Here is a 57,671-nt window from a genome sequence, read left to right on the forward strand (position 1 = left end):
GAGCGAGATGCCACAGGCCTGTACTACTACGGCTATCGCTATTACCAGCCTTGGGCGGGGCGCTGGTTGAGCGCGGATCCGGCCGGTACGGTGGACGGGTTGAATCTGTTCTGGATGGTAGGGAATAACCCAACTTCGGCCATCGATAGAGATGGCCGAATGTTAGAAAAGGTCATGCGTTTCTTGAACGAAAGGGGCCCATCACCGCTTGTCCAAGAATTTCAAAACTATGAGCAAGCGGTCAATGATAATCGGCACAAGGGGATTGACGAGGCCACACGCCAACGAGATGAGGAGGTGTTGAAGTGGTTGGCTTCTAAAATTAATGACTTGCCTGCGCTGATGATTTATGCAGAGGGAGGGAATGATGCATACCGGTTGCTCAATGGGCATTTGCGTGGAACATTGTCAGAAGGAGATGAGGAACAGTTTCGTCAAACGTATCCGAATCTTGTTCAGGACCTTAAAAATGATAGTTCAGTACTTGAGGACTATGAGGGTGTCGCCTACAGAATGCTGAAAGTCCCGACGGGTGTATATGGGGGTACGATAAAAGAAAATGACGTTGTGGTCGACCCGGGGTATATGTCGGCATCCAAATTGCTTCGCAATACGATTGGGTGGCAGGATTGGTCCGCGAGGCTGGGGGGCGAGGGGGGTGATCAGGTAGCACTGCTGCTGGATGAAACCGTGCCTAAAAAGTTGGCACCCACCTCTATCTTGGCCGATCACATCTTAGTTACCCCTTATACACAACTGAAAGTAAAGGAGATCAGCAAGGCCAGCAGCGGCATGATTGTGGTGAGGTTAAAGGGTGCAAGTCATCCCGATCGCCATGACTTGAAAGATATCTATTCTGGTGACGTCAGGTTCGAGCGAGAGCCAACGTGGCTGGCTGATAAGTTGAGGGTGTGCCTTTGAAACGTGAGGGTTCTTAAACCGAGCGAAAAGCTGCAATAAGCCGGGAAAGACAAGCCTCTAGAAAAGCTCGACGGTCGTGCGCTCACAGCCAATGATCTTCTTAACAATAATGCCGACTCTTGGGTCGCGGTGACTTTTGCGCTCAGTCGATTTGAAGGGTTCGTGTCGGCAGGTATGGTCAGGAAGGCGTGAGCCTCAACCCTGAACAAGTGCGTTCACCACCCGTCCGACACTGGCCTTCAAACCACCAATGGCATCTTCCGGCTCGCTGTCGATCACCACTAGCCGGGCGCCACCGGCCGCGACCGCCGCGGCCACCGTCGGCTCCGGCTGGCGATGATGCAGCACCAGCGCGACGTCCTGGGCCTTGAGGTTGTCGGTCAGCGCTTGCAGTGTGGCTGCGTCCCATTGGTCCCCGGCGGGCAGCGGCTGTTCCACCACGTCCAGATTGAGCCCACTGGCGAGGTACCCCAGCCGTTCGGAGAGGCAGACCACGCTGAGGTTGTCGACCTCGGCCAGGCGTGCCTGCGATTCGGCGGCCAGGGCCAGCAGTTGGCGCTTGAGGCCGGCGAGGTTGGCCTGGATCTTGTCCTTGTCGCCGGGCGACAGGCGCTCCAGGTCATTGGCCAGCACATCAGCCATGCGCCCCAGGTTGGTCGGGTTGAGCCAGGGGTAGCTGGCAAAGGCGTCGTCACCCTTGACCGCGATGCCCGGCAGGGCACCGTCCACCGGGCGTGCGGCATCGATCTCGACGATACGGATATTGCTACGCCGGGCCATGGGGTAGAGCGGGTCGTCGCGCCAGATCGAGCGCAGGCCGATCACCGCGTCGGCCTGCTGCGCGGCCTTGTGCAGGCTGGCCCCGCCGCGCCCGCCGAAGTACGACGGCTGACGCGTGGCCGGCAGGTTGGCCGGGGCGGCGCGCTTGAGCTGCACCGAGGTACCCTCGAGCAAGGCGCCAGCCAGGCTGTGAGTCACCGGCAAGGTGGTCAGCACTTCGCTGCCGGCGGCGTGGGCGAAGTTGGGCAGGCCAGCGAGGGCGAGGGCCAGGGTCAGGTGCTTGAGGTTCAAGGTCATGCCGGGTTTCCTTGCAGGCGGGGAACGAGGGTGCGGGCCAGGGCCGCGAGGGCGAAGCAGGCGCCCGCGACCAGGATGATCGCCGCGCCCGAAGGCACGGGCAGGTCGAAGACGATGGGTAGCAGGATGCCCAGCACGGCGCTGAGGGTGGCGATGGCCAGCGACATGAAGAAAAAGCCCTTGAGCGACTGGCTGACCAGGCGTGCCGCCGCCGCCGGGATGACCAGCAGGGCGCCCACCAGGATTGCCCCGATCACCTTCACCGAGGCCACGGTGACCAAGGTCACCAGCACCACGAACAGGTAGTCCAGGGTCTTCACCGCCACCCCGCGCACCGCCGCCAGCTGCGGGTTGAAGCTGGCCAGCATGATGCGGTTGTACAGCGGCAAGGCCAGCGCCAGGACCAGCATCGCGACGATGCCCAGCACCACCAGGTCCTGGGCGCTGACTGTCAGTACCGAGCCGAACAGCACGTTCTCCAGGATATGCACGTTGATCTTGCCGGCCAACATCAGCAGCAGGCTCGCGCCCAGGGCCAGGGACACCGAGAGGAACACGCCGATCAAGGTGTCCGGCGACAACCCGGTGCGGTTGCGCAGGAAATTGAGCAGCAGGCCGAACAGCAGGCAATAACCGAACAGGCTGCCATAGGGCCCGGTATAGGGCTCGCCGAGCAGGATGCCGATGGCCACGCCGGTCAGCGCGGCATGGCCGACCGCCTCGGAGAAGAAGGCAAAGCGCTTGACCACCACCAGGGTCCCCAGGCCGCCCAGCACGGGGCCGATCATCAGGCCTGCGAGCAGGGCGTTGATCACGAAGCCGTAGGCCAGCGCCTCTGGCAGATAGCCCGCCGTGGCCCAGCCCTGGATCAGTTGACGGAAGGTTTCATCGCTCATCAGGCCAGGCACTCGCTGCGAGGGTGGACGGAAAACAGGCCCAGCAGGCGCTGCGGGGTCAAGGCCTGGGCAGGCGGGGCGTCGAACAGTACCTGGCGGCTCAGGCCGGTGACCCGGTCGGCCAGGCGCAGCACTGCCTCCAGGTCGTGCTCGATCCACAGCACCGTGGTACCGGCCTGGCGCCAGGCCTGCAGCAGCTGCTCGAACACCTGGATACCTGCTTCGTCGAGGGCCGCCATGGGCTCGTCGAGCACCAACAGTTGTGGGTCGGGAATCAGGCCCTGGGCCAGTAGCACACGCTGGCGTTCGCCACCGGACAGCGCGCCCATGCGCCGTTTGCGTTTGTCGAGCATGCCGACCCGTGCCAGGGCCGCGTCGATGGCGGGCCGGGCGTGGCGAGCCAGGCCGAGGAAGGCCGGGCGCTGCTGGCACAGGGCAGCCATGAAGTCGTCCACGGTCATTGGCAGGCCCCGGTCGAACTCCAGGGCCTGGGGCACGTAGCCGATCACCTCGCGTGGCCCTGGCCAGTGCAAGGTGAGCCGGCCCTGGTGGGGCATCTGCCCGAGCAGGGTCTTGACCAGCGAACTCTTGCCGCCGCCGTTGGGGCCGACGATGGCGTGCACGCTGCCGGGGGCCACGCTGAAACAGACCTGTTCGAGGATGCGCGTGCGCCCCAGGGTCAGGTCGATGGCCTCGAAGTCGATGCGCGGCCCGCAGGCGGCATTGAGGTTGGCGGCGGTCACGTGCGGGTCTCCTGGATGGCGCGCACCACGGTGTCGAGGTTGCGCTTCATCTCCACTTCGTACTTGCCCTGGGTGTACTCGCCGTAGGAAATATGAGTCAGCGGGTAGATGCGCACACCCGACTCGCGCTCGATGGTCTGGACGTAGGCGGACGGGAAGTCCATCTCCGAGAAGATCACCTGCACGTCCAGGGCCTTGAGCTGGTCGATGGTCTTCTTCAACTGGGCCGGGCTCGGCTCGATGCCGTGGGCCGGCTCGACCACGGCGGTCACTTCCAGGCCGAAATCGCGCACCAGGTAGTCATAGGCGGCGTGGATGGTGGCCACGCGCAAGGACGCCTGCGGCGCCTGGGTGACCTTGGCCAGCGCCTCGGCCCGTAGCGTGCGCAGGCGCTTGGCGTAGGTCCGTGCGTTGCTGCGGTAGAACGCCGCGTTGTCCGGGTCGAGCGTGCCCAGTTCGCGGGCGATGTTGTTGACCTGGGCGATGGTGGCGCTGATCGACAGGAAGGTGTGCGGGTTGACCACTTTGCCGGCGCCTCGGGCGGCGATGCCGGTGGCTGCCAGTAACGGCACGTTGGCGTTGGCCTCGATGGTGGCGATGTCGGGCTTTTCGCTGGCGGCGATCATGCGGTCGGCGAAGTCGTCATGGCCTATGCCGTTGAGCACGACCACGTCCAGGGTGCCGATGCGCTTGATGTCCTCGGCGCGGGGCTCATAGGCGTGGGGGTTGAAGCCGGCCGGGATCAGCGGCACCACCTCGGCCTTGTCGCCCACGATGTTGCTCACGTAGCTGTAGTAGGGGTGCAGGGTGATGCCGATGCGCAGGGGCTTGCCGTTATCGGCCAGGGCCAGGACGGGCAGGGCGCAGGCCAGGAGCAGAGCGAGGGTGGAGCGGAGCATGGGGAGTCCTTGGGTTCAGTGGCGGTGTTGGCGGGTGACCCCGGCGTCGTAATGGCTGACCACCTGCTGCCAGCCTGCGGCGATCAGCGCAGCCTGGCCCAGGTCGTCCGGCAACAGGGTGCTGCGGTCGCGGCGCAGCCAGACATCGGCCGGCTGCGCGCCGCCGGGGGGCAGGATCAGCAGGAAACTGCCGGCGACCTGGGTGTCCTGGCTGCGGCCCAGGTAGGCGCCGTTTGGCAGCCATTGCCATTGATGGCGGCCTCGGCTTGCGCTGCTGGCGTCGTTGGCGAAGGGCGGCAGGCCTTCCTCGGCCAGGATGGCCACTGTCGGGGCCTGGTCATTTTCCTCGCGCAGCAGCTGGATCTCGTCGAAGGCCACCCAGAGGTCGGTATAGATGCCTTGCTCGGCGGCACTGAGGTCGCGGCGGGCATCGACCTGGTGGCGGGCGATGACCGTCTCGTCCTTGCGCTCGCCACGCAGCGCCACCACGGTGGCGGCAATGGCGACGATCAGCAGCGCGACCAGCAGCACATAAAGGGTTTCGTGCCCGGCGCCGGCCGGGCGCACCACCTGGATGCGGCTCATGGCGCGCCTATGTCGGCATGGTCGACTTCCACCACATGGCCGGGGCCTGCGTCGAACAGTACGTAGAACTCGCCGTCGGGGCGTTTGAAGGTCAGGGTCGAGTCCTCGCCGAGCTTGCCGCCGACCAGCACCTGCTCGTCATAGCCGATCACGTCCAGGGTCACTCCAGGCGCGCCGCTGCCATCGGAGAAACCGCCCTTGCAGGTGATCTGCTCGCCGGTTTCGGTACATTCGCACATCGGGTTGTGGGCCAGTGCCGGCGCGGTGGCAAGGGCCAACAGGGGCAGGGCGAGCCTGCGCATCAGGGGGGTCATTGCTTGCCTCCTTGTTTCTTGAGCCAGGCCACGGTGGCTGGCGAAGCCTTGGTCAGCGGGACCGATGCCTGGTGCATGCTGCCGTCCCAGCCTTCGAGGGTGATCCAGAGGTCGGCGTCGGGGCGGGTGCGGGGCGGGACCGGCAGCGACGTACCCATGCGGTACGGTGTGCCGAAGAAAATCGTGCCTGCCGTGCGCAGGCTGCGCGGCTTGCCGATACGCAGGTAGATGGCCTTGACCTCGCCGATGCAGGCCTTGCACAAGGCAGCGTTGAACTGCTTGAAGTGCCCAGCCGGGCCATCGGCACGCGGGGCCTCGTCGCGCATCTCGGCCAGGTCGATGCTGTAGGGGCCCACGGCGATAGCCTCGATCGCATGGGCGCCCAGGCCGCTGTCACCGCGAAACAGCCGCGTTTCGCTGAAGTACCGGGGCATGAAGCCCAGGGGGATCAACACCAACAGGATGTTCAGGTGAAAGCGCCACTTCTGCCAGAACTGCTTCAGGGGGCTGGGCGAACTCATGCCTGGGCCTCCACGACGACGTCGGAGCGGGGCTGGCGTGACTGGCGCTCGCTGCGCTTGAGGGCGGCGGCGGTGGCCTGGGCGGTACGCTTGCTCCAGATCAGCAGGCCGCTGAGCACCATCAGGGTCAGCAGCGAACCGAAGAAGGCCCAGACCAGCTTGATTGCCAGTCCGCCGAAGTCACCGGTGTGCAAGGGGCGCATGGATTCGGTGACGAACTCCAGGGGTGTGCGGTCGGCGAGCCTGAACTGGCTGTCGACGGTGCGGGTGTAGGGGTTGACCTCAGCGGTCTGGAACATCAGCGGGTAGCTACCGCGCCCGCCCATGCGCACATGGCTGTAGGCGGTGCCGGGCAGGGAGATGAAGCTGATCTCCAGCCCCGGAATCGCGGCGGTGGCGATCCGGGCCGCTTCGTCCAGGTCGATGCGCGGCGGCGGGCCGCCGTCGACACCTTGGGGCACCTGCTCGCGGGCGATGACCGGGACGATCGGCTCGGTGGAGAGGGTGACGTGGTTGTCGGCGAGGATCGCCTGGATCAGGAACCAGGTACCGGTGATGGAGATCACCGCGACGAACCCGATCGACCAGACCCCGGCCAGGCGGTGCAGGTCGCCCCAGAAGATGCGCGGGCCATGGCCACGCCGCGGCCATTTGAAAAAGCCCCGCCAGAACTTCTTGTACACCACCAGGCCCGTCACCAGCGAGGCGAGCATCGGTAGGCCGAGCAGCGATACCAGGTACCAGCCCCAGCTGTAGCCGTTGGTGAACGGCACCAGCCACCAGCCATGCAGGGCCCGGGTAAAGGCCTCGAAGTTGAAGTCCGGGCTCTTGCCCTGGATCGCCCCGGTGTAGGGGTTCACGTACAGGGTGGGGGCGGTGCCGTCCGGGTAGGTGACGCTGGCCAGCAGGGCGAAGTGCGAGCCGTCTGGCTGGGCCAGGGTGCGCACGGCCATGTCCGGCTCGGCCTTGTGCAGCGCGTCGAGCACCTGCTGGTAGCTCAGGCGTTCCGCGTCTTCGGCGGGCTTGCTGGCACGCACGTCAGGGTTGGCCAGCCACACCAGCTCCTGGCTCACCACCGCGAGGGTACCGGTGAAACAGACGATCAGCACGAAGAACCAGATCGGCAGTGCCAGCCAGCTGTGAACCAGGAACCACAGCCTGGATTTCGATTGCTTTGCCATGGGTGAGGGTAATCCATCGGACAGGAAGAAGCGCGACCGATCGCAACGAACGCGCGCTGTTTATGGTTAGGACGAATGAGAATCGAAAACCCTACGGTGAAAATGAAAGAAAATGTTTCAGTAGCCACCGTGGCGAACCCGCCTCGATGACGCGAACGCCGCGGCACAGGTGGTATGGCGGGGTCTAATTTTCCGGCTGAGCCATCCGTTTTCCCTGGATACCGGGCGCCTCTGCGCCTCGCTCGATCTAGACGGATGGATGTAAATGAACGCAGATGACGCTCGCAAACTTGCCCGCCGGTTCGTGGCACTGCCCCTGGAAAAACGCCATGTGTTTCTCGCTGCGCTGGAACGCGAAGGGGTCGACTTCTCGGTGTTGCCGATTCCGGCCGGGGTGCGTGCGGCGCAGGATTGCCCGTTGTCCTATGCCCAGCAGCGCATGTGGCTGCTCTGGCAGCTCGAGCCGCAGGGCAATGCCTACAACCTGCCCAGTGCGGTCAGCCTGAGCGGGCCGCTGGACCAGAACGCCCTGGAACAGGCCTTTGTCGGCCTGGTGGAGCGGCATGCCACCCTGCGTACGGTGTTCGCCCTCGACGCAGGCGATGCGCCTTGCCTGCGGCCACTGGAGCGACCGCTGGCGATCGTGCGGCATGATTTTGGCACGCTGCCCGAGGCGCAACGCCAGGCGGCCGTGGCCGAGCTCGTACGGCAGCAGGCGATGCAGCCGTTCGACCTGGAGCAGGGGCCGCTGCTGCGTATCCACCTGGCCAGGCTGGCCGAGCAGGCGCATGTGCTGGTCCTGGTGATGCACCACATCATCGCCGACGGCTGGTCGATGAACGTGCTGATCGACGAGTTCATCCAGCGCTACGATGCCCTGGTACGCGGCCAGGTGCTGGACCTCCCGTCGCTGGCGGTGCAGTACAGCGACTACGCGCTATGGCAACGCAGCTGGCTGGAGGCCGGCGAGCAGGCCCGCCAGCTGGCGTACTGGCGTGGCCAGCTGGGTGACGAGCATCCGCCGCTGGCGCTGCCGACCGATTTCCCGCGCGCCCTGCGCCCTGGGTCGGCGGGCGGTCGTCACGCCTTCGAGATCCCCGAGGCGCTGGCGGCGCGCCTGCGTGACAGTGCCCGTGAGCACAATGTCACGCTGTTCATGCTGCTGCTCGGTTCGTTCGCGGCCTTGCTGCAGCGCTACAGCGGCCAGGACGATATCCGCCTCGGTGTGCCCGTGGCCAATCGCAACCGTAGCGAGGTCGAGGGCCTGATCGGTTGCTTCATCAATACTCAGGTGCTGCGCGTGCAGCCGCAGGCGCAGCAGGGCCTGGCAGCGCTGTTACAGCAGGTGCGCGAAGCTGTCGTGGGGGCTCAGGCGCACCAAGAGCTGCCGTTCGAGCAACTGGTCGATGGCCTTGGCGTGGCCCGTGACAGCAGCCACCACCCGCTGTTCCAGGTGCTGTTCAACCACCAGGCCCAAGTGGCCGACCTGGAGCAGGCGCGGCAGGTCGGCGGCCTGCAGTTGCGTGCCCTGGAGCGCGACCACCACACCACACGTTTCGACCTTGCCCTGGATACCTACGAGCGCGGCGGGCGGCTGTTCGCCGCGTTCACCTACCGCTTGGAGCTGTTCAAGGCCGAAACCATCGAACGCATGGCCGGGCACTGGCTGACCCTGCTCGATGGCTGGTTACGTTCGCCCGCCACCGTGCTGGGCGAGCTGCCAGTGCTGTCGGCCGGGCAGGCTGAGCAGCAGCGGCTGTGGAACGCTACCGCGCAGCCGCGGGAGGCGACCTTGTGCATCCACCACCTGATCGAGCGCCAGGCCCTCGAGCGCTGCGGCCAGGTGGCCGCGGTGCATGGCCGGCAGCAACTCACCTGGGCCGAGCTCGACCGTTCGGCCAATCGCCTGGCCCACCACCTGCTGGCCCTCGGTGCCGGGCCGGATGTGCTGGTGGGCATCGCCGTGGAGCGTTCCCTGGACATGCTGGTGGGCCTGCTGGCCGTGCTCAAGGCCGGCGCAGCGTACGTGCCGCTCGACCCACAGTTCCCAGTCCAGCGGCTGGGCTACATGATCGAGGACAGTGGGGTGAAGGTGCTGCTGACCCAGCGCGCCGTGCTGGCGCAGCTGCCGCAATGCCCGGGCGTGCATACGGTGGTGCTCGATGCACCGCAGCCTGCCTGGGCGGGGCTGCCTGCGAGCGCGCCAGTGGTGCTGGTCGACCCGGCCCACCTGGCCTATGTCATCTATACCTCCGGCTCTACCGGCCAGGCCAAGGGTGTGGCGTTGAGCCACGGCGGCCTGGTCAACTACGTGCAGGGTATCCTCGAAACCCTGCCGCTGGCCGGAGCGCGCAGCATGGCGGTGGTGTCCACGCTTGCCGCCGACCTGGGCCATACCACCTTGTTCGGCGCCCTGTGCAGCGGCGCCACCCTCCATGTGCTGGACCTGGACCTGACCCTCGACGCCGAACGTTTCGCCACCTACATGGCACAGGCGAACATCGATGTACTGAAGATCGTGCCATCGCACATCGAGGCCCTGCTCAGCGACCAGCAGCGCGGCGCCGGCCTGCCACGCCAATGCCTGGTGCTGGGCGGCGAAAGCGCATCGCCCGCACTGCTGGCGCGCATCGTCGAGTGGGCGCCGGCCTGCCAGGTGATCAACCACTACGGCCCGACCGAGACCACGGTCGGCGTGCTGACGGCACCGCTGCTGCAGGGCGGTGCCGAGCCGCCGGCGCTTGGCCGCCCCTTGCCGAACCTACGTGCCCAGGTACTGGACGGGCACTTGCAGGCTTTGCCCTGCGGCGCCCGGGGCGAGCTGCTGCTCGGTGGTGCGGGGCTTGCGCGTGGTTATCACCGCCGCCCCGGGCTGACCGCCGAGCGCTTCGTGCCCGACCCCTTCGGCCCACCAGGCGCGCGCTTGTACCGCACCGGCGACTTGGCCAGCCAGGGCTTGGATGGGCGTTTCACCTTCCACGGGCGCATCGACCACCAGGTGAAGATTCGCGGCTATCGCATCGAGCTGGGTGAGATCGAAGCGCGGTTGCGTGGCCTGGCGCAGGTGCGCGAGGCCCATTGCCGAGTGCTCCAGGCGATGGGCGCGGCGCAGTTGGTAGCCTATGTGGTGCCCAAGGGGGTCATCGGTGACCAGCCCGCACAGGTCGCCGCCTGGAAGCGCGAGCTGGCCAAGACGCTGCCGGACTACATGGTGCCTGGCCCGTTCGTGCTGCTCGACACCATGCCGTTGACCCTCAACGGCAAGCTCGACCTGCAGGCCCTTGCCGCATCGCTGCCGGATGCCCCCCAGCCGCGTTACCTGGCCCCCGAGACACCGCTGCAACAGCAACTGGCACAGATCTGGGCGCAGGTGCTGGACGTCGAGCGGGTAGGGCTGGGTGACAACTTCTTCAGCCTGGGCGGCCATTCGTTGCTCGCCACTCAGATCATCTCCCGCGTTCGCCGCCTGGTGCGGGCGGATGTGCCGTTGCGCAGCCTGTTCGACAGTGCCGACCTGCAAGCCTTCGCCCTCGAGGTCGAAGCGGCCCGGGGCACCGCCACGGCCAGCGAGCTGGTGGCCATCGGGCGTGATGCGCCGCTGCCCGCATCCTTCGCCCAACAGCGCCAATGGCTGTTCTGGACCTTGGAGCCCGAGAGCGTCGCCTACCACACACCGCTGGTGGTTAACTTCGACGGTGCTCTCGACCGCCAGGCCCTGGAGCGCACCTTCGCGGCGCTGGTGGCGCGTCACGAGGCCCTGCGTACCCATTTCGCTCGCGATGGCGAGCAGTTGTGCCAGGTGGTCGAGGCGCAAGGGCAGGTGGTGGTGCACTGGGACAGGTTGGCCGGTGCCGACGAGGCCACGCTGCAGGCGCGTATCGAGGCCGAGATCAACACCTTGTTCGACCTCGAGCAGGGGCCGCTGATGCGCGTCCGGGTGTTCGAGCTGGCGGCCGACCGTTTCGTGCTGGTGGTCACGCTGCACCACATCGTCTCCGACGGCGGTTCGATGGGCGTGCTCGGGCGTGAGTTCGCCCAGCTCTACCGCGCGTTCCAACAGGGTGAAATGCCCGTGCTGGCAGCGTTGCCGATCCAGTACGCCGATTATGCGCAGTGGCAGCGCCAATGGCTGCAAGCCGGTGAGATGGCGCGTCAGCTGGCGTACTGGCGCGGGCAGCTGGGCAACGAGCACCCGCTGCTCGAATTGCCGTGCGACCACCCGCGCGGTGTGCGCCGCGACTACCGCGAAGGGCGCCTGGACCTGCGCCTGCCGGACACCCTGGCCCAGGCCGTGCGTCACTACGCGCGCCAGCACAACCTGACGTTGTTCCAGGTATTCGTCGCTGCTTATGGGATGTTGCTGCAACGCTACTGCGGCCAACACGACATCCGCATCGGTTTGCCGGTGAACAACCGCAATGCCCAGGCCCTGGAGGGCGTGGTCGGCTTCTTCGTCAATACCCTGGTGCTGCGCCTGGACATCCTGCCAAGCGCCCCCCTGGAGCAGATCGTGCGCCAGGCCCGGGAGACCGCACTGGCTGCCCAGGCTCATCAGGATCTGCCCTTCGATCGCCTGGTGGAGGCGCTCAACCCACCGCGTTCGCTGCAGCACAACCCGCTGTTCCAGGTGATGTACAACCACCTCAACACGGTGGGCGCCGCCGCCGCGGGCAATCTGCCGGACGTGCAAGCGCAGGAGAGGGTACTGCCAGCAGGCATGGCGCAGTTCGACCTGACCCTGGAAACCCTGGAGACCGACCACGGCATCAACGTGGCCTTCCTGTATGCCGCAGAACTGTTCGAGCCGGCCAGTATCGTCGGCATGGCCGAGGCCTGGCAGACCTTGCTCGGCGCACTGGTGGAGCAGCCGCGACAGTCGCTGGGCGAAGTCCAGTTGCAGGCCCCAGCCCAGTGGCAGCAGCGCCTGGCGCAGGTCGAGGGGCCGACCGAGGCGGCGCCGGGCAACGTGCTGGAGGCCTTTGCCGCCCAGGTACGGCGCGCGCCCCAGGCCCTGGCGCTGATCCATGGCGATGAGCGTATCGATTATGCCGCCCTGGACCTGCGCAGCGACGAGCTCGCGGCACGCCTGCGCGCCACGGGGGTGGGGCCCGAGACGCTGGTGGCCATCGTCGCCGAACGGGGCATTGGCCTGGTGGTCGGCCTGCTGGGCATCTTCAAGGCTGGCGCTGGCTATCTGCCGCTGGATGTGGCGTACCCCGCCGAACGTTTGGCGTACATGCTTGCAGACAGCGGCGCGGCGCTGGTCATCGGCGAGTCGGCACAGTTGGCGCGCCTGCCATTGGCGGCAGGGCAGCGGACGCTGGCGCTGGACACCGTGGACACCATAGTGCCTGCCCGTGTCGCACCGTGCATGGGCCAGAGCCTGGCCTATGTGATCTACACCTCCGGTTCCAGCGGCCGGCCAAAGGGCGTGGCGGTCAGCCAGGCTGCCCTGGCCATGCACTGCCATGGCGCGGCCGCACGCTATGGCGTGGGCCCGCAGGACCGTGTGTTGCAGTTCGCCTCGATCAGCTTCGATGCGGCAGCCGAGCAGATCTTCATGCCGTTGATGCGGGGCGCTGCGGTGGTGCTTGGCGACGCCACCCAATGGGCCTACGCGCAACTGCTGGAGCAGGTGCGGGCCCACGGTATCAGTGTTCTGGACCTGCCGCCGAGCTACCTGGCGCGTATCCTCGAGGCCGCCGAGCCAGGCAGCCCACCGCTCGAGGTGCGTGCCTGCATCCTCGGCGGCGAAGCCTGGAGCCAGGCGCAGTTCAGCGGGCTGCCGCGCCTGCGCGCGGGGCAGCTGTTCAATGCCTACGGCCCGACCGAGGCGGTGATCAGCCCGCTGATTCATGCCTGCCAGGCCATGGCCAGCCCGGCGTTGTACGCACCGATCGGCAGCCCGGTGGGCGAGCGTTCGGCTTGGCTGCTGGACGCCGACCTGGCCTTGACGCCAGGCAACGCGATTGGCGAACTGTGCCTGGGCGGCGCGGGCCTTGCCCGTGGCTACCTGGGGCGCCCGGGGTTGACCGCGCTGCAGTTCGTCCCCGACCCTTTCGGCGCCCCTGGCGCCCGTTTATACCGTACCGGCGACCTGGCGCGTCTGCGCGCCGATGGCACGTTCGCCTACCACGGTCGGCGCGACCAACAGGTCAAGTTGCGTGGCTTGCGCATCGAGTTGGGCGAGATCGAGAGCGCCTTGCGCGACTGCCCGGCGATTGCCGATGCCGCCGTGCTGGTGCAGCCGTTGGGGCTGGGTGGGCAACTGGTGGCCTACCTGGTGGCCCGTGAGGGCGTCGAGTCGGATACCGAGACCCTGCGCGCCGCACTGCGCCAGCGTCTGCCGGAGCATATGGTACCCACGCACTGGTTGTTCCTGGCGCAGTTGCCGCTCAATGCCAACGGCAAGCTGGATCGCTCGGCCTTGCCGATGCCGCAACCCTCGCGTGCGGCGCACCAGGCGCCCGAAAGTGTCGCGCAGGTCACCCTGGCGGCGATCTGGGCCGAGGTCCTCAAATGCGACCGGGTCGGCTTGCAGGACAACTTCTTCGAGCTGGGCGGCGACTCGATCCTCTCCCTGCAGGTGGTCAGCCGCGCGCGCCAGGCCGGCCTGCAGATCAAGGCCAAGGACTTGTTCCAGTACCAGACCCTGCAGGGCGTGGCCGCAGTGGCCCAGGCCTGCGCCGCTACCTCGCAGGCCGAGCAAGGCCCGGTGCAAGGCGCACAGGTGTTGCTGCCGGTCCAGCAGGCCTTCTTCGAGGAGGTGCTGGTCGATCGGCATCACTGGAACCAATCCGTGCTGCTGGCACCGGCCCGGCCCCTGGACCCTCGGCGGGTGGAACAGGCACTGCAAGCCCTGGTGAATCACCACGACGCGCTGCGCCTGGGCTTCACCCAGGGCAAGGAGGGCTGGGTGGCGAGCTATCGCCCGGTGGAGCCGGTGCAGCCACTGCTACAACAAGCGCACGTGACCGACGAGCAGGCGCTCGGCGAGCAGTGTCAACGCCTGCAGGTATGCTTCGACCTAGCCCACGGTCCGTTGCTGCGAGGCCTGTTGCTGGACCTGGGCACAGGCGGGCAGCGGCTGTTCCTGGTGGCGCATCACCTGGTGGTGGATGGGGTGTCCTGGCGCGTGCTGTGCGAAGACCTGCAGACGGCCTACCGGCAGCTCGAGCAGGGCGCCAGCGTGCAATTGCCCGCCAAGACCGGTGCGTACCGCGACTGGGCCCTGCGCCTGGTGCAATGGGCGGACGATGCCTCGCTGCAAGGGCAACTGGCCTACTGGGAGGCCCAGTGCGCGCCTGGCGCGGATTTGCCGATCCCGGCGGGCCTGGCGCTCGAAAGCCGTGCCCGCACGGTTTACAGCCGGCTGGACGGCGCGACCACCGAGCGCCTGCTGCAGCAGGCGCCGCAGGCCTGGCGTACCCAGGTCAACGACCTGCTGCTGACCGCCCTGGCGCGGGTGCTGTGCCGCTGGAGCGGCCAGGCCAGCGTGTTGTTGGAGCTCGAAGGGCATGGCCGTGAGGAGCTGTTCGATGACTTGGAGCTCAGCCGCAGCGTCGGCTGGTTCACCAGCCTGTATCCCCTGCGCCTGACGCCCACCGAGGGCCTGGAGAGTTCCCTCAAAGCCATCAAGGAGCAACTGCGGGCGGTACCGTACAAAGGCCTCGGCCATGGCGTGCTGCGCCACCTGGGTCCGCTGGCGGCACGCCAGCGCCTGGCCGCGCTGCCACGGGCACAGGTGCTGTTCAACTACTTGGGGCAGTTCGACGGCAGCTTCGACGGGCAGCAGGCCCTGCTGCGCCCGGCCGGTGACAGCGGCAGTCGCGACCACAGTGCACGCGCCACCCTCAGCCACCCATTGACGCTCAACGGCCAGGTGTTCGAGGGCTGCCTGAGCCTGGGCTGGACCTTCGCCGAGGACCAGCTGGCCCCGGCGCAGGTGGCCCAGTTGGCCGAGCAGTTCAGCGAAGAGTTGCGCCGTCTGGTCGATGGCTGCTGCGTGCCGGGTGCTGGCGGTCTGACACCGTCCGACGTGCCGCTGGCTGGCCTCGACCAAGCCGGGCTGGAGCGCCTGGGGCTGCCCCTGGCCACGCTGGAAGACCTTTACCCGCTGTCGCCGATGCAGCAGGGCATGCTGTTCCATGCCTTGTACGAACAGGGCCGTGGCGACTACATCAACCAGATGCATGTGCAGGTACAAGGGCTGGACCCGGCACGCTTGCGCGCGGCCTGGGAGCAGGCTGTCCAGGCCCACGAACCGCTGCGCGGCGGCTTCCTCTGGCAGGGCGAGCTGTCCGCGCCGCTGCAGTTCATCTGCAAGCAGGTCGCATTGCCGTTCCAGCTGTTGGACTGGCGCAACCACACGGCGCCGGCGCAGGCCCTCGCGCAGTTGCTCGAAGAGGAACGCGCGCGTGGCTTCGACCTGCGCCAGCCACCCTTGCTGCGCTTGTGTCTGGCGCGTACCGATGACGACAGCTATTGGCTCGTCTGCACCAACCATCACATCCTGATGGACGGTTGGAGCTACGCTCGGCTGTTCGGCGAGGTGCTGGCGCGTTACCACGGCCAGCCACCCGCCACGCCGAGTGGGCGTTACCGTGACTATATCGGCTGGCTGCAACAGGTTGACGGCGAGGCTGGCGAGCGTTACTGGCAGTCGCGCCTGGCCGAGCTCGAGGCGCCGACCCGCCTGGCCCAGAGCCTGGGCGGCAACCTGCCGGTGCAGCCTGGACGTGCCCGCCATACGCTACGGGTCGATGCCGGACGGACCCAGGCTCTCACGGCCTTCGCCCGCCAGCACAAGGTCACCGCCAACGTGCTGGTACAGGCTGCCTGGATGCTGCTGTTGCAGCGTTACACCGGTCAGGCCAGCGTGGCGTTCGGCACTACGGTCGCCGGGCGGCCGGTGCAGGTACCGGGCATCGATGGCCAGGTCGGCCTGTTCATCAATACCTTGCCGGTGATCGGCACGCCGGCCGCCGAGCAGACCGTCGCCAGCTGGTTGCAGCAGGTGCAGGCCGACAGCCTGGAGCGCGGCGAGCACGAAGCCACGCCGTTGTTCGAGATCCAGCGCTGGGCAGGCCTGGCGGCCGAAAGCCTGTTCGACAGCCTGCTGGTGTTCGAGAACTATCCGGTCGGGGAGGTCCTGCGTCAGCGGGATGCCAGCGCGCTGCGCTTCGGTGCCGTACACAGCCACGAGCAGACCCATTATCCGTTGGCCTTGGCGGTGGAGCTGGGCGATGAGCTGTACCTGGGCTTCGACTACGCCCGGGCACACTTCGAGCCGGCCAGCGTGGTGCGCCTGGCCGCGCACTTGGAGCATCTGTTGCTGCAGTTCGTCAGCGCGCCCGGGCAACCCCTGGGGGAACTGGGGCTGGCGCTGCCCGACGAGGTGGCCCTGGATGCCGAGCGCAATGCCGAGGCGGCGCCGGGCGACGGCCTGCTGGTGCAGCAGCGCATCAGCCTCTGGGCTGCGCGCCAGCCAAGTCGGGTGGCAGTGGTGCAGGACGAGCGCGAACTGAGCTTCGCCGAGCTGGAGCAGCGTGCCAACCAGTTGGCCCATGCCCTGGTGGCGCAGGGCGTAGGGCCGGAGGTCCGGGTCGCCGTCGCCCTGCCACGCAACGAGCAGTTGCCCGTGGCCTTGCTCGCCGTGCTCAAGGCCGGTGGTGCGTTCGTGCCACTGGACATTGCCTACCCGGCCGAGCGCCTGGCGTACCTGCTCGCGGACAGCGCGGCACCCTTGTTGTTGGTGGATTCCCGCCAACCCTGGGCGGTGCCGTTGCCGGCCGGTGTGCGATCCCTGGCGGTGGACCAGCTGGAGCTGGACAGCTACCCCAGTGTGTCGCCATCGGTAGCCGTCGAGCCAGGTAACCTGGCCTACATCATCTACACCTCCGGCTCCACCGGTTTGCCCAAGGGCGTGGCGGTCGAGCACGGTCCGCTGGCCATGCATTGCCAGAGCATCGGCGCACGCTACGAAATGAGCGAGTCCGACTGCGAACTGCTGTTCATGTCGTTCGCCTTCGACGGGGCCCACGAGCGCTGGCTCACCAGCCTGACCCACGGCGCCCGCCTGCTGCTGCGCGACGATGCGTTGTGGACACCGGAGCAGACTTTCGCTGCCCTGCATCGCCATGGCGTGACGGTTGCGGCCTTCCCGCCGGTATACCTGCAGCAGTTGGCCGTACAGGCCGAGCGCGCAGGTAACCCGCCGGCCATGCGTGTGTACTGCTTCGGTGGCGACGCGGTGGCCAGCGCCAGTTTCGACCTGGCCCAGCGCGCCTTGCGCCCGCAATACATCATCAATGGCTACGGCCCGACCGAGACGGTGGTCACGCCGCTGATCTGGAAAGCTGCCGCAGGCGATCGCTGCGAGGCCGCCCATGCCCCGATCGGTGACCGCGTCGGCGCCCGCAGCGCGCGGGTGCTCGATGCCAGTCTGCAACTGCTGCCCGCCGGCCTGGCCGGTGAGCTGTTCCTGGGCGGCGAGGGCGTGGCCCGGGGCTACCTGAACCGTCCGGGGCTGACCGCCGAGCGCTTCGTGCCGGACCCTTTCGGCCCGCCGGGGGCGCGCATGTACCGCTCCGGTGACCTGGTGCGGCTGCGAGCCAACGGCCTGGTCGATTGCCTGGGGCGGATCGACCACCAGGTGAAAGTCCGGGGCTTTCGTATCGAGCTGGGCGAGATCGAGGCCTGCCTCAAGGACCAGGCTGGGGTACGTGACGCCGTCGTAGCGGCCCGTGACGGGGCCCATGGCAAGGTCCTGGTCGCCTACGTGGTGCCCGGCAGCGGCCTGTCGGGCGATGAGACCGAGTACCTGCGCCTGCTGCGTGCCGAGCTGGAGCGCCGCTTGCCGGCCTTCATGGTGCCGAGCCAGTGGGTATGCCTGGCGCAGCTACCGCTCACCCCCAACGGCAAGGTCGACCGCAAGGCGTTGCCCGAGCCCCCGGCCCAGGGCGGGCAGGCTGCCTACCAGGCCCCGCAGGACGAGCTGCAGCGGTGCCTGGCCGGGATCTGGCAGGCAGTGCTGAAGGTCGAGCGTGTCGGCCTTCAGGACAATTTCTTCGAGTTGGGCGGGCACTCGCTGCTGGCCACCCAGGTCACCGCCCAGGCCCAACTGGCGCTTGGCCTGGACCTGAGCCTGGAACTGCTGTTCAAGGCTCGCACCCTGGCGGAGTACGCCGAGGCGGTGGCGGGCTGCATGACATCGAATCACGAGGACGACTTGAGCGACATGTTTGATTTCCTGAACGAACTGGAGGCGAACTGAGATGGCTGGCCTGGATAACGCACAGCTGGTGCAGCGCTTCATCAAACTGCCGCCGGAGCAACGCCGGCTGTTCCTGGAAAAGCTCGCGCAAAAGGGCATGAGCCTGGCGAACCTGCCGATACCGGTCAGCCGCCACGAGCACGGTAGCCTGCCGCTGTCCTATGCCCAGCAACGCCAATGGTTCCTCTGGCAACTGGAGCCGAGCAGCAGCGCCTACCATATCCCGGCGGCACTGCGCCTGCGCGGTGCGCTCGACCTCCCGGCGCTGAACGCGGCGCTGGATGCGCTGGTCGCACGCCACGAAAGCCTGCGCACCTGCTTCCAGGACGAGCCGGTGGCGCACCAGCAGGTCCTGGCGAGCCTGGCGCTGCCGATCGAGGTCGAGCAGGCGCCCGCGGGGCTGGAGCAGGCCGAGCACGAGGCGCTGATCGCGGCGTTCGTCGACGCCACCCTGGCGCAGCCGTTCGACCTGCGCCAGGGCCCGTTGGTGCGGGCCCGCCTGCTCAGGCTGGGCGAGCAGGACCAGGTACTGGTGCTGGCGCTGCACCATATCATTGCCGATGGTTGGTCCATGCAGGTGCTGGTGCGCGAGCTGGTTGCCCTCTACCTGGGCCAGGCCGCGACCTTGGCACCCTTGCCGATCCAGTACGGCGACTATGCCGTGTGGCAGCGCTGCTGGATGGAGGCGGGCGAGCGCGAGCGCCAGCTGGCCTACTGGACCGGCCAGTTGGGTGGCCCGCAACCGGTGCTGGAGCTGCCCCATGACCGCCCGCGTCCGGCACTGGCCAGTCAGCAGGGCGCCCGCTGCGAGGTCCGGCTGCCGGACGTCCTGCTGCAGGCCTTGCGCCAGGCCTGTCAGCGCGAAGGCGTGACCCTGTTCATGCTGCTGCTGGCATCGTTCCAGTGGCTGTTGCAGCGCTACAGCGGCCAGCGCGACATCCGTGTCGGCGTGCCGGTGGGCAACCGCAACCGGGTCGAAACCCAGGGCCTGATCGGCTTTTTCGTCAACACCCAGGTACTGCGTGCGCAGGTCGACGAGCGCGATACCCTGGCCAGTCTGCTGGGCCAGGTACGTGACGCCGCAATGCAGGCTCAGGCGCACCAGGACCTGCCCTATGAGCAATTGGTGGAGGCGCTGCAGCCAGAGCGCAACCTGAGCTACAACCCGCTGTTCCAGGTGATGTTCAACCACCAGGTTCAGGGCCGCCAGGCGCAGGCGTCGCAGGTCGGCGGCGGGCTGCAGGTCGAGGCGCTGCCCTGGGCGCGGCATGCCTCGCCGTTCGACTTGAGCCTGGACACCTTCGAGGATGACCAACGGCTGTGGGCCTCGTTCACCTATGCCACCGACCTGTTCGATGGCGCGACCGTCGAGCGCATGGCCGGCCACTGGCAGCACTTGTTGCAGGCCTTCGCCGGTGACCTGAGCAAACCGTTGGAAGCAGCAGGCGTCGTCGCATTGCCCAGTACAGGGGCGCAGCCTCTTGCCGCGGCCCCCTTGCTGCTCGACGCGCTGCGCGAGCGCATCGCCGTCGGCCCCGATGCCGTGGCGCTGCGCCTGGGCGAGCGCAGCCTGAGCTACGCCGAACTGGAGGCCCGCGCCAACCGCCTGGCCTGGCAGTTGCGAGATGCGGGCGTGGGCCACGAGTGCCTGGTGGGCCTGGCCCTGGAGCGCAGCTTGGAGCTGGTGGTGGCGCAACTGGCGGTGCTCAAGGCCGGCGCTGCCTACGTGCCGCTCGACCCGGACTACCCGCGCGAGCGCCTGGCGTACATGGTGCAAGACAGCGGCCTGGGGTTGTTACTGACCACCGAGGGGGTACGCGAGCGCACGGGCGCCTTGCCGGCCCCGCGCAGCCTGTTGCTGGACGAGACGGGCAGTGCGCCGCCTGCACAAGACCCGGGCGCGCCGCCGCTGCAACTGGACGCCGAACACCTGGCCTACGTGATCTACACCTCCGGCTCCACCGGGCGCCCCAAGGGCGTGGCGGTGCGCCATGGCGGCCTGGCCAACCACATGCACTGGATGCGCCAGGCCTACCCCCTGAGCGTCCAGGACCGGGTGCTGCAGAAAACCGCCTTCAGCTTCGATGCCTCAGTGTGGGAGTTCTGGTTGCCGCTGATGTGCGGCGCGCAACTGGTGCTGGCACCGGCCAATCTCAACGACGACTTGGGCCAGCTGTGGCCCTTGGTCGCCGCCCAGGGCATCACCGTGCTGCAGATGGCCCCCTCGCTGCTGCAGGGCCTGCTGCCAGACGCCCGCACCGAGCAGTTGGCCTCGCTGCGCCTGCTGCTGATCGGCGGCGAGGCGCTCAAGGGCAGCCTGGTGCGCCAGCTGCGCGAGCGCTGGCCGGGTCGGGTGGTCAACCTCTATGGCCCGACCGAGTCGACCATCGACAGCGCCTGGCACGAGCCTGGCGAGGTGGGCGATGGCGATGTGGTGGCGATCGGCTCGCCCATTGCCGGCGTCACGACCCAGGTGCTGGCCGACAGCCTGCGCCCATGTCCGCTGGATGCCCCGGGCGAACTGTTCATCGGCGGCGCGTCGCTGGCCCGTGGCTACCATCGCCGCCCAGGGCTGACCGCCGAGCGCTTCGTGCCTGACCCGGCCGGTGCGCCGGGGGCGCGTCTGTATCGCAGCGGCGACCGTGTGCGCCTGCGCGGCGATGGCCAACTGCACTACCTTGGGCGGATCGATCACCAGCTCAAACTGCGCGGCCTGCGCATCGAGCTGGGTGAGATCGAGGCGGCGCTGCTCGACCAGGCTGGGGTGCGCGAGGCGGTGGTGCTGCCTGTGGAGGGCGCAGGCGGTACCCAACTAGTGGCGTACCTGGTGGCTCCGACGATCCAGGACCCGGCTCGGCTGCACGAGGCCCTGGCCGCGCGCTTGCCGGCTTACATGGTGCCGGTGCACTGGGTGCCGCTCGAGTGCCTGCCGCTGACGGTCAATGGCAAGCTCGACCGCGCCGCGCTGCCGCGCCCGGACGCCGAGGCAGCGTCAAATGGCTTCCAGGCACCGCAAGGCGCGCTGGAAATCGCCATCGCCGGTATCTGGCAGGACGTGCTCAAGGTGGCGCAGGTCGGTCGGCAGGATAACTTCTTCGCGCTCGGCGGTGATTCGATCATCTCCCTGCAGGTGGTCAGCCGTGCGCGCCAGGCGGGTATCCACTTCACGCCCAAGGCACTGTTCCAGCACCAGACCGTGCAGGCCCTGGCCCAGGTCGCCCAGCACGGTGTCTCGCAGGCGCTGGCCGAGCAGGGCCTGGTGAGCGGCGAGCTGCCGCTGTTGCCGATCCAGCGCGTGTTCTTCGACATGCCCATGGCCCAGCGTCATCACTGGAACCAGTCAGTGTTGCTCGAGCCGCGCCAGCACTTGGACGGCGAGCGGCTGGAGCAAGCCCTGCAGGCTTTGCTGCGTCAGCATGATGCCCTGCGCCAGCGCTTCGTCCAGGGCGCCGACGGCTGGCAGGCGACCCATGTCGAGCCTGACCCGGCGCAGCGCCTGCTCTGGCAGTGCCAGGCTGCCGACGCAGCGACGCTGCTGGCCGAATGCGAGCGCGCCCAGCGCAGCCTGGACCTGGCCTGTGGGCCATTGCTGCGTGCGGTGCTGTGCGACTATGCCGGTGGCCAGCGGCTGTTGCTGGTGGCCCATCACCTGGTGGTTGACGGCGTTTCCTGGCGCATCCTTTTCGAAGACCTGCAAACGCTTTATCACCAGCCGGCAGCGCGGTTGGCGGCCAAGACCAGCTCGGTGCGCGACTGGGCCCTGCGCCTGCAAACCCATGCCGGCAGCGAGGCGATGCGCGCCAGTGCCGACTACTGGCTGGAACAGGCCCGCCAGCCGCTGCAGGCGCTGCCCTGTGACAACCCCGCAGGCAGCCTGCACAGGCGCCATGCCCGCCATGCGCGCACCCGCCTGCCGGCACCGCTGACCCAGGCGTTGCTGCAACAGGCGCCCAGCGCTTACCGCACCCAGGTCAACGACTTGCTGTTGACCGCCCTGGCCCGGGTGTTCCGTGCCTGGAACGGGCAACCGACATTGTGGGTGCAGCTGGAGGGCCATGGCCGCGAAGCGTTGTTCGCCGACCTCGACCTGACCCGAACTGTAGGCTGGTTCACCAGTGCCTTCCCGGTGTGCCTGCGCCCGGCCGACGGCCTGGGCGAATCGATCAAGGCGATCAAGGAGCAGTTACGGGCCATCCCCGACAAAGGGATTGGCTTTGGCATGCTGCGCGCCCATGCCGACCCACGCCTGCAACCCTTGCGTGAGTTGGCCGCGCCCCAGGTGACCTTCAACTACCTGGGCCAGTTCGACGGCAGCTTCGACGACCCCCAGGCGCTGCTGGTGCCGGCACGCGAGGCGGCCGGCAGCGAGCAGGGCGAGGACGCGCCGCTGGGCAGCCCGCTCAGCATCAATGGCCAGGTGTACCAAGGCGAACTGGTGTTCGAGTGGACCTTCAGCGAGCAGGTGTTCCCGCTGGCAACGGTCGAGGCCCTGGCCGACGACTATGCGCGGGAACTGGCTGTGCTGGTCGAGCACTGCCTGGCGCCACAGGCCGGTGGCGTGACGCCGTCGGACGTGCCGCTGGCGGGCCTCGATCAGGCCAGCCTGGACGCACTGCCAGTGGCGCCGTCACGCCTGGTCGATGCCTACCCGCTGTCGCCCATGCAGCAAGGCATGCTGTTCCATGGCCTGTACAGCGAGGCCCGAGGCGACTACATCAACCAATTGCAGGTGCGTATCGATGGGCTCGACCCGCAGCGTTTCCAGCGTGCCTGGCAGGCCACCTTGGATGCCCATGACAGCCTGCGCAGCCAGTTTCACTGGCCAGCGGACCAGGCTCAGCCGCTGCAACTGGTATTGCGCGATGTGCGCTTGCCGTTCGAGCTGCTCGACCTGCGTGGCGAAACCGATCCGGCCCAGGCGCTGCAACGGTTGGCAGCCCAGACCCGGGACGAGGGTTTCGTGCTGCACGAGGCGCCGTTGCTGCGGGTGCAACTGGCCCGCTGCGCCGAGCAGACCTATCAGATGATCTTCACCAGCCACCATCTGCTGATGGACGGCTGGAGCCATGCCAGGTTGCTCGCCGAGGTGCTGCAGCGCTATGCCGGTGAAGTGCCCGGGGCACCTGCAGGGCGCTACCGTGACTACATCGCCTGGCTGCAGGCACGCGATTCCGACGCCGGCGAGCGTTTCTGGCGTGAGCAGCTCGGTGGCTTCGACGGCCCGACCTTGCTCGGCCAGGCGATTACCCGCGAGGGGGCGCCGAGCGGGGGCGGGCAGTACCGTACCAGCCTCGACGCGCAGGTGACCCAGGCACTGCAGGGCTTCGGCCGGGCTGCCAAGGTCACCCTCAACACCTTGGTCCAGGCAGCCTGGACCTGTCTGTTGCAACGCCATACCGGCCAGGCGCGGGTGGTCTTCGGCGCCACGGTGTCCGGGCGCCCGGCCGAACTGCCGGGTATCGAGCAGCAGATCGGCCTATTCATCAACAGCCTACCGGTGATCGCCGGTGCCATGCCCGATCAGCCGCTGGTGCCTTGGCTGCAGGCGCTGCAGGCGCTCAATCTGCACCTGCGCGACTGGGAGCACACGCCGCTCTACGATATCCAGCGCTGGGCCGGGCACAGCGGCGAGCCGCTGTTCGACAGCCTGTTGGTGTTCGAGAACTACCCGGTGGCCGAGGCCCTGGAGCAGGGGACCCCGGGCGGGCTGCGCTTTGGTGAAGTGCATGGCCATGAACAGACGGGCTTCCCGCTGAGCCTGCTGGTGGACGCCAGCCAGGCACTGACGGTGACCTTCAAGTACGACCCCGCGATCTTCGACGCGATTACGATCGAGGGCCTGGGCACCCAGCTGTTGGCGCTGCTGGCCTCCATGGCCGGACTCGATGCCCAGGCCCGAGTCGGCGACTTGCGTCCCTTCGACGAGCGTCAACGTCAGGCCTGGCTGGCCCTGGGCCAAGGGCCGCGGGCCGAGCATGCACAGCAGCCCAGCGTGGTGCGCCTGATCGAGGCCCAGGCGGTGCGCACGCCGCAGGCCCCGGCGTTGAGCTTTGGCGAGGTCACGCTGAGTTTCGCCGAGCTCGAGTCACGGGCCAACGGGTTGGCCCGGCACCTGGTGGCGCAAGGCGTCGGCCCGGACGTGCTGGTGGGCGTCGCGGCCCAGCGCTCGCTGGAGATGGTGGTGGCCCTGCTGGCCGTGCTCAAGGCCGGCGGTGCCTATGTGCCGCTGGACCCGGAGTACCCGGCCGAGCGCCTGGCCTACCTGTTCGAGGACAGCGGTATCGCCTTGTTGCTGACCCAGTCGTGGCTGCTCGATGACCTGCCGGTGCGCCCGGCCCTGCCTGTGCTGAACCTCGATACCCTGGCCTGGCCCAGCGAGGACCCAGGGCGTCCAGCTGTCGAGGTCGACGGCGAGCACCTGGCCTATGTGCTCTACACCTCGGGCTCCACCGGCAAGCCGAAAGGCGCGGGCAACCGCCATCGGGCGCTGGTCAACCGGTTGCTCTGGATGCAGGACGCCTACGCGCTGGCGCCAGGTGATGTGGTGTTGCAGAAAACGCCGTTCAGCTTCGACGTCTCGGTGTGGGAGTTTTTCTGGCCGCTGCTGGCGGGGGCGCACCTGGTGGTGGCCGGGCCAGGCGATCACCGCGACCCGGCGCGCCTGGTGGCGCTGATCCGCCAGGCACAGGTCACCACCTTGCACTTCGTTCCGTCGATGCTGCAGGTGTTCTTGCAGCACGCAGGGGTGGCCGCCTGCACCTCGTTGCGGCGTATCGTCTGCAGCGGCGAGGCGCTGCCGTTGGACGCCCAGCAACAGGTATTCGCGCGCTTGCCACAGGCACAGCTGTACAACCTGTACGGCCCGACCGAAGCGGCGATCGATGTCACCCACTGGCGTTGTGTCGACGACGGTCGCCATGGCGTGCCGATCGGCCGCGCCATCGACAACCTGCGCACCTACATCCTCGACCGGGACCTGCAGCCGGTCGCGCCGGGCGTTACCGGCGAGCTGTACCTGGCCGGCGAAGGCTTGGCCCGGGGCTACCACCGCCGCCCGGGCCTCACCGCCGAGCGTTTCCCGCTCGATCCGTTCGTGGCGGGGCAGCGCATGTACCGCACCGGCGACTTGGCCCGCTATGCCCAAGACGGCGCCATTGAGTACGCCGGGCGTATCGACCATCAGGTGAAGATCCGGGGCCTGCGCATCGAGTTGGGCGAGATCGAGGCGCGCCTGCTGGAGCACCCTGCTGTGCGTGAGACCGTGGTCACCGCGCCGGACGCAGGCAAGGGCCCGCAACTGGTGGCCTACCTGGTGGCCGAGGGCACGTTTGGCGAGGCGCAGCAGGTGCAGTTGCGCGGGTTCCTGCGCGAAGGGCTGCCCGAGCACATGCTGCCGGCGCACCTGGTGGTGTTGGCGCAGATGCCGCTGAGCCCGAACGGCAAGCTCGATCGACGCCAGTTGCCCGCCCTGGACAGCCTGCAGGCCCAGGCCGCCTACCGTGCGCCGCAAGGCGAACTGCAGGTGCAGGTGGCACAGGTGTGGGGCGAGCTGCTGGCGGTCGACCAGGTCGGCCTGGACGACAGCTTCTTCGCCCTGGGCGGCCATTCGCTGCTGGCGGCTCAGGCGGCCATGCGCCTGCGCGAGCAGTTGCGGGTCGAGGTACCGATACGCCTGCTGTTCGAAACCGCCACCCTGGAGGCGTTCTGCACGGCGCTCGACGGCCTGCGTCAGGAGCAGGCGCCAGTGCAGGACGAGCTGACTAAATCCCTGGAGGCCCTCAAACGTCTATCTGCCGATGATCTTGAGAAACTGCTTTCCTGATTGAGGGGTCGTGCGTGCAAAAGTTGATAGAGTCCGTGGGCGCGCTCACGGCGAAGGAGCGCCGGGCGCTGGCGGTGATGCTCAGGCACAAGGGCATCAACTTGTATGCGATCGCGCCGATGTTCAGGCGCGGCGAGGACGAGCCGCTCCTGCTGTCCTACGCCCAGCAGCGCCAGTGGTTCCTCTGGCAACTGGAGCCTGGGGCGGCGACCTACAACATCCCCTTGGCCGTGCGCATGCGTGGCCCGCTCGACCGACAAGCGCTGGAGCACGCGCTGGCACAGGTGGTGGCGCGCCACGAAAGCCTGCGCACGGTGTTCGTCGAAACGGCCGAGGGCGTGCGCCAGCAAGTGCTGGCGCCGTTCGCCGTAGCGCTGCCGGTGCATGCGATGGCAGCGTTCGACGGCCCCGGGGAGGCAGCGCGTACCGAGGCGTTCCTGCTGGCCCAGTCAGGGCAGGGCTTCGACCTGGCCCACGGCCCCTTGCTGCGGGCGGCGCTGCTCGAATGCGGGGTAGACGACCATGTGCTGAGTCTGGTGTTGCATCACATCGTCGCCGATGCCTGGTCGTTGCAGGTGCTGCTGGAGGAGCTGGCCGGTTGCTACGCCGCCTGTGTCGACGGGCGCGACGCCAGCCTGCCGGCGTTGGCGGTGCAGTACCCCGACTATGCACTGTGGCAGCGCCAATGGATGGATCACGGCGAGCGCGAGCGACAGTTGGCCTACTGGCGCGAGCGGCTGGCGGGGGCCGAGGATATCCTGTGCCTGCCCACCGACCGACCGCGCCCGGCGCTACCCAGCCACGCCGGGGCCAGCGTGGATGCCAGCCCTGGGCCTGAACTGGCGGCGCGCCTCAAGGCGCTGGCGACGCAGGAAGGCGTCACCCTGTTCGTGCTGCTGCTGGCGGCCTACCAGGCACTGTTGCAGCGTTTGTGCGGGCAACAGGACATCCGTGTCGGCGTGCCCAATGCCAACCGCGGCCGTGCCGAGACCGAGCGGCTGGTGGGCTTTTTCGTCAACACCCAGGTCATGCGCGCGCAGGTGCGCCCCGAGCAGCCGTTCAGCACACTGCTCGCTGAGGTGCGTGAGGCGGCATTGCAGGCCCAGCAACACCAGGACCTGCCGTTCGAGCAACTGCTCGAGGCCTTGCAAACCGAGCGCAGCCTGAGCCATTCGGCGTTGTTCCAGGTGATGTTCAACCACCAGCGTGAGGACCTTGGCACGGCCGCCAGCGCCAGCACAGGGTTGCAGTTGCAGCCGCTGACGCAACCGGTGCGTAGCAGCAAGTTCGACCTGACCCTCAACACCCTGGAGCACGACGAGGGCCTGGAGGCCACGCTGATCTACGCCTGCGACCTGTTCGATGCGGCGAGCGCCGAGCGCATCGCCGGGCAGTGGCGATCTGTGCTGCAGGCGATCTGCGAGAACCCCCGGGTGCGCATCGAGGATCTACCCTTGCTCGGGCCCGCCCAGCGCCACACGCTGTTGGCCGCAGGCCAGGGCGAGCGTTGTGCGTTTGCCGACCGCCATGTGCTGGCCCTGTTCCGCCGGCAGGTGGCCGAGCACCCGCGGCGCCTGGCGCTGGTGGCCGGTTCGCAGCGCCTGGATTTCGCTGAACTGGACGTGCGTTCGGAGCGCCTGGCGGCGCTGCTGCAGGCCCAGGGCGTGGGGCCGGAAGTGCCTGTGGCGGTGGCCTTGGGACGGGGCGCCAGCCTGCCGTTGGCGATCCTGGCCATCTTCAAGGCGGGCGCCGGCTATGTGCCGATAGACCCGCAGGCGGGCGGCCAGCGCCTGCAGGACGTGTTGGAAAACAGCGGTGCGCGCCTGCTGCTGAGCGAGTCCGCCTGGCTTGGGCAGTGGGCGTTGCCAGCCGGGGTGCAGGCGATCAACCTGGATCAACTGGCGCTCGCCGCGGCGCCGGTGCTCACGCCGGTGGAGCCCTTGCCCGAGAGCTGCGCCTACGTCATCCACACCTCAGGCTCCACCGGCCGCCCCAAGGGCGTACTGGTCAGCCATGGTGCCCTGGCCAACTACGTGCAGGGCATGCTGCGGCACCTGCCGCTGGCGCAGGCCCAGAGTCTGGCGATGGTTTCCAGCGTCGCCGCCGACCTGGGCCATACCACGCTGTTCGGCGCGCTGTGCGCTGGGCGTACCCTGCATTTGATCGATGCCGATGCAGCCATGGACAGCCAGGCCATGGGGCAGGCGATGGCGGGTGTGGATGCGCTGAAGATCGTCCCTTCGCACCTGGCAGCGCTGCTCGATTCGGCCCAGGGCGCGGCGGTGCTGCCGCAGCGCTTGCTGGTGCTAGGTGGCGAGCGTGCCACGACCGCGCTGCTCGAACGCATCGCGGTGCTGGCCCCGCAGTGCCAGGTGTTCAACCACTACGGCCCGACCGAGACCACTGTCGGGGTGCTTGCCGGCGCGCTCGACCCGCAGGCTCCGGGCCTTGGTCAGCCGCTGGCCAACAGCGACGTGCGGCTACTCGATGCTGGCTTGCAACCGGTAGCCGAGGGTGTCACCGGTGAGCTGTATATCGGCGGCGCGGGCCTGGCCCGTGGTTACGTCGGCCAGCCGGGCCTGACCGCCGAACGCTTCGTGCCCGACCCGTTCGGCGAGCCGGGCCAGCGCCTGTATCGCAGTGGTGACGGTGTGCGCCGTGAGCGCGGGCGATGGCTCTACCAGGGGCGGCTGGACGATCAGGTGAAGATCCGCGGCTACCGGGTCGAACCGGGCGAAGTGGCGGCCAGCCTGCGCCGGCTGGCCGGCGTGCGTGAAGCGGTGGTGCTGGCCCAGGCCAGTGAACGGGGTCAGCAACTGGTGGGCTATGTGGTTGGCGAGGCCGGCCTCGAGGTTGGGCCGTTGCTCGCGCAGTTGCGTGGCCGACTGCCCGAATACCTGGTGCCGGCGCACCTGTTGTTGCTCGAACATTTGCCGCTGACCGCCAACGGCAAGCTCGATCGCCGTGCGCTGCCGCAGCCGACGGCCACCGCGCAGCGCCAGTACAACGCCCCACAGGGCGAGCTGGAAACCCGTATCGCAGCGATCTGGCAGGACCTGCTCAAGGTCGAGCAGGTCGGGCGCCAGGACAACTTCTTCGAGCTGGGTGGCGACTCGATCATCTCCATCCAGGTGGTCAGCCGTGCCCGCGAGGCCGGCATCCGGCTCAACCCCAAACAGCTGTTCCTGCACCAGACGGTGCAGGGCCTGGCCCAGGTGGCCGAATGGCGTGAGGCGCGGATGGCCGAGGCCCGTGGGCCGGAACAGGGGGCGATGCCGCTGCTGCCCATCCAACAGATGTTCTTCGACACCGAGGTCGTCGACCGTCACCACTGGAACCAGTCGGTGCTGCTCAGTGTGGCTCGCCCGCTGCGGCCCGAAGCCCTGGAGCAGGCCTTGCAGGCACTGGTGCTGCAACACGATGCGTTGCGCCTGGGCTTTACCCCCGGCGCTGAGGGCTGGCACGCCGAGCACCGGCCCGTGGAGGCGACGCCGGCGCTGCTCTGGCAGCGCCAGGTGGCTGATGCCGAGGCGATGCAGGGCGAGTGCGAAGTCGCCCAGCGCAGCCTCGACCTGGCCCAAGGCCCGTTGTTGCGCGCGGTGCTGTTCGACTGGGCCGATGGCCAGCAGCGCCTGTTGCTGGCGGCCCACCATCTGGTGGTCGACGGCGTTTCCTGGCGCATCTTGCTGGAGGACCTGCAGCACGCCTACTCGCAGGCCGTCCGGGGTGAGCCGCCACGGCTGCCGGCGCGCACCACATCGTTCAAGCAGTGGGCAGAGCGCCTGCAGACACTGGCTGCTGGCGACGCCTTACAAGGCCAGCTCGACTATTGGCTGCAACAGTCATTGCCCCAGGACCTGCCGACCGCGGCGCCGGATTGCGTACCGTTGCAGCGCGATGCGCACACGGTGTACAGCCGGCTCGACGCCGAGACCACCCGGCGCCTGCTGCAGGAGGCGCCCAGTGCCTACCGTACCCGGGTCCACGAGCTGCTATTGGCGGCTCTGGCACGGGTGATCTGTCAATGGACGGGGCAGGCTGGCACTCAAGTAGTGCTGGAGGGCCATGGCCGTGAGGCACTGTTCGATGAGGTGGACCTGAGCCGCAGCGTCGGTTGGTTCACCACCAAGTACCCGTTGAGCCTGACACCCCGGCCAGGGCTGGGCGCCACGCTCAAGGCGATCAAGGAGCAGGTGCGGGCAGTGCCCGACAACGGCATCGGTTATGGCGTGCTGCGCTACCTGGGTGATGCGTCCAACCGGGCGCTGTTCGCCGAGCGGCCACTGCCACGCATCACCTTCAACTACCTGGGCCAGTTCGACAACAGCTTCGCCGCCCATCAGCCGGGCCAGGCCGCATTGTTCGGCGTGGCCCGCGAGGCCGCCGGTAGCGAGCGCGCTGCCGACGCACCGTTGGGCAACTGGCTGACGCTCAATGGCCAAGTGTTCGAAGGGCAACTGAGCATCGGCTGGATCTTCAGCCCGCGGATGTTCGACCCGGCCCAGGTCCAAGCCCTGGCCACGGCCTTCAGCGAGCAGCTGCAGGCCCTGGTCGAGCACTGCTGCGACCAGGCCAACGGCGGGCTCACGCCGTCCGACGTGCCGCTTGCGCGGCTGACCCAGGCCCAGCTCGAGCACGTGCCGGTGCCTGCCCGCGAGGTGATGGACATCTACCCGCTGTCACCGATGCAGCAGGGCATGCTGTTCCACTCCCTGGAGGCCGACGAAGCGGCGCTGTACATCAACCAGACCTGTGTAGCGGTGCAGGGGCTGGATATCCCGCGCTTCATCGCCGCCTGGGACCAGGCGCTGGCCTGCCACGATGTGCTGCGCACCCGCTTTTGGCACGACAGCACCCTGGCCGAGCCACTGCAGATCGTATGCCGCCAGGCGCCGTCACTGGTGCAGGTGCTGGACTGGCGTGGGCGCGAGGTCGATGACCAGGCCCTGCGCACGCTCGCCGAGGCCGAGTGCCGCGAGGGTTTCGACCTGCAACGGGGCGCGTTGATGCGGGTGACCGTGGTGCGTCTGGACGAACGCCGTTGCCACCTGATCTGGACCCGCCACCATATCCTCATGGACGGCTGGAGCAGTTCGCGTCTGCTGGGCGAGGTGCTGCAGGCCTATCATGGGCGCCCGGTGCAGGCCGAAGGGCGTTTTCACGATTACATCGAATGGCTGCAGCGCCAGGGGGATGCCAAGGCCCTGGAGGCCTTCTGGCGCCAACAGCTGGCGGCGCTGGAGGAGGTCACCGAGTTGGCTGCCGGCACGTGGCCCAAGCCTGCACCCGGGCAGGTTGGCCATGACGCCCTGTACCTGGAATGGGATGCGCCGCGCACCGCGCGGCTGCGCCAGGCCGCCCAGCAGTTGCGGGTGACCGCGAACACCCTGATCCAGGGGGCCTGGGTGCTGTTGCTGCAGCGTTTCACCGGTCAGCAGCGGGTATGTTTCGGTGCCACCGTGGCGGGGCGCCCGGCGAGCCTACCCCAGGCGGGCAGTATGCTGGGGCTGTTCATCAATACCCTGCCGATCGTTCAGGCGCCGCACCCGGAGCAGACGGTTCAGGCCTGGTTGGTACAACTTCAGGCCAACAACCTGGAGGTTCGCGAGCATGAGCATGCTTCGCTGGCCGACATCCAGCGCTGGGCCGGGCAGGGCGGGCGCAGCCTGTTCGACAGCATCGTGGTGTTCGAGAACTACCCGGTGGACGAGCGTTTGGAGGAGGCCGCCGAAGGCGAACTGCGCTTTGGTTCGGCCAGCGGGCGCGATGTCACCAACTATGCGATGGACCTGGCGGTGAACCTCGGGCAGACCCTCTCCATCGAGTTCCTCTACCTGCGCAACCGCTTTACCGAGGCCAGTGTGGCGAACATCCGCGCTTGCTTCGAACGCCTGCTGCTGGGCCTGCTGGAGCAACCCCAGGCTACCTTGGGCAGCCTGGCGATGCTCGAGCCGGCCACCGTGCAGGCCGGCAACGGCTTGCTGCCCCATGGGCAGGCGCCCTCGCTGCTGGCGTCCCTGCAGGCCCAGGCCCGCCGGCAACCGGATGCTGTCGCCGTGGTGTGCGGCGACCAGCAACTGACCTACGCCGAACTCGACCACCAGGCCAACCAACTGGCCCAGGCCCTGCTGGCGCGTGGTGTGGGGGCCGAGGAGCGCATCGGTGTCGCGCTGAACCGTTCGGTGCAGACCCTGGTGGCCTTCTATGCCGTGCTCAAGGCCGGTGCCGCCTACGTGCCACTGGACATCGACTACCCGCAGGAGCGCTTGCAGTGGATCATCGACGATTCGGCCATGCGTATCCTGATCAGCGTCAGCAGCCTGCGCCAACGCCTGCCCGACGGCGGCGTGGAGCGCCTGGAGCTGGACCGGCTCGACTGGGCGACGTTGCCGGCCCAGGCCCCGGCGCTGGCGATCGACGAGCAGCAACTGGCCTACCTGATCTACACCTCTGGCTCTACCGGCAAGCCCAAAGGCGTGGCCGTGCCGCGCGGGCCGCTGGCCATGCACTGCCAAGCGATCATCGGGTTGTACGGGATGGACACCAGCACCCGAGAACTGCTCTTCATGTCGTTCGCCTTCGACGGCGCTCAGGAACGTTGGTTGTCGACCCTGTGCGCGGGCGGGCGCCTGGTGCTGCGAGACGACACGCTGTGGACCGCCGAGCAGACCTGGGCCGCGCTGCATGCCCACGGCATCAGCATCGCTTGCTTCCCGCCGGCCTACCTCAAACAACTGGCCGAGTTCGCCGAGCAACACGGCTCGCCGCCGGCCGTGCGCATCTACTGCTTCGGTGGCGACGCGGTGGCCGACGAGAGCTTCGAGCAGGCGCGGCGTAGTCTGCGCCCGCAGTGGCTCACCAATGGTTATGGCCCGACCGAGACCGTGGTCACGCCGCTGCTGTGGAAAGCCGCTCCCGAAGACGCGTGCGAAGCCGCCTACGCCCCCATTGGCCGGCGGGTAGGCAATCGCAGCCTGTATGTGCTCGATGCCTGGCTCGACCCGGTGCCCGACGGTGTGCCCGGTGAGCTGTACATCGGTGGCGAGGGCCTGGCCCGTGGCTACCATCAACGCCCGGGGCTCAGCGCCGAGCGATTCATCGCCAGCCCGTTCGAGGCGGGTGGGCGCCTCTACCGCACCGGCGACCTGGTGCGTCGTCGCGCCGACGGCCTGTTCGACTACCTTGGGCGTCTCGACCATCAGGTGAAGATCCGTGGCTTTCGTATCGAGCTGGGCGAGATCGAGGCGCGCCTGCGCAGCTTGCCGGGTGTACGCGATGCCTTGGTACTGGCCCGCGACAGCCAGGCCGGCAAGCGCCTGGTCGGTTACGTGGTGGCCGCGACGCCGCAGGTGCGGGGCGAGGCCTTGCGTGATGCACTGCAACAGCAGTTGCCGGACTATATGGTGCCGGCGCAAGTGGTACTGCTCGACGCCTGGCCCCTGAACCCCGCTGGCAAGATAGACCGCCTGGCGCTGCCGGACGCGGACTTCCGTGCCAAGGCCCACGTGGCGCCGCGCAATGCCCTGGAGCGCCTGTTGGCGCAGATCTGGCAGGAGGTGCTGGAGGTCGAGCGGGTCGGCATCACCGACAACTTCTTCGAGCTCGGTGGCGACTCGCTGCGCACCCTCAAGGTGCTGAGCAAGGTGCGCAGCCTGGCCGAGCCACCGTTCGAGCTGAAATTGCGCGACATACTGGCCAAACCGACCATCGCCCAACTGTCGGGCTACGAGGCGCACGAGAGCGACCTGAACCCGCTGCTCGTGCTCAATGCCACGGCCGCCGATGCACCGGCGTTGTTCTGCCTGCACGCAGGCTTCGGCACGGTGTTCGACTACGAGCCGCTGGCCCGCCGCCTGGAGGGCCACTACCGGGTCCATGGGCTGCAATGCCGGATGCTGTTGGACCGCGACTGGCGGGACGACAGCCTGGCAAGCATGGCCATCGACTATGCCCAGTACATCCGCCAGTGCCAGCCCCAGGGGCCTTACCATCTGCTGGGTTGGTCCCTGGGCGGTACATTGGCGCTGCTGGTGGCTGCGCAGCTGGAGATGCAGGGGCAGGCGGTGGCGTTCCTGGGTCTGGTGGACAGTTTCATCCCCTTCGCCGAGGTGCCCGCACAGGACGATTGGCGCGATGACCTGCCGGCCTTCCTCCGGCAAACCTGTGGCTTGCCGGTGTCGCGCGAGCACCTGCCGCAGGCCGAGCCAGACCTCGAGGGGCTTGGGCAATTGTTCGCCGGGTTGCTGGGCGAGCGTGCCGGCGAAGGCTTCGCTGCGGACGAGCTGGCCCGTGCCTACCAGGTCGGCCTGCACCTGAAAGCGCTGTCGCGTCTGACGCCGGCGATGCCGCGTACCCGCTGCCCGGCCAGCCTGTGGTGGCGTGCCGACCTGCCGGCGGCGCTGGTCAGTGGTTTCGAGCAGCACGTGCAGTGTGGTGTCGGCCACGAGCGGGTCGCTGTCGGCCATTACGACATGCTCAGCCATGAGGTGTTGCTGGACCAGGTGCGGCAATGCCTGGTGCGGCTGGGGCAATTGCAGCACTGAAACAGGGGCTGCTGCGCAGCCCTTTTCCCGATGACTTGATTTTGCGGGTCCCTGTAGGTGCGGGGGCCTGCGAATGCCTTGCTTTGTTGTTCATTACCGATTGTCCCTGGAGCACCGCATGCGCTTGCACTCTGATTTGTCCGCTTTCCTCGAACTGGTCGAACTCGGCCGCCTGGCTGGCAAGAGCCAGCCACTGCACCTGCAGCCACTGGCCCAGGCGCGCAGCGATTTCGAAGCGTCTTCGCAGATCCTCGACCCCAACCCACCGGGCGCCGTGAGCGTAGACGCGCTCAGCCTGCCGATGCGCGACGGCGCGCAACTGCCCGCGCGCCTGTACCGCGCCGCCGGCCAGGACGAGACGCGGTTGCCGGTGATCCTCTACCTGCACGGTGGCGGCTATGTGGTCGGCAGCCTCGACTCCCACGACTCGGTGTGCCGTCGCCTGGCCCTGGACGGGCGTTTCGCGGTACTGGCCCCGGCCTATCGGCTGGCGCCAGAGCACCCATTCCCGACCGCGGTGGAGGACGCCGAGGACAGCCTCAAGGCGCTGCCGGCCCTGGCCGAGGCATGGAATCTGGACCTGCGCCGCGTGGCCCTGGCCGGCGACAGTGCCGGCGCTACCCTGGCCACGGTACTGGCGATGGTCGCTGCCCGCGAGCCTCAGGTCTTGGGGGTGCAACCGCTGGCGCAGTTGCTGTTCTACCCGGTCACCGACATCAGCACCACCCGCGACTCGCACCGGCGTTATGGCGAGGGCTACCTGCTGGAGCGCGAGACGCTGGAGTGGTTCTATGCGCAGTACGTCACCGATGCCGCGCAACGGCTCGACTGGCGGGTATCGCCATTGCTGGGGGATTGCACCGCCGCCCAGGTGCCGGCATATATCGCGGTTGCCGGCCACGACCCTTTGCGTGACGAGGGGCTGGCGTATGCCGAGCAACTACGTGCCGGTGGTACTGCCGTGACCTTGCGGGTGGAGGAGGAGCTGTCCCACGACTTCCTGCGCATGGGTGGGATCGTGGCGGAGGTAGAGGGGCTTTATGCCGACGCGCTCGATTGGCTGGCCGTGCGGCAGGGCTGATCGAACCGCTGCAAGCGTGGGGCCTGCTCTCATACAACAGCGCATAACCCATTGATTCTGCGAGCGCTCTGTAGGCGCGGCGATCTGACGTGTCCCGCGATTAGGCCGGCCCCGACATCACCGTCGCCTGGCGAGGGCTTGGCCCTTGATCGCGGGACAAGCCCACTCCTACAGGTATAGCGCCGCTCTTGTCCCGGTCAGAACGCGTACTTGGTGCTGATCAGGAAGCTGCGTGGCGTACCGTACGAGGCGCTGTAGAAGTTTTCGTCCAGGGAGCTGAAGTACTTCTTGTCGAACAGGTTCTCCACGGTGGCGGTGGCCGACCATTGGCGGTTGAACTGGTAGCGGGCCATCAGGCTGGCGATCGCGTAGTCGTCCTGCTTGACCTTTACCGGGCTGTTCAACTGCCAGTTGTCGACAGTGAAGTGCATGCCGCTCTGCCAGTTCACACCGCCACCGATGGTCAGCTTGTCCAGGTCACCCTTTAACTGGTAGGTGGTCCACAGCTTGAACATGTCGGTTGGGATGGTGGTCTTGACCCGCTCGCCGTCGTTGTCCTTGATCCGCGAATACGTGTAGCTGGCCAGGAGGTTCCAGCCTGGCGTCAGTTCGCCGCTGATCTCCATGTCGATACCCTTGGTCTTGGTCTTCTCGGCGCGGTAGGCGGTGACCAGGCCATCGGTGCCTTCGACCGTGCCGTCGGCGACGGCGTCATTGTCCAGCTTCACTTCGAACAAGGCGATGGCGGTGTTCAGGCGGCCGCCGAAGTACTCGCTCTTGAGGCCGATCTCGTAGTTGTCGCCTTCGCGTGGATCGAGCAGCTTGCCGGACTGGGTACGGTAGGGCTGGGGCTTGAAGATGCTGGTATAGCTGGCGTAGACCGAATGCACGTCGTTGAGGTCGTAGACCACGCCGGCATAGGGGGTGACTTCACCGGTGGCCTTGACCGAGTCGTCGGTGTTGAAGCGCTGCATGTTGGCCACGTTGTAGTGGAGCATGGCGTCGTACTTGTAGTTGCTGACCCGTGCGCCGAGGATCACCGCCAGGTCGTCGGTGGGCTTGAGGCGGGTGGCCAGGTAGGCGCCGTTCTGGCGTTGGTTGATGTTGTCGTCCTCCCGGTTGAAATTGTAGGACGCGCTCGGCGCCTTGTTGTCCCAACGCCAGATATTCACCGGCTTGCCGCTGACGCCGTTGTCGCTCTTGCCGTTGGCCAGCAGGTTGCCGAAGCCGTTGCGGCGGTTCTCGTAGCTCTGGTAGTTGAAGCCCACCACCAGTTCGTGTTCGCGTCCCATCAGCTCGAACGGGCCGCTGAGCATGATGTCCACACCGCGCTGCACCTGTGTGTTGTCGCCCTTGGTGGCAGTGTACTTCAGGCCGTCGCCGGTGCTCGGGTTGACGAAGCCGGTGGTGGTGCCGACGATGATCGAGTCGTAGTCTCGGGTGCCGTACAGGTAGTTGGCGGCCACCTTCAGAGTCCAGTCGTGGTCGAGTTTCTGCTCGATCGAGGCGAAGGTGTTGACCGATTCCTGACGGTTGGTGCTGTCGCGGCTGGCGCCGTTGTAGGAGCGCGGCATGCGGAACTGGAAGCCGTTGCCGGCGGCGTCCTTGCCGACCACCGGCAGGCCTGTGGTGGAGAAGCCGCGCGGGTCGCTATTGAGGTACTCGACACCCAGGGTGAACAAGGTGCTGGGGGTCAGGTCCATTTCGGTCACGCCGTAGAGGATGGTCTTTTCCTGCTCCAGGTGGTTGGTGAAGCTGTTGCCCTGCTGATAGGCCGCCACCGCGCGGCCACGCACCGTGCCGCTTTGGTTCAGCGGGCCGGAGACATCCACCTCGCCCCGATACAGGTCCCAGGAGCCCAGGCCGCCGCTGACATAGCCCTGGAAGGTGGACGTGGGCTTCTTGCGCACCAGGTTGACGGTACCGGAGGGGTCGCCGGCGCCGGACATCAGGCCGGTGGCGCCGCGAATCACTTCGACTCGGTCATAGATGGCCATGTCCGACAGCGCCTGGGGCAGGGCCTGGCTGAAGGCGAACGAGGTAGTGGGCATGCCGTCGTACTGATAGTTGTCGATGGCCAGGCCACGGGAATACACGTACAGTCGGTCGCTGCCCGGGCTTTGCACGTTGATGCCGGGGGTTTGTTCCAGCACCTGGCCGATGCTGCGCAGGTTCTGGTCTTCCATGCGCTGGCGGGTCATCACGCTGACCGACTGCGGGGTTTCGCGCAGGCTCAGGTTGAGCTTGGTCGCGGTGTTGGTCTGGCCGGTGGTGTAGGAGCCGGTGCCCTCGGTGGTGCTGCCCAGGCCCGTGCCGGCGATGGTGGTGGTGCCCAGTTCGACCGAGGACGTCGGCCCGCGGCCGCTGATGGTCAGGGTGTCGCCGCGCAGTTCGTAACGCAGGTTGGTGCCGGCCAGCAGGGCGCGAATGGCTGTTTCGGTGTTCAGGCGGCCGCGTACGGTGGCGCCTTGCAGGTTGCCCACGTCGTCGGGGCTGAACAGCAGTTGCACGTCCGCTTGCTTGCCGAATTGCTGCAGGGCACGGACCAGTGGCTGTGCTGGGATGTCGAAGGTGGCTTCGCGTGCCTGGACCTGGGCACTCAGCGGCAAGGCGATGGTCAGGGCCAGGGTCGGCGCCAGGCGTGGAGTGGTGAACAGGCGACGGGTTTTCAGGGCCCTGGCCAGCGGGCTCAGTACGTGTTTGGACATATGGGGCTGTGCTCTTGCGTTGGCAGATTATTGGGAATGATTTTTATTACTGTGCTTGAGACGTGCGTCACCGCACAAACCGGAAAAAATTTCCGGTCGGCGGCGAGCGGCGGGATCAGGCGGGTTGCGGTTCGCTGACGATCTTGCCGGCCTTCAGGCGCACCCGTTGGTCGGCGATGTCGAAATAGCGATCGTCGTGGGAAATGACGATGATGGTCTTGCCCAGGCGTTTGAGGTCGGGCAGCAGCTCGGTATAGAAAATGCGGCGGAAGGTCGGGTCTTGGTCGGCGGCCCATTCGTCGAACACCAGCACCGGGCGTTCCTCCAGCCAGGCGTTGAGCAGGGCCAGGCGCTTGCGCTGGCCGGTGGAGAGGTCGGTGGTGGTGAACACGCCGTCGCGCACGCTGACCTTGTGGTCGATCTCCAGGCGGCGCAGGTAGCGCTCGGCATCCTCGGGGATGTGCGTGGCGCCCTGGACCACATCGTCGAACAAGTAGTAGTCGGCGAAGATGGTGGTGAACAACTGCCGGTAGTCGTCACGGGTCTGGGCCACCACCGGTTTGCCGTTCAAGGCGATGTGCCCGCTCTGGGGCGTATACAGGCCCAGCAATAGCTTGATCAGGGTGGTCTTGCCGCACCCGTTGTCGCCGATGACGAAGACGATTTCCCCTGCCTCGATGCGCAGGTCCACCGGGCCCAGGCTGAACGGCTGGGCACCGGGTACCGGTGCGAAGGCATAGGTCACGGCCTCGAGCGCCAGGCTCTGCACGGCGCTGGCCGGCTGGGCCGGGCCGTCGAGCAGCAGGTGCGGCTCGGGGGAGGAGAACTGGCGCGACAGCTCGGCGATACGGCGCAAGGCGATCTGGGCGCGGCCGACCACTGGCAAGGCGCCGATCAGATTGTCCAGCGGCCCTTTCATGTACAGCAGCACCAGTACGAAGCCGCTCATCGTCGCCTGGTTCTGCGCCGGCCACAGCGACTGCATCGCCAACGCCGCACCGATCACCACGAAGAACAGCATCGAGCCGAAGCTCTTGGCGAGCACGAAGGTATTGATCGAGCGTACCTGGATGGTGCAGATGCGTTCGGCGGTGTCCTGGATGCCTTGGCGGAACATCCGTTGGCGGCGCGGACGGTGGATGCGCAGTTCCTTGGCGCCGCCGGCGATGGCGCTGTAGTGCTTTTGCAACTCGTCTTCGGCTTCACGCGCCGACTCGAAGCCGTTCAGGCCTCGGTTGCGGGCGATGAACTGCACCACCGTGCCTACGCCGATGGCCACCAGCACCATCAGGAACATCGGCCACGACAACATGGCCAGGTAACCCAGGCAGCCCAGCACCACGGTCAGGGAGATGGCCAGTGGGGCAAAGGCGAAGGCGAAGTCGCTGATGGTGTCGACGTCGTGGGTCAGGACCGGGATCAGGCGATGGCTGCGGTAGCGTTCGATCTGCTCGATCGGCGCGGCCAGCACTTTTTCCCCCAGGCTTTTGCGCAGCCGGGCGACGATGTGCTGGCCGACATGGTTGGTGCCGATGTCCGAGCAGATGGTGCTGACCAGGGCCAGCAGGCACAGCCCGGCAAAACCCAGGACGACGCCCTGGGTCAGGCCGTGCTGGCTGTGCAAGGCGCCGTTGATGGTGGCCAGCAGCGTGGTGACGCTGATACCCCCCACCATGCCCAGGAGCGTGGACAACGCCACCAACGGCCAGAACGGCTTGAGCAGGCCCAGCAGGTCGGCCACGGCGCTGCGAGGTTGACAGGTCATGGAGGGCTCCGGCTTCAAGCGTTGAGGAGTTGAGCGACCGGGCGGGGCTCGCGGGCCTTGCCCAAGTGCTGGTACAGCGAATGGCTGATCTCCTCGGCACGGGCCGGGAGTACCGACAGCAGCGTGTCGCTCAGGCCGTGGCTGGTTTCGCAGAAGCCTTGCAGGTACACGTTGGCACGCATTTGCGGTTGGCTCAGGGCGCGGTAGTCACGGTCGACTTGGTAGTCCTTCAGGTAGCCTTCCAACGGGGCCAGCAGTTCGCGGTGGGAGCGGCGCTCGTAGCCAGTGGCAAGAATCACGGCGTCGTAGCGGTGGGTCTGGTCCTTGCCGGTGGCGTGGTCGCGCAGGGTCAGCTCGATGCCGTCGGCAGTGGCGCTGACCGCCTCTACCGCACGGCGGCACAGCACCGCGTGGCGGAACTGGTGGGAGACCTTTTGGCGGTAGAGGATGCCGTAGATGCGTTCGATCAGGTCGATGTCGACCACCGAATAGTTGGTGTTGTGGTATTCCTCGATGAGTTTTTCGCGGTCCTGTGGAGGTTGGTTGAACACCAGGTCCGTGTAGCTGGGGGCGAAGATCTCGTTGACGAACGGGCTGTCATCGGCGGGCTTGAGGGCAGTGGAACGCAGGACCATGTCGACCTTGACCGAGGGGTAGCTGTCGTTGAGGTCGATGAAGGCCTCGGCGGCGCTCTGGCCGGAGCCGATGATGGCGATGCGCATCGGATGGCCGCTGGCGCACGGCAGTTGCTCCAGGGCGGCCAGGTACTGGGAGTGGTGGAAGACGCGCTTGTCATGGCGGTAGGGGGCGAACACCGCCGGGATGCGAGGCGAGCCGCCGCTGCCGACCACCACCGAGCGGGTCAGGCGGGCGTGTTCGCGGCCTTGGGCGTCACGGGAGATCACGCGCAAGGTGTTCACCTGCCCATCAGCGACCACCGGCTCCACGCGCAGCACCTGCTCGCCGTATTGGGCCTGGTCGGCGAAGTGCTCGGCGACCCAGCGCAGGTAGTCGTTGAACTCCAGGCGGCAGGGGTAGAAAGTGCCGAGGTTGACGAAGTCGATCAGCCGGCCCTGCTTGTGCAGGTAGTTGACGAAGCTGTAGGGGCTGGTGGGATTGCGCAGGGATACCAGGTCCTTGATGAAGGAGATCTGCAGCTCGCTCTGGGTCGCCAGGGTGTTGCCGTGCCAGCGGTAGTCCTGCTGCTTGTCGAGGAACAGCGCGTCGAGGGTCTGGCCGCTGCTGATGGCCTTTTCTTCCAGGGCAATGGCCAGCGCCAGGTTGGAAGGGCCGAAGCCCACGCTGATCAGGTCGTGGAGCTTGTCGTGCGAAGTCGTCTGGCTCATGGTCGTCGGTTCCTTGAATGTGCGGCCGGGTAGGGCGGAAGGGCCAGGCGCCATGGGCGGCCTGGGCCTGTTCTTGGAACGAGCGGTGGAAGGGGGAATTTAGCGGGCAAAGGCCCCCGGGCGGGTTTACCCGCGAATACCGGCGCAGCTGGTGTTGCCTTCTTCGCGGGTGATCCCGTTCCCACAGGGCGCGCGGCGTGCTTACAGGTTGTGTTCTACAGTTCGCGCGCCACACGCAGGCCGAGCCAGTCGCCACGGACGTCGGGCGAGCGGGTGTTGCGGTTGCCGGAGCGGGAAAAGATCGGCGCTTCGGTCCAGTCGTTGCCGCGGATCTGCCGGGTCTTGCAGTCGCCGCCGGCCAAACCGTCGGTCCAGGCACTGCCGTCGTCGGGCGCGCCATCGTAGTTGGGGCTCCAGCAGTCGGCGACCCATTCGTAGACATTGCCATGCATGTCGTAGAGGCCGAAGGCATTAGGTGGGTAGCTGCCCACAGGTGAGGTGTAGCTGTAGCCATCCTTGGGGCCATAGGTGTTGGCGTTGCGGCTGATCTCGTAGTCGGCATCCGGGTCCATCGCGAAGGGGAAGGGCCCGGTGCTGCCGGCACGGGCCGCGTATTCCCGTTCGGCCTCGCTGGGCAGGCGATAGTGCTTGCCGGTCTGTTTCGACAGCCAGGCGACATAGTCTTCGGCATCCTGGAAGCTCATGCACACCGCAGGCTGACGTGGCCCTTGCGGGTAGCTGGGCTTTGAGGCCGTGCAGCGCCGACCCGGGCGCTCGTCGCCGTCGGCGATGCGGGTGCCGGAGGCCTTGAGGTAGGCGTTCCATTCGCCAGCGGTCACCTGGAAGCGGCCGATGGCGAAGGGCTTGGCAAAGGTCACCCGGTGCACCGGGCCCTCGTCGTCCTGGCGGCCGAGTTCGTCGTCGGGAGTGCCCATCTGGAAGCTGCCGGCCGGGACCACGACCATTTCCGGGCAGGCGGCCTTGCAGTCGCGAAACACCGTGCTGGGTTTCGTATCCGCGGCCTGGGCCGACAGGCCGCAGCTGGCCAACAGAGTCGCCAGGGTCAGGCGATACAGAGGTAGGTTCATTGGGATGCCTTGTCAGAAGTGCTGGGTGAGCAGAGCCATGGCCCGGTCGATCTGCTGCTCGTCGTTGAGCAGGCCCGGAGCGAAGCGGATCACGGGGCCGACGTCACGGTCGACGGCATCGACCATGACGTTGTTGGCGATCAGGTGGGCCGCCACCGCGTCGCAGTCGCGGCCCTCGATGCGCAGGAAGGTAAAGCCTGCGCAGAATGCCTGGCTGCGCGGGGTCACCAGCTCGATCGCCTTGTGCTCGGCCAGGTGCGCCTTGAGGTAGTCGTTGAGCTGGTGGATGCGTGCCTGGACGTCGGCCTTGCCCAGCGTCAGGTGCAGTTCGAAGGCCTTGCCCAGGGCCCAGCGATGTTCGAAGGCATGGTAGCCGCCGGGCGTCATGATGGTGCCGAAGTCTTCGTTGCGCGAGAAGGTGGCGAAGGTCGGTGTCAGGTGCTGCATCTGCTGCGAAGCGGCGCAGATGATGCCTGTGCCGCGGGGGCCGAACATCCACTTGTGGGTGCCGGCGATGAAGTAGTCGCAGTTGAAGTCGGCGAAGCGTTGGTCCTCCACGCCGAACCCATGCACGCCATCGACCACATAGAGGATGCGTTCCTCTTCGCTGCGTTCGCGGTTGTGCTGGCGCACCAGCTCGCCGATCGCGCCCACTGGCAATTTCACCCCGCTGCCGGAATGCACCCAGGTCATGCCCAGCACGCGGGTCTGGGGGCGGATGTTCTGGTCGATCAGGCTCAGCACGCGGTCGATGGAGACCTCTCGCGGGTGGTCGAACAGGCGCAGCTTGCGCACCTGGGTGCCGTGCTGGCGCTGGCGGAAGGCCAGGCAATTGCGGGTGGAATAATGCTCGTGCTCTGTGGTGAGGATCTCCTGGTGCGCTGCCACGTGCAGGCCGCCGTAGATCATGCCCAGGCCCTCCGTGGTGCTGCCGGTCAGGGCGATCTGGCGTGGTTGCACCTCCAGGTAGTGGGCTGCCCATTGGCGCACTTCGTCTTCGCGCTGCCACTCGTACTGGCTTTCCCAGTCCATGCGCAGGGCGGGGTTGCGGTCGAGGTCGGCGCGGTGCCGGTCGATCGCTTCCTGTACCGGACGCGGATGGGCGGTGATCAGGAAATTGGCGAAATGGGCCACGTCGGGGGCCAGGGGGAACAGGGCGCGCAGGTTGCGCCATTTGTCGGGGCCGGCCAGAGGGGGCGGCGCCGGAGTGGCCGCCAGTGCCTGTGGCAGCAGCGGCAGGGCGGCGGCGACCAGGCCAGCCTGCTTGAGAAAGGTACGACGGTGGCTCATGGCGGCAGGCCTTGTTCAGTGGGTGGTAGCGACGGGGTGGCCGGCGCTCTGCACCTGTTCCCAGACGCGCAGGAAGTTGCCGGCCCAGAGCTTGGCGATATCGGTTTCGCTGTAGCCGCGAGTGAGCAGTTCGGCGGTGACATTACGGATCTCACTGACATCCTTCCAGCCGTCCAGGCCACCGCCTTCGTTGAAGTCGGAGGCGATCCCGACATGGTCGATGCCGATCTTCTTCACGATGTAGTCGATGGCATCGACGTAGGCCTTCAGGCCTACCTTGGGCTCTTCGTCGAGGATGTCGTAGAGGCTGCTGGCGTATTCGCCGAAGCGTTGCTCAGGCCAGATAGTGATGGCTGGGTCACCTGGCATCAGGGCATAGTTGAGGTCCTTGAGCGGGCCCAGGTCGAAGCGCGCGCGCAAGCGTTCGAGTTTGTCCAGGGTTGGCTTGCCCAGGGGCTTGAGGTAGGCGCCGAAGCCGACCACCTGAATCAAGCCGCCGCTGTCCTTGATCAGCTGCATCTCCTTATCGCTCAGGTTGCGGCGGATATCCACCAGCGCGCGCGGCGCTGAATGGGAGGCGACGATCGGGGCCCGGCTCAGGCGCGCCACGTCTTTCAAGGCCAGGGTCGACATCTGCGAGACATCGATGATCACACCCAGGTCGTTGAGCCGGCGCACCGCCTGCTCGCCGATCGGCGACAGGCCGCCCAGGGTATCGGCGGTGTCGTTGAAGAACGGCATCGGCCGCGACGAGTCGGCCCAGCTGTTGTTGCCCACATAGCTGAAGCCGAACATGCGCATGCCGCGTTTGGCCCACAGGTCGAGCTGCGACAGGTCCTGGCCCATCGGGTAGGCATTGAGCAGGCTGATGAACACGGCGAACTTGCCTTCGCCGTTGAGGCGGCGGAAGTCGGCCGGGGTATAGGCGATACCGGCCTGGTTGGGGAAGTCGCGCACCAGGTTGCTGATGATCCGGTAGCGCACCTCCTGCTGGTGGCGCGCTTCGTCGACAAAGCCCGGCGTGGGCTTGTGCGGGGCATTGGGGCCGTTCCACATCTCCGGCCAGGCCAGGATGGTCAGCGCAGCGCCCGACAACCGCCCCTTGCCGGCCTTGACCAGGTCGAAGGGGTACGGGCCGTCCTTGTCCACCTCCTGGCCTTGGGTGCCGAAGGTCAGTGGCACGGTGATGTGGCCATCGAAGGAGAGCATGTGTTCGTGCATGTCCTTGGCCTGCTGGACGATCTTGCGCGGGTAGCCGGCATTGGCCTTCCAGTAGAAGTAGCCGGCGGCCGCGCCTCCCACGGCGAGCGCCAGGGCCAGGGGCAGGCCGATGTACAAGGCTTTGCGGGAACGGGTCTTGGTCATTGCCATCTCGTTGCAGGGCTGATCGGGCGGCCTGGTGGCGCAACGGCGCGCCGGGGCCAGGCGTGGGTATCAGGTGGACGAGTGGCGGTGCGGCAAATTTATCGGCCACGTGCGATTCAAGAAGCGCGCCCGGCCGCCGATAGGGAGGTCAATGCGAAGACTCACTGCAAGGAAGGTATGACATGGTCGCAATCACCGCCGCCACCCTCAATATCCCCGTCACCACCGGCGCTGTTGTGCAGGCTGGCGAAGGCGAGGGCAGTGAAAAGGCCGGCTTGACCCTGCAGGGTGATCTTTTCACTTTGAAAGGCGGCGCCCAGGCGAAATCGACCCAGGACGCCCAGGAAAGTGACGAGCCTGCGCACATCAAGCAGCTGCGCGAGATGATCCGCCAACTGCAGAAACAGTTGGCCGAAGAACAGAAGCAACTGGCGGCGTTGATGCAGAGCGACATGGACGAAACCACCAAGCTTGCGGCGATCTCGGCCAAGCAGGCCAGCATTGCCACGCTCACGGGAGAGATCCAGGCCGCCACCGCCTTGTTGCTCGAGGCCCTGCGCAAGAGCGGCGGCAGCAGCGCAGGCAGCATGGTCAGCGCTCTGGCCTGACACCGCGATCTGCTGTTGCACGCCCACCTGCAGGAGCGGGCGTGCACTTCATTGGCTTCAGTCCGACGCCAGGCGAGCGCGGTTCTGGCGTTCGGCCTTGTACTGCATGGCCACTGCCGGTGCCGGCTTGGCCGTGCCGGTTTCCAGCCACTGGCGCATGCGGCTGGCGTCGGCGAAGTGGGTGTACTTGCCGAAGGCATCCAGGATCACCATGGCCACCGGGCGGTTGTCCATCTTCGTCAGCAGCACCAGGCAGTGGCCGGCCTCATTGGTGAAGCCGGTCTTGGTCAGCTTGATGTCCCAGTTGCTCTTGTTCACCAGGTGGTCGGTGTTACGGAAGCCCAAGGTGTAGTTAGGCTTGCGGAACGCCACGGTCTTTTCGCGGGTGGTGGAGAGGTCGCCGAGCATCGGGTACTTGCGCGATGCCAGCAGCAACTTGACCAGATCCCGGGCGGTGGACACGTTCTGGGTCGAAAGACCTGTGGGTTCGACATAGCGGGTATGCGCCATGCCCAAGCTGCGGGCCTTGGCGTTCATGGCCTTGATGAAGGCGCTGTAGCCGCCTGGGTAGTGGTTGGCCAGGGAGTTGGCGGCGCGGTTTTCCGAGGACATCAAGGTGATCAGCAGGGTTTCGCGCCGGTTCAGCTGGCTGCCGAGCCGTACCCGGGAATAGACGCCTTTCATTTCCGGGTTGTTGGCGATGGTCATGGTGAGCATTTCGTCCATGGGCAGCTTGGCGTCGAGCACCACCATCGCGGTCATCAGCTTGGTCACCGAGGCGATCGGCACCACACGGTCGGCGTGGCTGGCATACAGCTCTCGGTTGGTGCTCAGATCGACCAGCAAGGCGCTGCCGGAAGCCAGGTGAAGCTTGGCGGGGTCGCGTTGGACCTGGGCCGGGGGTTGTGCAGCAGCAGTCGACGGAAGGGTCGCGGTTCCTGTGAGCAACAGCAGCAGGCTGAGGATGGACAGGGAAGTTTTCACGTTGAGGCTCACTAAAAGTTGGTATGTCGTTGGCTGTGCAAGGGTTTCCCCCGAAAAACCGTTGCATTGTGGAGTATGGCCGAAGTGCTGTCGATTGCTCGTTGAAGGCGGGCCGGGAAATGAAAAAAGCTTCATGCTGGAACGGTTCCGCGATGGCCGTTGGTCGGTTGGAGAAGGGCGAGCTGGCGACATAAAAAAGCCCGCCTGAAAAGGCGGGCAAGGAGAGCGTCAAGGGAGCAAACGCACAACGAAAATTCGGTCAGGCAAGCAGGCTCGTGGCTTGCAGGCGGTCGGCCAACGCTTGTGCCGTGGCCCGGGAGGTCAGCGGTCCGCTGACGGTCTCGCCATTGCGGGTCAGGTACCAGCACGCCAGCAAGCCTTGTTCGCGCAACGTGGCGGGTACGGCACTGCCGATGACGGACATGATCTGGATAGTGGCCATGGGGACCTCCTGTGTGACATGACGCTACCTTATCGGCAGGCCACGGCCAGGTGAAATCAACGCCCTCGATAGTGGTCATTAGCTTTATCAACTTTCATATCCGGGCCCGGGTGCTCCCAGGCGGTTGCGTCTGCTACGCTGCGCAATCGATTCAGCCCCAGCAAAGGAGCAGGCAATGGCGATTCCACCGAGCAGAGACACCGTGCTGTGCATTTCCCTGGCCGGGCGGCCCGGTACGTTCGGGGTGCGTTTTCACAACCACCTCTATGGGCAGTTGGGCCTGGACTACTACTACAAGGCCATGACCACCCAGGACCTGCCGGCGGCAGTGGCGGGTATCCGTGCGTTGGGCATCCGTGGTTGCGGCATCTCCATGCCCTACAAGGAGGCCTGCATGGCCTTGGTCGATGAGGTCGACCCGTCCGCTGCGGCCATCGACTCGGTCAATACGCTGGTCAATACCCACGGCCATCTGAAGGCCTACAACACCGACTACCTGGCGGTCCGCCAGTTGCTGGAGCGGCACCAGGTGGATCCGAACACAGCGTTCGCCCTGCGCGGCAGCGGCGGCATGGCCAAGGCGGTGGCCAGCGCCTTGCGCGATGCGGGCCTGCGTGAAGGGATCATCGTGGCGCGTAACGAGCAGGCCGGCCGGCAACTGGCCGATATGTGCGGGTACCGCTGGCAGGCAGAGTTGGGCGACCTGTGCCCGCCGATGCTGGTGAACGTAACGCCGATCGGCATGGCCGGCGGACCCGAGGCGGATGAGCTGGCCTTTGCCGACCATGCCATCGCGGCGGCCGAGCGGGTGTTCGACGTGGTGGCGATGCCGGCGCGCACGCCGCTGATCCGCCGTGCCGAGGCGCTGGGCAAACCGGTGATCACCGGGCTGGAGGTGATCGCCTTGCAGGCGCTGGAACAGTTCGTGCTCTACACCGGCGTGCGGCCGACCGACGAGCAGGTGGCGCAGGCGGTTGCCTATGCGCGGCAGCCCTGAGTTTTTGGGAACACCTGTGGGGGCGGGCTTGTACCCGCCGCTCCCACAAGAGATCGTGTTGCTGCCTCGATGACTGGATCAGAACACCTGGTGATCGCCGTCGAGCTGCTGGTCCACCAACCATCGGCCATGGGCGAGGGCGGCGTGCTGGGCGTTCTCAAGGTCGGACAGGAACGCCATCTTCATCGGCAGTGACAGGCGCCTGCTGGTGTGACCTTCCGGGTCGGTGATCAGGCAACCGGCGGCAAACGGCAGGGGCGACCCTGGGTGGGTCATCACGCTGGCGGTGATGGTGTGGTCGCGGTATTCACAGTGAAGGGTTTGCATCGTCCTTACCTCGCTGTGGCTTGGAACAGGTCTATTCCATATACCACAGCGAGGGGCCGAGGGTTCCCGGCCCGACGAGCGTGCCTTGCCGGCGGGCTCAGAGCTCGGTTGGCTGGATGATCTCCACCCAGTAGCCGTCGGGGTCCTTGATGAAGGCGAGGTGCTTCATGCGGCCGTCGCTCAGGCGCTTCTGGAAGGGCACCTGCAGGGCTTCGAAGCGCTCGCAGGCGGCGCGTACGTCCGGTACCGAAATGCAGATGTGGCCGAAACCGCGCGGGTCGGTGTTGCCATCGTGGTAGGCGAATGCCGGGTCGTTCTCGGTGCCATGGTTATGGGTCAGCTCGAGGATGCCTGGGATCGACTTCATCCACTGGTGGCGTTCGGCGTCATCGGCCGGAATCTGCGCAGGGTCCACCAGGGCCAGGAAGTACAGGCTGAAGGCTGCTTCCGGGAAGTCGCGCTTGTCCACCAGGCTGAAGCCCAGCACGCGGGTGTAGAAGTCCAGGGACTTTTCGATGTCCTTGACCCGCAGCATGGTGTGGTTGAAGACGAAACGGGCGGTGGCGGCGTCCGGCTTGGCGGTAACGCCTGGCAGGGTTTGCAGATCGTGCAGGCTCATGGGTGCTCCAGGAACGAGGCCAGGGACGGACCCTGGCGGTAAAGACAGGTGGGCCATGATACGGCAGTGAGGCGTGAGCGCAAATGAAAGCGCCCTGCACGAGTGCAGGGCGCTGGAATTAGAGGCCCGCGTGTGCGGGCGCGTGATGGGGTCGCTAGTCCTTTAGCTGGTTCGATACTGCGCGTGTCGATGTGAAAAAAGTGTGAAGTACGCGTTGATGTTTCATGTGCGTACCCAGCTTTCCACCGTCTTGGCGCCGTATTGCTCTTTCCAGGCCTTCAACCCGCGGTGGTTGCCGCCTTTGGTCTCGATCAGCTCGCCGGTGTGCGGGTTTTCGTACACCTTCACCACGCGGGGGCGGCGCTGCTGCTTGGGCGCTGCAGTCGGGGCCCGGGTGGCCGCCTTGGGGTCGAGGATGGCGATGATGTCGCGCAGGCTCTTGTCATAGCTTTTCATCAGGCCGACTAGTTTCTGCTCGAATTCGATTTCGCGTTTTAGGCCGGCATCCTTTTTCATCGCCTCCAGTTGCGCCATTTGTTCCTGGAGAGCTTTTTCGGCAGCACGAAACTCTGCAAGTCTGGACACTGTCATCACTCCTGTAAGTACCGTGGCGGGGCGTGACGAACATACAAAAAAAGCCATAAACGCCGGCCACGAGGATGGGTAAAGCTGTTCGCTGATATCGAGTGTAGTCTTCGAACTCATGAGGGTAAACCGCAAACTTTTTATAAGTAATCACGGAACTTTGCTAGTTTTTCGTGCGGTATTCACAGCGGTTTTCATAGTGCTCTTGAGGTCTACCTAGACCATGGTCCTATGGCTTGGTCTAGAGCGGCTGAGCGATCATCCAGGAAGCTGGCCGGGGTATTTGCCGACGGTCTTGTAGTGCCGGGGCGGCGTGCTGCCCCGGGTCGTTTTCGCTTTGTTCTGGATGTTCCTTTCGCATGTTTGCCCCATTCCCCCTTGCCCCCGGGCGTCGAGTTGCCGGCCTGTTCTTCCTGTGTGCCGGTGCCCAGGCCCAGGCCGCTGGTTTTCTTGAAGACACTACCGCCAAGCTCGAGGCGCGCAATGTCTATTTCAACCGGGATTTCCGTGACGGCCACAGCAGTTCCAGCCAAGGGGCGTCCAAGCGCGAAGAGTGGGCGCAGGGGTTCATCCTGAATGTGCAGTCCGGTTATACCCAGGGCACGGTGGGCTTTGGCGTGGACGCCCTGGGCATGGTCGGCTTCAAGCTCGACTCGAGCCCGGCGGACAGCAACAGCGGCCTGCTGCCGGCGTCCGGCCATGACCCGCGCCGTTCGGTCGACCAGTACGCCAAGCTGGGCGTGGCCGGTAAGGTCAAGGTGTCCCGCACGGTACTGCGCTATGGCTCGATGATGCCGGACATGCCCTTGCTCAAGTACAACGACGGCCGCCTGCTGCCGACGATGTTCCATGGCGCCATGCTCACCTCCGAGGAGGTGAGCGACCTGAAACTCACCCTGGCGCGCCTGAACCAGTACACGGCGCGAGACTCCACCGACCGCCAGGACATTCGCGTGCACTGCAAGAACAAGCGTTACGCCTGCGACACCGAGGCCGATCACTTCGACCTGGCTGGCGTCGACTACCGCTTCAGCGATCGCCTCAGCGGCCAGTACCAGGTGTCGCGCCTGGAGAACATCTACCGTCAGCAGTTCCTGGGCTTGGTGGCTACCCAGCCGCTGGCGCTGGGCAGCGTGTCGGCGGACCTGCGCCTGATCAAGAGCGATGACATCGGCAACGCCCGCGCTGGCGAAATCGACCACCGCGCCTTCAGTGGCATGCTCGGCTACAGCCTGGGCGGGCACAAGATCAGTGCCGGCTGGCAGCGCATGTATGGCGAGAGCGCCATGCCGTACCTCGACGGCAGCAACCCGTACCTGGTCAACTACGCCCAGGTCAACGACTTCGCCGCCGCCCAGGAGCGCTCCTGGCAGGTACGCTATGACTATGACTTCAAGGCCCTCGGCGTGCCCGGCCTGACCTTCTTCACCCGCTACATCAACGGTGACCATATCAAAGTCCCCGGCAGCACCGCTGAAGGCAAGGAATGGGAGCGCGATACCGAGCTCAAGTACCAGGTGCAGGGCGGTACCTTCAAGGACCTGAGCGTGCGCCTGCGCAACTCCACCTACCGCAGCAACTATGAGCGGTGGGCGCGGGACATGGACGAGACGCGGGTCATCGTCAGCTACAACTTCTCGATCCTGTAGGGCGTTTTGCCAAACACCGGCGGCCGGCCGACAATGGGCGCAGGCATCCGCGCGGGCAGGGCGATGAAACACCTTCTGCTGATTGGCATCGGGCCTGGCGACCCCCGCCAGGTCACCTTCGAGGCCGTGGAGGCGCTGCGGCGCACCACGGTGTTCTTCATCCTGGACAAGGGCCCCGACAAGGACGAGCTGGCGCGCCTGCGCACGATGATCCTGGAGCGCTACGTTCCGGCCGGTGGCTACCGCCTGGTGCAGGTGGCCGACCCCAGGCGTGATGGGCAGGCGGCGGACTATGTCGGTGCGGTGCAGCATTGGCACCGACAGCGAGCGGCCTTGTATGGCCGTCTGCTCGAGGACGAGCTGGGGCCTGGCGATGTCGGCGCGTTCCTGCTCTGGGGGGAGCCTGGGCTGTACGATAGCACCCTGCGCGTGCTGGACTTGGTCCGGGAGCGCGGCTTGGCCCTTGCGCTGGAGATAATCCCAGGTATCAGCAGCGTGCAGGCCCTGGCTGCCCGACATCAGGTACCGCTGAACCGCATCGGCGAGCCGCTGACCGTGCTGCCGGGCAGGCGCCTGGCCGAGCAGGGTCGGATCGACAATGTGGTGGTGATGCTGGACGGGCAGTGTGCCTTTGCTGACCTGGACGACCCGGCATTGACGATCTACTGGGGGGCGTATCTGGGAACCGAGGATGAGGTCCTGGTCGCCGGGCCGCTGCTGCAGGTCAAGGCGAAGATACTCCAGGTGCGGGAACAGATGCGCCAGCGCAAGGGGTGGATCATGGATACCTACCTGTTGCGGCGTGGGCAGTGATCCGCTGTTTCACCTTCATGCTCCATCGTTGGCACCCGGGAGAGCAGCGTGCGCGGTCCCTGTAGGAGCGGGCTTGTCCCGCGATCAAGGGCAAAGCCCTTGCCACCACCCGCGATGGCAGGTCCGGCCTAATCGCGGGACAAGCCCGTTCCTACAGGGGCGGCGCTGGCTTCGGGCTCAGAAGGTGTAGTCCACCGTGGCGAAATACGACCGGGGCGCGCCCAGCAGCCATTGGTCGCTGGTGTAGAGGTAGGAGGCCGCATACTCGCGGTCGAACAGGTTGTTCACCTGCAGCCCCAGGCGCACAGCCGGCAAGACCTGCCAGCCGATAGTGCCATCGACCACCGTATACCCCGGAACACTACCCTGGTTGGCTGCGCTGTCGTAACGCTGGTCCACGTAACGCAACCCAAGGCCGGCTTCGACATCCTGGCCCAGACCCTTGCTCACCCATAGGTTGGCCGTGCGCCGTGGCACGTTGGCCGGGCGGTTGCCGGCGCGGTCCATGATGCCGGTTGCGGTGTGCTCGAGATAGTCGTCGAACCTTGCACGTACCACCGAGGCGTTGGCCGAGACCTGCCATTGGTTGGCCAATGCCAGCTCCACGGACGCTTCCAGACCGTCGGACGTCTGCTGGCCGGCCTGCTGCAGGCCATGGTTCACCGGGTCGGCGACCAGCAGTTTGTGCTTGACGATGTGGTAGGCGGCCAATGTCCATTCGCCCCGGCCATCCCAGAAGCGCTGCTTGAGGCCCAGTTCCGTCTGCCTGGCTTTGGTCAGGTCGTAGCGCTGTTCCGGACGCAAGGTCAGCAGGTCGCCGATGCCGTCTTCGCTGGTGGAGTGCTGGCCATACAGGGACAGGTCCGGCGTGACCGCGAACACCAGGCCGGCACGCCAGTTGCCTCCGCGCAGGCTACGATCGCTACGGGTTTCATTCACCAGGTCGTTGCGCTCCACATGGTTTTGGTCGCGGCGCACACCGGTCACCAGCGACAGGCGCTCGGTCAGCGCGGTGCGGTTTTCCAGGAAGGTGGAGAATGTGTGGGTGACGGACAAGGTCTGCGGGCGTGTCGGCGACAGGCTGTGGAATCGGCCCGGGGCCGGGTTCCACGGATCGAGCGTGTCCACATTGCCGTCATCGAAGGGGGCATTGCTGTCGACGTTGAAGCGGATCTTGTTGTACTCGGCGCCGATCACGGTCTTGCTGGCGCGCCCGAACAGGGTATGGTCGAACGTGAAGCTCTGGCGGTCGCCGAACTGCTCCTGGTTGTGCTTGATCTGCAGGAAGCTGCCACGCTCGAGCACGCCATCGGCCGGGTTCCAGGTGTACGACTCGGCGTTGCGCCAATGCCGTCGGCTCTTGATGTAGTAGAGCTGGTTGCTGGCCGACAGGCTGTCGTGAATGTGCCAGTCGGTGTTCAGGCGCGTCCACTGGTCCCGATAGTGCTGCACGTCGTTGTCGATGTTGTAGTTCTTCTTGCGCAGGCTGCTGCGGTAGTGCCCATCGATCAGTGGGGTGCCGTAGTAGTTGGCCGGTTCGGTGTCGCCGCGTTCGTGGGCGAGGGTGAAACTCAGATCGTCGCTGGCGTCCAGGCGCAGGGCGGCGCTCAGGGCCAGGCTGCGCGAGTCGGTGCGCTCGACCCAGCCGTTGCCGGCCTGCCGGTTCAGGGTCACTCGGTAGCTCAGCCGTTGGCCAAGGCTGCCGCCGCTGTCCAAGCCCAGCTGTTGCCGGTCCCAGGCGCCGTAGCCCAGACGCAGGTGGTTGTGCACCGGCCCGGCGAACGGCTTCTTCGGGATCGCATTGACCACCGCGCCGGTGGCACCTTCGCCGTAGAGCACCGAGGCCGGCCCACGGATCACGTCGATCCGCTCGATCATCCATGGGTCGACCGGGAAGGTCAGGGTGCCTGCGCCACTGTACAGGCGTGAGCCATCGAACAGCGTCATCACCGAGCTTTGGCCTTCGAAACCCCGGGCCGAAAGGCCGGTGTTGCCGTCGCCTGGGCTGCCGGTGAAGGTGATGCCGGGCGAGCGGGTGACGGCGTCCTGGAGCGTGGCGTTGTTACGCCTCTGGATCTGCTCGGCGCTGATGGTGCTGGTGCTGGCCGGCGTTTCCAGCGCGCTCAGGCCCAGGCGCGAGCCGGCCTGGGTCGGGGTGCCCAGGTCGATGGCCTGCGGGTCGAGGGCCTCGGTGATCGCTGTAGAGGGGAGTGTCAGGACCTGGCCGTCGGGCTCATCGGGCCAGGCCGGCAGGGCGACGGCCAGGCAGGCCGCCAGGGTGTGAAGCTTGTAGATACGGGACATGTCGTTCCACGGTTGCAGGAAGGAATGGATCCCGGTGGAAACAACGCATGGAGACCTATCACGCACGCAGGGGCGCACGCGAAACCGGCCTGCGCCCGCCCACCGCGGGGTTGCCAACGAAGCTCCAGGCCGGTCTCCGGGCTTGCGAGGGTCATGAACGCCTTCACCTTCCCATGCACAGGCACAGTGGTGTGTCGAAGGGTTCGCTCGCTTACCGTTGCGGGGGCAGCGCCGGACTTGTCCTGTAAAGGACGCACCGGCTTCCCGTTTCACCCTGCGCGCGGCGGCGCAGGACACCTGAAACTGGCGCGCATCTGACCATCGATCGGCGAGGGAGTCAAATGCGCAGGGGGAGGGGTCAGCGACCGCGTCGGCGCGAGACGCGGGCCTCGATGTTCTTGCGCCCGATCAGCAGCGGCGGCTTTTCCACCACCGGCTCATCGGCCAGCCATTTGTACATCACCAGGCAGTCCACCAGCCCCAGCTGGGCATGGCGGTAGGCCTTGGGCAGCCGGCCGACAGTCTCGAAGCCAAGCTTGTGCCACAGCGCCACGGCCACTTCGTTGCTGGCCACCACCGAGTTGAACTGCAGGGCCAGGAAGCCTTCCTGGCGTGCCAGCTTCTGCGAGTGTTCGCACATCAGCCGCGCCACGCCACGACCGCGGGCGGCCTCGGCGACCATGTAGCCACAGTTGCCGACATGGCTGCCGGGGCCTGCTGCGTTGGCCTTGAGGTAGTACGAGCCCAGCAGTTGGCCGTCGGCTTCGGCCACCAGGGTGTGCAACGGCAGCGAAAGCCACAGGTGGCGGGCTTGCTCGAAGCTGAGGTCGGGGTCGAAGGCGTAGGTCTGGCGGGCCTGGACAATGGCCTGGAAGGTCGGCCAGAAGTGCTCGAAGTCTTCTGGCGTCATGGGTCGGATGTCAATCATTGCAGCTCCGTGGAATCGGGTTGGCCCGGCGCCGCCGCGCAGGGCGGCGCCGGTACGGTCAATCGTTGGCCTTGCCCACAGCGTCCATGACCCGGGCCGAATACACCAGGGCAGCGCCCGCATTCATCGCCACGGCCACGCCAAGGGCTTCGGCGATTTCCTCGCGGGTGGCGCCGTGCTTGACGGCCTGCTGGGAATGGACGGCGATGCACCCATCGCAGCGGGTGGTGACGGCCACCGCCAGGGAGATCAACTCGCGGGTCTTGGCATCGAGGTGGTTGGTCTTGGCCCCGGCACCGCTGGCGGTCATGTAGCCGGCCACGGTGTCGGGGGACAGCTGCTTGAGATCGCCGATGCCGGCCATCAACTGCTTACGGTAGGCGTCCCAGTCCATCATGCTCATCGTCTTCACCTTGTAGGGTTGGCAACAGGAGCTTTCAGGCTAGTCGAAGATTCTACCCTTGCCCGCCTCTCAGGGGCCGCGTCAGATGTAGATGAAGAACAGCACCAGCGCCGCGACCACGGCCCACTTCTCCAGGTAGTAGCGGGTACGGTTGCGTTTCTTCATCGCCTTGCCGCGTTCGCGAATCTTGTAGATGCGGGTGAACAGGCGGTTGATGCCGCCGGTCTTGTCATTGGCATCGTTGGGCGCGGCGGCGGCGGCCATGACGTTGCGGCTGAACCAGCGGTTGAAGGCAGTTGCCCAGCGGTACTTGAGCGGGCGCTCGACATCGCAGAACAGAATGATGCGATTGTGGTCGGTGGTGTTGGCAGCGTAGTGGATGTAGGTCTCGTCGAACACCACCGCCTCGCCGTCGCGCCAGGAATACTTCTGGCCATCGACATCGATGTAGCAGCCGTCGTCGTTCGGTGTGTCCAGGCCCAGGTGGTAGCGGTAGGAGCCGGCATAGGGGTCACGGTGACGTACCAGTTTGGCGCCCGGCGGCAGGGTGGCGAACATGGCCGCCTTGACCGTACCGATGCCCTGCAGCAGTTCGGTGGTGCGGGGGCACAGCTTCATGGCCGAAGGGTGGCTCTCGCCGTACCACTTCAGGTAGAAGCGCTTCCAGCCGGTTTTGAAGAACGAGTTGAAGCCGACGTCGTCGTAGTTGTCGGATTTCTTGATTTCACCCACGTGCAACAACTGCTGGGCTTCTTCGCGGATTTCCTGCCAGTGATCCTTCAGCGGCTGCAACTCCGGGAACGCCTCCACCGGCAGGTAGGGCTTGGCTGGGTGCCGGGAGAACAGGTACAGGAAGGCATTGACCGGGGCGAGGAAGCTGGAGTGGTCACCCAGCTGGCGGGTCAGTTTATGGCGAACCCGACCGCGCAGGTGAACATAGGCGATCGAGAGGGCGAAGATCAGTACGAGTGCGATTTTCATGGACGGATGCTTGTCGAAATGGCCACGCGTCATGGCTTGAGCCCGCCAGCATAAACAATCATGGAGGCGCTTTGTAGGATTAATCTCAGATTGCCAGGCAGACATTGGTACGAGGTGGTACCCGCCATGAGGGGTGAGGCTCAGGCGTGCCTGTGCGATGATGCAGCCATGCCTACGCAACAGGACCCTTGCCAATGCCAGTGGATGAACGGGAAAAAGGGCAACCGTTCAAGCGGTTGTTCTTCGCCCTGCCGGTGACCGATGCCCAACGCCGGGCCATGGCGCAGTGGCGCCGAGGCCTGGGCCTGCGCAGCGGCAAGCCGGTGCCGGCGGAAAACTTTCACCTGACCTTGCTGTTCCTGGGGGACGTGGACGCGGCCTTGGTGCCTGCGCTGTGCGCAGCCGTCGACAGCCTCAAAGGCCCGGACGCGCCGCTGCGCCTGACCCTGGACCGCCTGCAGGTATGGCCACGGGCCAATGTGCTGGTGCTGGAGCCACAGGATACGCCGCCGGCCTTGCGCCGATTGGTCTATGCCCTGGAGCAGGCCGTGCTGCCGCTGGGCATCGCCGGGCAGGGCCGGGAATACCGAGCGCACCTGACCTTGTCCCGG

32 protein-coding genes, 1 pseudogene and 1 riboswitch (1 of these 34 running past the window's edge) are annotated in these 57,671 nt (G+C 66.6%); of the genes and pseudogenes, 10 read left to right on the top strand and 23 right to left on the bottom strand.

What is annotated here, in order from left to right; genetic code table 11:
• Nucleotides 1–139: pseudogene (locus ACNFCI_RS19015) on the top strand (RHS repeat-associated core domain-containing protein); the annotation flags it as partial.
• 977 nt (nt 140–1,116) lie between these two features.
• Here ACNFCI_RS19015 and ACNFCI_RS19020 read toward each other — a convergent pair.
• The 8 genes from ACNFCI_RS19020 to ACNFCI_RS19055 are packed head-to-tail and all read right to left on the bottom strand — an operon-like array spanning nt 1,117 to nt 7,137.
• The gene (locus ACNFCI_RS19020) at nt 1,117–1,992 is read right to left on the bottom strand and encodes a metal ABC transporter solute-binding protein, Zn/Mn family (protein ID WP_368830316.1); all 876 of its coding nucleotides are present in this window, start codon (nt 1,990–1,992) and stop codon (nt 1,117–1,119) included.
• Between the two features lie 2 nt (nt 1,993–1,994).
• Complete coding sequence (locus ACNFCI_RS19025) at nt 1,995–2,894, bottom strand: metal ABC transporter permease (RefSeq protein ID WP_084857442.1); 900 nt, start codon at nt 2,892–2,894, stop codon at nt 1,995–1,997.
• Nucleotides 2,894–3,637 (bottom strand): metal ABC transporter ATP-binding protein, encoded by a 744-nt coding sequence (locus tag ACNFCI_RS19030; RefSeq protein ID WP_084857444.1) that lies wholly within the window; start codon nt 3,635–3,637, stop codon nt 2,894–2,896. The genes ACNFCI_RS19025 and ACNFCI_RS19030 overlap by 1 nt, the downstream gene beginning before the upstream one ends.
• Complete coding sequence (locus ACNFCI_RS19035; RefSeq protein WP_368830315.1) at nt 3,634–4,536, bottom strand: metal ABC transporter substrate-binding protein; 903 nt, start codon at nt 4,534–4,536, stop codon at nt 3,634–3,636. The genes ACNFCI_RS19030 and ACNFCI_RS19035 overlap by 4 nt, the downstream gene beginning before the upstream one ends.
• 15 nt (nt 4,537–4,551) lie before the next feature.
• Nucleotides 4,552–5,121, bottom strand: coding sequence for a DUF6162 family protein (locus tag ACNFCI_RS19040; protein ID WP_368830314.1), 570 nt, complete (start codon nt 5,119–5,121; stop codon nt 4,552–4,554).
• Nucleotides 5,118–5,435 carry a hypothetical protein gene (locus tag ACNFCI_RS19045; RefSeq protein WP_084857450.1) on the bottom strand — a complete coding sequence of 106 codons (318 nt, stop codon included), beginning with the start codon at nt 5,433–5,435 and terminating at the stop codon, nt 5,118–5,120. The genes ACNFCI_RS19040 and ACNFCI_RS19045 overlap by 4 nt, the downstream gene beginning before the upstream one ends.
• The gene (locus ACNFCI_RS19050; RefSeq protein ID WP_416768110.1) at nt 5,432–5,956 is read right to left on the bottom strand and encodes a thiamine pyrophosphate-binding protein; all 525 of its coding nucleotides are present in this window, start codon (nt 5,954–5,956) and stop codon (nt 5,432–5,434) included. Before ACNFCI_RS19050 ends, ACNFCI_RS19045 begins: the two co-directional genes overlap by 4 nt.
• Entirely contained in the window at nt 5,953–7,137 is a 1,185-nt protein-coding gene (locus tag ACNFCI_RS19055) for a PepSY-associated TM helix domain-containing protein (protein ID WP_324818427.1), read from the bottom strand. The genes ACNFCI_RS19050 and ACNFCI_RS19055 overlap by 4 nt, the downstream gene beginning before the upstream one ends.
• Before the next feature lie 265 nt (nt 7,138–7,402).
• Between ACNFCI_RS19055 and ACNFCI_RS19060 the strand changes: the two genes are divergently transcribed.
• The 4 genes from ACNFCI_RS19060 to ACNFCI_RS19075 all read left to right on the top strand — a co-directional run bounded on the left by ACNFCI_RS19060 (nt 7,403) and on the right by ACNFCI_RS19075 (nt 35,858).
• A complete protein-coding gene (locus ACNFCI_RS19060) occupies nt 7,403–18,412 on the top strand; it encodes an amino acid adenylation domain-containing protein (RefSeq protein ID WP_416768111.1) in 11,010 nt (3,669 codons plus the stop codon).
• Nucleotide 18,413: 1 nt separating this feature from the next.
• Complete coding sequence (locus ACNFCI_RS19065) at nt 18,414–26,234, top strand: amino acid adenylation domain-containing protein (RefSeq protein ID WP_368830103.1); 7,821 nt, start codon at nt 18,414–18,416, stop codon at nt 26,232–26,234.
• Nucleotides 26,235–26,248: 14 nt separating this feature from the next.
• Nucleotides 26,249–34,777 carry an amino acid adenylation domain-containing protein gene (locus tag ACNFCI_RS19070; RefSeq protein WP_368830104.1) on the top strand — a complete coding sequence of 2,843 codons (8,529 nt, stop codon included), beginning with the start codon at nt 26,249–26,251 and terminating at the stop codon, nt 34,775–34,777.
• Nucleotides 34,778–34,895: 118 nt separating this feature from the next.
• Nucleotides 34,896–35,858, top strand: coding sequence for an alpha/beta hydrolase (locus ACNFCI_RS19075; protein ID WP_368830105.1), 963 nt, complete (start codon nt 34,896–34,898; stop codon nt 35,856–35,858).
• 197 nt (nt 35,859–36,055) lie between these two features.
• On the opposite strand, the gene ACNFCI_RS19080 is transcribed toward ACNFCI_RS19075, so the two are convergent.
• The 6 genes from ACNFCI_RS19080 to pvdM all read right to left on the bottom strand — a co-directional run bounded on the left by ACNFCI_RS19080 (nt 36,056) and on the right by pvdM (nt 45,420).
• The gene (locus ACNFCI_RS19080) at nt 36,056–38,566 is read right to left on the bottom strand and encodes a TonB-dependent siderophore receptor (protein WP_368830106.1); all 2,511 of its coding nucleotides are present in this window, start codon (nt 38,564–38,566) and stop codon (nt 36,056–36,058) included.
• 115 nt (nt 38,567–38,681) lie between these two features.
• Nucleotides 38,682–40,331, bottom strand: a complete 1,650-nt coding sequence (locus ACNFCI_RS19085) for a cyclic peptide export ABC transporter (RefSeq protein ID WP_368830107.1) — start codon at nt 40,329–40,331, stop codon at nt 38,682–38,684.
• A 14-nt stretch (nt 40,332–40,345) separates the two neighbouring features.
• Complete coding sequence (locus ACNFCI_RS19090; RefSeq protein WP_084857467.1) at nt 40,346–41,677, bottom strand: lysine N(6)-hydroxylase/L-ornithine N(5)-oxygenase family protein; 1,332 nt, start codon at nt 41,675–41,677, stop codon at nt 40,346–40,348.
• Nucleotides 41,678–41,892: 215 nt separating this feature from the next.
• Complete coding sequence (locus tag ACNFCI_RS19095) at nt 41,893–42,765, bottom strand: formylglycine-generating enzyme family protein (RefSeq protein WP_368830108.1); 873 nt, start codon at nt 42,763–42,765, stop codon at nt 41,893–41,895.
• A 12-nt stretch (nt 42,766–42,777) separates the two neighbouring features.
• Complete coding sequence (locus ACNFCI_RS19100; protein WP_368830109.1) at nt 42,778–44,055, bottom strand: aminotransferase class V-fold PLP-dependent enzyme; 1,278 nt, start codon at nt 44,053–44,055, stop codon at nt 42,778–42,780.
• 15 nt (nt 44,056–44,070) lie between these two features.
• Nucleotides 44,071–45,420, bottom strand: a complete 1,350-nt coding sequence (pvdM, locus tag ACNFCI_RS19105) for a pyoverdine-tailoring dipeptidase-like protein PvdM (RefSeq protein ID WP_368830110.1) — start codon at nt 45,418–45,420, stop codon at nt 44,071–44,073.
• A gap of 182 nt (nt 45,421–45,602) precedes the next feature.
• Between pvdM and ACNFCI_RS19110 the strand changes: the two genes are divergently transcribed.
• Nucleotides 45,603–46,028, top strand: a complete 426-nt coding sequence (locus ACNFCI_RS19110; RefSeq protein ID WP_084857475.1) for a hypothetical protein — start codon at nt 45,603–45,605, stop codon at nt 46,026–46,028.
• A 57-nt stretch (nt 46,029–46,085) separates the two neighbouring features.
• Here ACNFCI_RS19110 and pbpG read toward each other — a convergent pair whose 3' ends face one another.
• Nucleotides 46,086–47,012, bottom strand: a complete 927-nt coding sequence (gene pbpG, locus ACNFCI_RS19115) for a D-alanyl-D-alanine endopeptidase (RefSeq protein WP_368830111.1) — start codon at nt 47,010–47,012, stop codon at nt 46,086–46,088.
• 259 nt (nt 47,013–47,271) lie between these two features.
• Complete coding sequence (locus ACNFCI_RS19120) at nt 47,272–47,454, bottom strand: hypothetical protein (protein WP_084857477.1); 183 nt, start codon at nt 47,452–47,454, stop codon at nt 47,272–47,274.
• 175 nt (nt 47,455–47,629) lie between these two features.
• On the opposite strand from ACNFCI_RS19120, the gene ACNFCI_RS19125 reads away from it, so the two are divergent.
• The gene (locus tag ACNFCI_RS19125) at nt 47,630–48,451 is read left to right on the top strand and encodes a shikimate 5-dehydrogenase (RefSeq protein ID WP_324812756.1); all 822 of its coding nucleotides are present in this window, start codon (nt 47,630–47,632) and stop codon (nt 48,449–48,451) included.
• Nucleotides 48,452–48,529: 78 nt separating this feature from the next.
• Here ACNFCI_RS19125 and ACNFCI_RS19130 read toward each other — a convergent pair whose 3' ends face one another.
• The 3 genes from ACNFCI_RS19130 to ACNFCI_RS19140 form a co-directional block, all read right to left on the bottom strand.
• Nucleotides 48,530–48,778, bottom strand: coding sequence for a hypothetical protein (locus ACNFCI_RS19130; protein ID WP_084857480.1), 249 nt, complete (start codon nt 48,776–48,778; stop codon nt 48,530–48,532).
• Between the two features lie 97 nt (nt 48,779–48,875).
• Complete coding sequence (gene gloA, locus ACNFCI_RS19135) at nt 48,876–49,397, bottom strand: lactoylglutathione lyase (RefSeq protein WP_084857481.1); 522 nt, start codon at nt 49,395–49,397, stop codon at nt 48,876–48,878.
• A gap of 222 nt (nt 49,398–49,619) precedes the next feature.
• Nucleotides 49,620–49,982, bottom strand: coding sequence for a histone-like nucleoid-structuring protein, MvaT/MvaU family (locus ACNFCI_RS19140; RefSeq protein ID WP_084857483.1), 363 nt, complete (start codon nt 49,980–49,982; stop codon nt 49,620–49,622).
• A gap of 359 nt (nt 49,983–50,341) precedes the next feature.
• Between ACNFCI_RS19140 and ACNFCI_RS19145 the strand changes: the two genes are divergently transcribed.
• Nucleotides 50,342–51,631 carry an OprD family porin gene (locus tag ACNFCI_RS19145; RefSeq protein ID WP_084857485.1) on the top strand — a complete coding sequence of 430 codons (1,290 nt, stop codon included), beginning with the start codon at nt 50,342–50,344 and terminating at the stop codon, nt 51,629–51,631.
• A gap of 63 nt (nt 51,632–51,694) precedes the next feature.
• The gene (gene cobF / locus ACNFCI_RS19150) at nt 51,695–52,444 is read left to right on the top strand and encodes a precorrin-6A synthase (deacetylating) (protein ID WP_368830112.1); all 750 of its coding nucleotides are present in this window, start codon (nt 51,695–51,697) and stop codon (nt 52,442–52,444) included.
• 177 nt (nt 52,445–52,621) lie between these two features.
• On the opposite strand, the gene ACNFCI_RS19155 is transcribed toward cobF, so the two are convergent.
• From ACNFCI_RS19155 to lpxO, 4 genes are all read right to left on the bottom strand, one after another.
• Complete coding sequence (locus ACNFCI_RS19155; protein ID WP_368830113.1) at nt 52,622–54,748, bottom strand: TonB-dependent receptor; 2,127 nt, start codon at nt 54,746–54,748, stop codon at nt 52,622–52,624.
• A gap of 109 nt (nt 54,749–54,857) precedes the next feature.
• Nucleotides 54,858–55,064, bottom strand: a riboswitch (cobalamin riboswitch).
• Between the two features lie 42 nt (nt 55,065–55,106).
• Nucleotides 55,107–55,676 (bottom strand): N-acetyltransferase family protein, encoded by a 570-nt coding sequence (locus ACNFCI_RS19160; RefSeq protein WP_368830114.1) that lies wholly within the window; start codon nt 55,674–55,676, stop codon nt 55,107–55,109.
• A gap of 58 nt (nt 55,677–55,734) precedes the next feature.
• On the bottom strand, nt 55,735–56,079 hold the full coding sequence (locus ACNFCI_RS19165; RefSeq protein WP_224459015.1) for a carboxymuconolactone decarboxylase family protein: 345 nt from the start codon (nt 56,077–56,079) through the stop codon (nt 55,735–55,737).
• 81 nt (nt 56,080–56,160) lie between these two features.
• Nucleotides 56,161–57,060, bottom strand: coding sequence for a lipid A hydroxylase LpxO (lpxO, locus tag ACNFCI_RS19170; protein WP_084857663.1), 900 nt, complete (start codon nt 57,058–57,060; stop codon nt 56,161–56,163).
• A 194-nt stretch (nt 57,061–57,254) separates the two neighbouring features.
• Here lpxO and thpR point away from each other — a divergent pair, with 194 nt between their 5' ends.
• A protein-coding gene (thpR, locus tag ACNFCI_RS19175) for an RNA 2',3'-cyclic phosphodiesterase (protein WP_368830115.1) crosses the window boundary here: on the top strand, nt 57,255–57,671 show its 5' portion. It continues 129 nt past the right edge of the window; the window shows 417 of its 546 coding nt (coding positions 1–417); its start codon is at nt 57,255–57,257; its stop codon lies beyond the right edge, outside the window.

Origin of the sequence: Pseudomonas sp. NY15356 (assembly GCF_048068175.1) — a bacterium.
Taxonomy (GTDB): Bacteria; Pseudomonadota; Gammaproteobacteria; order Pseudomonadales; family Pseudomonadaceae; genus Aquipseudomonas; species Aquipseudomonas putida_K.

What these genes read in the sequence shown, in the direction of transcription:
- ACNFCI_RS19025 (WP_084857442.1), bottom strand. Translation starts at nt 2,894, where the DNA reads ATGAGCGATGAAACCTTCCGTCAACTGATCCAGGGCTGGGCCACGGCG.
- ACNFCI_RS19035 (WP_368830315.1), bottom strand. Translation starts at nt 4,536, where the DNA reads ATGCTCCGCTCCACCCTCGCTCTGCTCCTGGCCTGCGCCCTGCCCGTC.
- ACNFCI_RS19040 (WP_368830314.1), bottom strand. Translation starts at nt 5,121, where the DNA reads ATGAGCCGCATCCAGGTGGTGCGCCCGGCCGGCGCCGGGCACGAAACC.
- ACNFCI_RS19045 (WP_084857450.1), bottom strand. Translation starts at nt 5,435, where the DNA reads ATGACCCCCCTGATGCGCAGGCTCGCCCTGCCCCTGTTGGCCCTTGCC.
- ACNFCI_RS19050 (WP_416768110.1), bottom strand. Translation starts at nt 5,956, where the DNA reads ATGAGTTCGCCCAGCCCCCTGAAGCAGTTCTGGCAGAAGTGGCGCTTT.
- ACNFCI_RS19055 (WP_324818427.1), bottom strand. Translation starts at nt 7,137, where the DNA reads ATGGCAAAGCAATCGAAATCCAGGCTGTGGTTCCTGGTTCACAGCTGG.
- ACNFCI_RS19060 (WP_416768111.1), top strand. Translation starts at nt 7,403, where the DNA reads ATGAACGCAGATGACGCTCGCAAACTTGCCCGCCGGTTCGTGGCACTG.
- ACNFCI_RS19065 (WP_368830103.1), top strand. Translation starts at nt 18,414, where the DNA reads ATGGCTGGCCTGGATAACGCACAGCTGGTGCAGCGCTTCATCAAACTG.
- ACNFCI_RS19075 (WP_368830105.1), top strand. Translation starts at nt 34,896, where the DNA reads ATGCGCTTGCACTCTGATTTGTCCGCTTTCCTCGAACTGGTCGAACTC.
- ACNFCI_RS19080 (WP_368830106.1), bottom strand. Translation starts at nt 38,566, where the DNA reads ATGTCCAAACACGTACTGAGCCCGCTGGCCAGGGCCCTGAAAACCCGT.
- ACNFCI_RS19085 (WP_368830107.1), bottom strand. Translation starts at nt 40,331, where the DNA reads ATGACCTGTCAACCTCGCAGCGCCGTGGCCGACCTGCTGGGCCTGCTC.
- ACNFCI_RS19090 (WP_084857467.1), bottom strand. Translation starts at nt 41,677, where the DNA reads ATGAGCCAGACGACTTCGCACGACAAGCTCCACGACCTGATCAGCGTG.
- ACNFCI_RS19095 (WP_368830108.1), bottom strand. Translation starts at nt 42,765, where the DNA reads ATGAACCTACCTCTGTATCGCCTGACCCTGGCGACTCTGTTGGCCAGC.
- ACNFCI_RS19100 (WP_368830109.1), bottom strand. Translation starts at nt 44,055, where the DNA reads ATGAGCCACCGTCGTACCTTTCTCAAGCAGGCTGGCCTGGTCGCCGCC.
- pvdM (WP_368830110.1), bottom strand. Translation starts at nt 45,420, where the DNA reads ATGACCAAGACCCGTTCCCGCAAAGCCTTGTACATCGGCCTGCCCCTG.
- ACNFCI_RS19110 (WP_084857475.1), top strand. Translation starts at nt 45,603, where the DNA reads ATGGTCGCAATCACCGCCGCCACCCTCAATATCCCCGTCACCACCGGC.
- ACNFCI_RS19120 (WP_084857477.1), bottom strand. Translation starts at nt 47,454, where the DNA reads ATGGCCACTATCCAGATCATGTCCGTCATCGGCAGTGCCGTACCCGCC.
- ACNFCI_RS19125 (WP_324812756.1), top strand. Translation starts at nt 47,630, where the DNA reads ATGGCGATTCCACCGAGCAGAGACACCGTGCTGTGCATTTCCCTGGCC.
- ACNFCI_RS19130 (WP_084857480.1), bottom strand. Translation starts at nt 48,778, where the DNA reads ATGCAAACCCTTCACTGTGAATACCGCGACCACACCATCACCGCCAGC.
- gloA (WP_084857481.1), bottom strand. Translation starts at nt 49,397, where the DNA reads ATGAGCCTGCACGATCTGCAAACCCTGCCAGGCGTTACCGCCAAGCCG.
- ACNFCI_RS19145 (WP_084857485.1), top strand. Translation starts at nt 50,342, where the DNA reads ATGTTTGCCCCATTCCCCCTTGCCCCCGGGCGTCGAGTTGCCGGCCTG.
- cobF (WP_368830112.1), top strand. Translation starts at nt 51,695, where the DNA reads ATGAAACACCTTCTGCTGATTGGCATCGGGCCTGGCGACCCCCGCCAG.
- ACNFCI_RS19155 (WP_368830113.1), bottom strand. Translation starts at nt 54,748, where the DNA reads ATGTCCCGTATCTACAAGCTTCACACCCTGGCGGCCTGCCTGGCCGTC.
- ACNFCI_RS19160 (WP_368830114.1), bottom strand. Translation starts at nt 55,676, where the DNA reads ATGATTGACATCCGACCCATGACGCCAGAAGACTTCGAGCACTTCTGG.
- ACNFCI_RS19165 (WP_224459015.1), bottom strand. Translation starts at nt 56,079, where the DNA reads ATGAGCATGATGGACTGGGACGCCTACCGTAAGCAGTTGATGGCCGGC.
- lpxO (WP_084857663.1), bottom strand. Translation starts at nt 57,060, where the DNA reads ATGAAAATCGCACTCGTACTGATCTTCGCCCTCTCGATCGCCTATGTT.